General features: G+C 61.5%; 51 protein-coding genes, 1 tRNA gene and 1 pseudogene (2 of these 53 only partly in view). 23 read left to right on the top strand and 30 right to left on the bottom strand.

The window, feature by feature from the left end:
- Together ISG32_RS15815 and ISG32_RS27900 are read right to left on the bottom strand one after the other, a co-directional pair.
- A protein-coding gene (locus ISG32_RS15815) for an esterase/lipase family protein (RefSeq protein WP_194771994.1) crosses the window boundary here: on the bottom strand, window positions 1-1,497 show its 5' portion. The gene continues 465 nt to the left of window position 1, outside the view; 1,497 of the gene's 1,962 nt are visible here — the first part of the coding sequence; the start codon lies at window positions 1,495-1,497; its stop codon lies off the left edge, out of view.
- A 48-nt stretch (window positions 1,498-1,545) separates the two neighbouring features.
- Window positions 1,546-1,728, bottom strand: coding sequence for an acyloxyacyl hydrolase (locus ISG32_RS27900; protein WP_194772242.1), 183 nt, complete (start codon window positions 1,726-1,728; stop codon window positions 1,546-1,548).
- Window positions 1,729-2,745: 1,017 nt separating this feature from the next.
- Between ISG32_RS27900 and ISG32_RS27565 the strand changes: the two genes are divergently transcribed.
- A complete protein-coding gene (locus ISG32_RS27565; RefSeq protein ID WP_228529859.1) occupies window positions 2,746-3,537 on the top strand; it encodes a hypothetical protein in 792 nt (263 codons plus the stop codon).
- 697 nt (window positions 3,538-4,234) lie between these two features.
- Here ISG32_RS27565 and ISG32_RS15795 read toward each other — a convergent pair.
- The 8 genes and pseudogenes from ISG32_RS15795 to cysS form a co-directional block, all read right to left on the bottom strand.
- Window positions 4,235-4,522 carry a hypothetical protein gene (locus ISG32_RS15795; protein ID WP_194771992.1) on the bottom strand — a complete coding sequence of 96 codons (288 nt, stop codon included), beginning with the start codon at window positions 4,520-4,522 and terminating at the stop codon, window positions 4,235-4,237.
- A gap of 137 nt (window positions 4,523-4,659) precedes the next feature.
- Window positions 4,660-4,868: pseudogene (locus ISG32_RS15790) on the bottom strand (transposase); the annotation flags it as partial.
- 360 nt (window positions 4,869-5,228) lie between these two features.
- A tRNA-Ser gene (locus ISG32_RS15785) sits at window positions 5,229-5,321 on the bottom strand.
- Window positions 5,322-5,385: 64 nt separating this feature from the next.
- A complete protein-coding gene (locus ISG32_RS15780) occupies window positions 5,386-6,648 on the bottom strand; it encodes an aspartate kinase (RefSeq protein ID WP_194771991.1) in 1,263 nt (420 codons plus the stop codon).
- Window positions 6,649-6,752: 104 nt separating this feature from the next.
- A complete protein-coding gene (gene tilS, locus ISG32_RS15775; protein WP_194771990.1) occupies window positions 6,753-7,691 on the bottom strand; it encodes a tRNA lysidine(34) synthetase TilS in 939 nt (312 codons plus the stop codon).
- A 117-nt stretch (window positions 7,692-7,808) separates the two neighbouring features.
- Window positions 7,809-8,786 (bottom strand): acetyl-CoA carboxylase carboxyltransferase subunit alpha, encoded by a 978-nt coding sequence (locus tag ISG32_RS15770; protein ID WP_194771989.1) that lies wholly within the window; start codon window positions 8,784-8,786, stop codon window positions 7,809-7,811.
- Between the two features lie 125 nt (window positions 8,787-8,911).
- Complete coding sequence (locus ISG32_RS15765) at window positions 8,912-9,574, bottom strand: DNA-3-methyladenine glycosylase family protein (RefSeq protein ID WP_194771988.1); 663 nt, start codon at window positions 9,572-9,574, stop codon at window positions 8,912-8,914.
- A gap of 107 nt (window positions 9,575-9,681) precedes the next feature.
- Window positions 9,682-11,067, bottom strand: coding sequence for a cysteine--tRNA ligase (gene cysS, locus ISG32_RS15760; RefSeq protein WP_194771987.1), 1,386 nt, complete (start codon window positions 11,065-11,067; stop codon window positions 9,682-9,684).
- Between the two features lie 194 nt (window positions 11,068-11,261).
- Between cysS and ISG32_RS15755 the strand changes: the two genes are divergently transcribed.
- From ISG32_RS15755 to ISG32_RS15735, 5 genes are all read left to right on the top strand, one after another.
- Window positions 11,262-11,816: a tetratricopeptide repeat protein gene (locus ISG32_RS15755; protein WP_194771986.1), complete on the top strand. Its 555-nt coding sequence runs from the start codon at window positions 11,262-11,264 to the stop codon at window positions 11,814-11,816.
- 113 nt (window positions 11,817-11,929) lie between these two features.
- Window positions 11,930-12,514, top strand: a complete 585-nt coding sequence (locus ISG32_RS15750; RefSeq protein WP_194771985.1) for a peptidylprolyl isomerase — start codon at window positions 11,930-11,932, stop codon at window positions 12,512-12,514.
- A 57-nt stretch (window positions 12,515-12,571) separates the two neighbouring features.
- Entirely contained in the window at window positions 12,572-13,078 is a 507-nt protein-coding gene (locus ISG32_RS15745; protein ID WP_194771984.1) for a peptidylprolyl isomerase, read from the top strand.
- 223 nt (window positions 13,079-13,301) lie between these two features.
- Window positions 13,302-14,096, top strand: coding sequence for a UDP-2,3-diacylglucosamine diphosphatase (locus tag ISG32_RS15740; RefSeq protein ID WP_194771983.1), 795 nt, complete (start codon window positions 13,302-13,304; stop codon window positions 14,094-14,096).
- Window positions 14,097-14,101: 5 nt separating this feature from the next.
- Window positions 14,102-14,947 carry a M90 family metallopeptidase gene (locus tag ISG32_RS15735; RefSeq protein ID WP_194771982.1) on the top strand — a complete coding sequence of 282 codons (846 nt, stop codon included), beginning with the start codon at window positions 14,102-14,104 and terminating at the stop codon, window positions 14,945-14,947.
- 176 nt (window positions 14,948-15,123) lie between these two features.
- Here the strand turns inward: ISG32_RS15735 and ggt are convergent, their stop codons facing one another.
- Both ggt and ISG32_RS15725 read right to left on the bottom strand, forming a co-directional pair.
- Window positions 15,124-16,734: a gamma-glutamyltransferase gene (gene ggt / locus ISG32_RS15730; protein WP_194771981.1), complete on the bottom strand. Its 1,611-nt coding sequence runs from the start codon at window positions 16,732-16,734 to the stop codon at window positions 15,124-15,126.
- A gap of 527 nt (window positions 16,735-17,261) precedes the next feature.
- The gene (locus ISG32_RS15725) at window positions 17,262-18,257 is read right to left on the bottom strand and encodes a Bug family tripartite tricarboxylate transporter substrate binding protein (protein ID WP_194771980.1); all 996 of its coding nucleotides are present in this window, start codon (window positions 18,255-18,257) and stop codon (window positions 17,262-17,264) included.
- 113 nt (window positions 18,258-18,370) lie between these two features.
- Between ISG32_RS15725 and ISG32_RS15720 the strand changes: the two genes are divergently transcribed.
- A complete protein-coding gene (locus ISG32_RS15720; RefSeq protein ID WP_194771979.1) occupies window positions 18,371-19,303 on the top strand; it encodes a LysR family transcriptional regulator in 933 nt (310 codons plus the stop codon).
- 4 nt (window positions 19,304-19,307) lie between these two features.
- Here the strand turns inward: ISG32_RS15720 and mdeB are convergent, their stop codons facing one another.
- A complete protein-coding gene (mdeB, locus tag ISG32_RS15715) occupies window positions 19,308-21,962 on the bottom strand; it encodes an alpha-ketoglutarate dehydrogenase (protein WP_194771978.1) in 2,655 nt (884 codons plus the stop codon).
- Between the two features lie 102 nt (window positions 21,963-22,064).
- Between mdeB and ISG32_RS15710 the strand changes: the two genes are divergently transcribed.
- Window positions 22,065-22,532 (top strand): Lrp/AsnC family transcriptional regulator, encoded by a 468-nt coding sequence (locus ISG32_RS15710; protein ID WP_194771977.1) that lies wholly within the window; start codon window positions 22,065-22,067, stop codon window positions 22,530-22,532.
- A 21-nt stretch (window positions 22,533-22,553) separates the two neighbouring features.
- Here ISG32_RS15710 and ISG32_RS15705 read toward each other — a convergent pair whose 3' ends face one another.
- From ISG32_RS15705 to ISG32_RS15675, 7 genes are all read right to left on the bottom strand, one after another.
- Window positions 22,554-23,219 carry an alpha/beta hydrolase gene (locus ISG32_RS15705; RefSeq protein ID WP_194771976.1) on the bottom strand — a complete coding sequence of 222 codons (666 nt, stop codon included), beginning with the start codon at window positions 23,217-23,219 and terminating at the stop codon, window positions 22,554-22,556.
- A 232-nt stretch (window positions 23,220-23,451) separates the two neighbouring features.
- The gene (gene arfB, locus ISG32_RS15700; protein WP_407645070.1) at window positions 23,452-23,880 is read right to left on the bottom strand and encodes an alternative ribosome rescue aminoacyl-tRNA hydrolase ArfB; all 429 of its coding nucleotides are present in this window, start codon (window positions 23,878-23,880) and stop codon (window positions 23,452-23,454) included.
- Window positions 23,880-24,761: an alpha/beta fold hydrolase gene (locus ISG32_RS15695; RefSeq protein WP_194772239.1), complete on the bottom strand. Its 882-nt coding sequence runs from the start codon at window positions 24,759-24,761 to the stop codon at window positions 23,880-23,882. The genes arfB and ISG32_RS15695 overlap by 1 nt, the downstream gene beginning before the upstream one ends.
- Before the next feature lie 5 nt (window positions 24,762-24,766).
- On the bottom strand, window positions 24,767-25,219 hold the full coding sequence (gene aroQ, locus ISG32_RS15690) for a type II 3-dehydroquinate dehydratase (protein WP_194771975.1): 453 nt from the start codon (window positions 25,217-25,219) through the stop codon (window positions 24,767-24,769).
- Window positions 25,220-25,394: 175 nt separating this feature from the next.
- Window positions 25,395-25,757, bottom strand: a complete 363-nt coding sequence (locus ISG32_RS15685; RefSeq protein WP_194771974.1) for a hypothetical protein — start codon at window positions 25,755-25,757, stop codon at window positions 25,395-25,397.
- Window positions 25,758-25,995: 238 nt separating this feature from the next.
- Window positions 25,996-26,331, bottom strand: a complete 336-nt coding sequence (locus ISG32_RS15680; protein WP_194771973.1) for a hypothetical protein — start codon at window positions 26,329-26,331, stop codon at window positions 25,996-25,998.
- A gap of 104 nt (window positions 26,332-26,435) precedes the next feature.
- Window positions 26,436-26,900, bottom strand: coding sequence for an Lrp/AsnC ligand binding domain-containing protein (locus ISG32_RS15675; RefSeq protein ID WP_194771972.1), 465 nt, complete (start codon window positions 26,898-26,900; stop codon window positions 26,436-26,438).
- Between the two features lie 119 nt (window positions 26,901-27,019).
- On the opposite strand from ISG32_RS15675, the gene putA reads away from it, so the two are divergent.
- The 5 genes from putA to ISG32_RS15650 all read left to right on the top strand — a co-directional run bounded on the left by putA (window position 27,020) and on the right by ISG32_RS15650 (window position 32,990).
- Window positions 27,020-30,760 carry a trifunctional transcriptional regulator/proline dehydrogenase/L-glutamate gamma-semialdehyde dehydrogenase gene (putA, locus tag ISG32_RS15670; protein WP_194771971.1) on the top strand — a complete coding sequence of 1,247 codons (3,741 nt, stop codon included), beginning with the start codon at window positions 27,020-27,022 and terminating at the stop codon, window positions 30,758-30,760.
- A gap of 114 nt (window positions 30,761-30,874) precedes the next feature.
- Complete coding sequence (locus ISG32_RS15665; RefSeq protein WP_194771970.1) at window positions 30,875-31,690, top strand: TlpA disulfide reductase family protein; 816 nt, start codon at window positions 30,875-30,877, stop codon at window positions 31,688-31,690.
- A 40-nt stretch (window positions 31,691-31,730) separates the two neighbouring features.
- Window positions 31,731-32,102, top strand: coding sequence for a metalloregulator ArsR/SmtB family transcription factor (locus ISG32_RS15660; protein WP_194771969.1), 372 nt, complete (start codon window positions 31,731-31,733; stop codon window positions 32,100-32,102).
- Window positions 32,099-32,545: a YeeE/YedE family protein gene (locus tag ISG32_RS15655; protein WP_194771968.1), complete on the top strand. Its 447-nt coding sequence runs from the start codon at window positions 32,099-32,101 to the stop codon at window positions 32,543-32,545. Before ISG32_RS15660 ends, ISG32_RS15655 begins: the two co-directional genes overlap by 4 nt.
- Before the next feature lie 31 nt (window positions 32,546-32,576).
- Window positions 32,577-32,990: a YeeE/YedE family protein gene (locus ISG32_RS15650; protein WP_194771967.1), complete on the top strand. Its 414-nt coding sequence runs from the start codon at window positions 32,577-32,579 to the stop codon at window positions 32,988-32,990.
- Window positions 32,991-33,013: 23 nt separating this feature from the next.
- Here the strand turns inward: ISG32_RS15650 and chrA are convergent, their stop codons facing one another.
- Both chrA and ISG32_RS15640 read right to left on the bottom strand, forming a co-directional pair.
- Window positions 33,014-34,201: a chromate efflux transporter gene (gene chrA / locus ISG32_RS15645; protein WP_194771966.1), complete on the bottom strand. Its 1,188-nt coding sequence runs from the start codon at window positions 34,199-34,201 to the stop codon at window positions 33,014-33,016.
- Window positions 34,202-34,224: 23 nt separating this feature from the next.
- Entirely contained in the window at window positions 34,225-34,920 is a 696-nt protein-coding gene (locus tag ISG32_RS15640) for a hypothetical protein (RefSeq protein WP_194771965.1), read from the bottom strand.
- Window positions 34,921-35,190: 270 nt separating this feature from the next.
- Between ISG32_RS15640 and ISG32_RS15635 the strand changes: the two genes are divergently transcribed.
- On the top strand, window positions 35,191-35,466 hold the full coding sequence (locus tag ISG32_RS15635) for a hypothetical protein (RefSeq protein ID WP_194771964.1): 276 nt from the start codon (window positions 35,191-35,193) through the stop codon (window positions 35,464-35,466).
- 11 nt (window positions 35,467-35,477) lie between these two features.
- On the opposite strand, the gene ISG32_RS15630 is transcribed toward ISG32_RS15635, so the two are convergent.
- Window positions 35,478-36,203, bottom strand: coding sequence for a DNA/RNA non-specific endonuclease (locus ISG32_RS15630; RefSeq protein ID WP_228529857.1), 726 nt, complete (start codon window positions 36,201-36,203; stop codon window positions 35,478-35,480).
- Window positions 36,204-36,420: 217 nt separating this feature from the next.
- On the opposite strand from ISG32_RS15630, the gene ISG32_RS15625 reads away from it, so the two are divergent.
- Window positions 36,421-37,185: a type 1 glutamine amidotransferase gene (locus ISG32_RS15625; protein WP_194771962.1), complete on the top strand. Its 765-nt coding sequence runs from the start codon at window positions 36,421-36,423 to the stop codon at window positions 37,183-37,185.
- A 28-nt stretch (window positions 37,186-37,213) separates the two neighbouring features.
- Here ISG32_RS15625 and ISG32_RS15620 read toward each other — a convergent pair whose 3' ends face one another.
- A complete protein-coding gene (locus tag ISG32_RS15620; RefSeq protein WP_194771961.1) occupies window positions 37,214-37,612 on the bottom strand; it encodes a hypothetical protein in 399 nt (132 codons plus the stop codon).
- Window positions 37,613-37,869: 257 nt separating this feature from the next.
- Here ISG32_RS15620 and ISG32_RS15615 point away from each other — a divergent pair, with 257 nt between their 5' ends.
- From ISG32_RS15615 to ISG32_RS15590, 6 genes are all read left to right on the top strand, one after another.
- Entirely contained in the window at window positions 37,870-40,116 is a 2,247-nt protein-coding gene (locus ISG32_RS15615) for a sigma-70 family RNA polymerase sigma factor (RefSeq protein ID WP_194771960.1), read from the top strand.
- Between the two features lie 16 nt (window positions 40,117-40,132).
- Entirely contained in the window at window positions 40,133-41,626 is a 1,494-nt protein-coding gene (locus tag ISG32_RS15610; protein ID WP_228529856.1) for an ATP-binding protein, read from the top strand.
- 31 nt (window positions 41,627-41,657) lie between these two features.
- Window positions 41,658-44,522 (top strand): Z1 domain-containing protein, encoded by a 2,865-nt coding sequence (locus ISG32_RS15605; RefSeq protein WP_194771959.1) that lies wholly within the window; start codon window positions 41,658-41,660, stop codon window positions 44,520-44,522.
- Complete coding sequence (locus ISG32_RS15600) at window positions 44,506-45,510, top strand: PD-(D/E)XK motif protein (RefSeq protein ID WP_194771958.1); 1,005 nt, start codon at window positions 44,506-44,508, stop codon at window positions 45,508-45,510. The genes ISG32_RS15605 and ISG32_RS15600 overlap by 17 nt, the downstream gene beginning before the upstream one ends.
- Window position 45,511: 1 nt before the next feature.
- Window positions 45,512-47,290, top strand: a complete 1,779-nt coding sequence (locus tag ISG32_RS15595; RefSeq protein WP_194771957.1) for an AIPR family protein — start codon at window positions 45,512-45,514, stop codon at window positions 47,288-47,290.
- Window positions 47,291-47,365: 75 nt separating this feature from the next.
- Window positions 47,366-47,827, top strand: a complete 462-nt coding sequence (locus ISG32_RS15590; protein ID WP_323745942.1) for a very short patch repair endonuclease — start codon at window positions 47,366-47,368, stop codon at window positions 47,825-47,827.
- Between the two features lie 31 nt (window positions 47,828-47,858).
- Here the strand turns inward: ISG32_RS15590 and ISG32_RS15585 are convergent, their stop codons facing one another.
- From ISG32_RS15585 to ISG32_RS15570, 4 genes are all read right to left on the bottom strand, one after another.
- Complete coding sequence (locus ISG32_RS15585; RefSeq protein ID WP_194771955.1) at window positions 47,859-49,385, bottom strand: DNA cytosine methyltransferase; 1,527 nt, start codon at window positions 49,383-49,385, stop codon at window positions 47,859-47,861.
- 162 nt (window positions 49,386-49,547) lie between these two features.
- Window positions 49,548-51,164 (bottom strand): glutamine-hydrolyzing GMP synthase, encoded by a 1,617-nt coding sequence (gene guaA, locus ISG32_RS15580; protein WP_194771954.1) that lies wholly within the window; start codon window positions 51,162-51,164, stop codon window positions 49,548-49,550.
- Between the two features lie 40 nt (window positions 51,165-51,204).
- Complete coding sequence (locus tag ISG32_RS15575; protein ID WP_194771953.1) at window positions 51,205-51,651, bottom strand: type II toxin-antitoxin system VapC family toxin; 447 nt, start codon at window positions 51,649-51,651, stop codon at window positions 51,205-51,207.
- On the bottom strand, window positions 51,648-51,908 hold the full coding sequence (locus ISG32_RS15570; protein ID WP_194771952.1) for a type II toxin-antitoxin system Phd/YefM family antitoxin: 261 nt from the start codon (window positions 51,906-51,908) through the stop codon (window positions 51,648-51,650). Before ISG32_RS15570 ends, ISG32_RS15575 begins: the two co-directional genes overlap by 4 nt.
- Before the next feature lie 232 nt (window positions 51,909-52,140).
- Between ISG32_RS15570 and ilvD the strand changes: the two genes are divergently transcribed.
- Window positions 52,141-53,838 carry a dihydroxy-acid dehydratase gene (ilvD, locus tag ISG32_RS15565; protein ID WP_194771951.1) on the top strand — a complete coding sequence of 566 codons (1,698 nt, stop codon included), beginning with the start codon at window positions 52,141-52,143 and terminating at the stop codon, window positions 53,836-53,838.
- A gap of 281 nt (window positions 53,839-54,119) precedes the next feature.
- Here the strand turns inward: ilvD and guaB are convergent, their stop codons facing one another.
- Entirely contained in the window at window positions 54,120-55,595 is a 1,476-nt protein-coding gene (guaB, locus tag ISG32_RS15560) for an IMP dehydrogenase (protein WP_194771950.1), read from the bottom strand.
- Between the two features lie 104 nt (window positions 55,596-55,699).
- Here guaB and ISG32_RS15555 point away from each other — a divergent pair, with 104 nt between their 5' ends.
- The gene (locus tag ISG32_RS15555; RefSeq protein ID WP_194771949.1) at window positions 55,700-56,230 is read left to right on the top strand and encodes a DUF4124 domain-containing protein; all 531 of its coding nucleotides are present in this window, start codon (window positions 55,700-55,702) and stop codon (window positions 56,228-56,230) included.
- Between the two features lie 141 nt (window positions 56,231-56,371).
- On the opposite strand, the gene ISG32_RS15550 is transcribed toward ISG32_RS15555, so the two are convergent.
- Window positions 56,372-57,671 carry the 3' portion of an ExeM/NucH family extracellular endonuclease gene (locus ISG32_RS15550; protein ID WP_194771948.1) on the bottom strand. 2,615 nt of this gene lie beyond the right edge of the window, so the window shows 1,300 of its 3,915 coding nt (coding positions 2,616-3,915); the start codon falls outside the window, past its right edge; it ends in the stop codon at window positions 56,372-56,374.

Below are 57,671 nucleotides of genomic sequence, written 5' to 3'. Positions count from 1 at the left end.
ACGGTGCGGTGCGGCAATGAACACCGCGTTGCTCACCTGTGGCACCGCAGAAAACTCCAGCAGCTCATTCAGTTCACCCTGCACTTGCTCCCTGGTCGATGCTGACAGCTTCAGTTGCGCCGCCATGCTGTCCACCAAGTGCCCCTTCGTGTCCGTCACCATCAACCGTGCCAGAACACCTCCCATGCTGTGGCCGACCAAGGTGATGCGCTTTGATGCGGTTGCCGTGCCTGCCGGATCGAAGTGCTGCAGGGTCTCTTCCAACGCTTTGCGTATGTTGCGGTTATTCAGTGGAATCGGCGCATTGGTGGGGTAGTAGACCTGCCAGATCTGGTAGTTGCGGCGCAGCGCTTCTTCACCCAGAACTTCGTTGGCCACGTTGATCCACGCTTCGGGGCTGCTGGCAAGGCCGTGCAGCATGACAATCACACGGCGGTTGGGGTCATAGGGCTGCATCAGGTGGATGCGCGGTCTGGTGATGCCGCGCTCACGTCCCAACAAGGTGCGCAGTGCCTGCGTGGAGAACTCTGAGCGTGCCAGCCAAAGTCCGTAGCCCGATGTGAAGTTGCCCGCCAGCGGCACGGTGTTGCGAGCCAGAGAAATTTCGCTGCGACGATAGGGGTCGTACAGGCGCACCGTGGCATGTTGGCTGCGCAGTACCGCATCCAAAGTGTCGCCCTCAAAAGCCAAAACGGTGGTGATGGCTGGAAAGCGTGCTTCCTCATACACCGCTTCGCTGGATGGATCAGGCTGCGCAAACACAGCCACCAGCTCGGCGCCAAAACCATCGCGCCGGTAGGTATTGCGTAGCCCTGAGAAAGACAGGCTGCTGGCGGCGATCAGCTCTCTTGGCAGTTGGCGTTGCGTGGGCTGATGAATGTCGCTTGCATCGACCGCGAAAGTCCAGTCGCGCCATCGCAATTGGTCACCATTGACGTGCGCCAGACTCCCGGGCAGGCCATCACTGAACTGGCTTTGTGCCTCGAAGAGGCCCGTGATCGCCTGTTGCACGGCGAAGTTGTAGTAGTCGCGCACCTGCGTCTGCCGGTCCTCAAAAGCTCGCTTGCCGGGCTCTTTGCCAGTAAGGAACAAATAAGCCCAAGCGTAGCGCGCAGCCTCCATCCATGCGGCATTGGCCGCATAGGCTTTGTCGGAGCCCGAGCGGCGCAGCTTGTCTTGCTGCAAAGCCTCAAACGTCCAAAGCTCTGCCAGCGCCGACAGACGCCGCTCATCCCCCAGGCCACTGCCGGACGCCAACTGCGCGCGGCAAGCAGGCGCGTCGACCAGACACGGCTTGGCATCGCTGCCGATAATGCGCAGCGACTCGCGTGTGGCGGCACTCAGTTGGCCATGGGTCAGTACATCGGCTCTGCGCTGGGCCAGATATTCGCGTGGTTCCTGGTTGCTGACTGTGACTCCGGCGCAGCCCTGCAGCAGTGCCAAGATGCTGAAGGTCAAGGCGAGAGCGTAGATACGGCGAACAGATGTGAGAGACATGGTAGATCAGGCTTCAATGGGACTGCAGTACACCCATCCTGCCCCGCATCAACAGCGACGGGCATGGCGCAACCGCACACAATTTTCACCCGGATCGGGTTCTTTGATGGCTGTGTTCGGGTGATGCTTCGAGCGTAAGCTGACTTCGATTTTCAAATCGCCCCCAAACAGATAACCCACGCCAATGTGTGAGGCAAAGCTGCAGCGCGAGGAGAACTTTGAGCCCGACAGCCACTCCGGTGATCACCGGAGCGTTCTCAATGGCGACCAACAGTTGCACAGCGGGAGCCACACTTGCAGTCGGAGCAAGCTGTGCCGTTGATGTACCAATGACGCCGACTGCCGAAGCGGCACTGGTCGGCGATCTACAGATTGCACTGACGCAAGCAACAGTCCTTCGGTGATCGCACTCAACGCAACCACCACAAGACAGTCGTCAGTCCAGGCTGGTTAGGCGTCTTGCTTGCTTTCGGAAAATAACACCTCTGTATTTTTGGTATCTTTTGGATTACATTGATACATATCAATTCATAGTCATCCCGGTGCTTCTGCAAGTGCATCTTGAGGCGCTCCACAATCTGCAAAATTCATGATTCAGAGTTCAAAGCTAAGGAAGGTTGGAGTGCTTCTGACCCAAGTTGCGACAGTTGGGGGCACATCGTTGGCATTGGTACAGACTGCCGCTGCGCAAGTCGGGCCTCCACCGACCGTTCAGACGTATGAGCTCTCCGCCAGCGTAACGTCTACGACACTCACAGCCGGCGCGCCAGCCACTCTGACTTTCGTCTCAAAAGAAACCTCTGGCAATCCTGCGGGAAGTACGGGCTTCGGCACCACTTTGAGACTCCCGGCGCCCCTGCTCGCCGCGCCAAACCCGATGATCAGCTCCGACTGCCCGAACGCTGTCGACGGCTCGAACGCCAATTTCAATATCCTCGGGTTTTCCGCTGACGCGCTGGGTGCGAACGCAACTTGCACCACCACGCTGTCCTTCGTATGGCCCAAGTACGCGCAGGGACTTTGCGGACCGGATGCGACCGTCACCATCGTCGGTACCACGGATAACGCTGGCGCACCGGCTCCGACACCCGTCAGCTGTCCCGCCCCACCTCCACCGGCTGGCCCACCAGGCCCTCCCGGCCCACCGGGCCCCCCCGGCGCAGATGGACCACAGGGCCCTGCTGGCCCAGCCGGAGCGACTGGAGCGACTGGTCCCGCAGGCGCCTGTTGCACCAAGTGAGCCGCACCATGGGCAAATCAGCCAATATACAAAGCGGCACCCATGAGGTGCACGCCCCCCTGAGGGCGCTGCAAATGGCCGTGACGCTGGGCATGGTACTTGGCAGTGCCAGCGCGTTCGCACAAGTGAACTATCGCGCAGAACTGGAAGCCACCATGTCCGTCACTGATGTGGCGCCCGGTGGCACTTCGACTTTGACGTTGAAGGTTTCAAGATTCGGTCAGGGGACCTGGTCGACTGGCGAATTCGGCGCAAGTATCGAATTGCCCTTCCCCCTGCAGATCAGTTCGGCAGGCCCGGCTTCCAATGGCTGCGGATCTACGGTAGCTGCGGTGCCAGGTCATGACATGGCAACGACTGACGGCAACAATATTGGAGTGCCGACGACTGATTGCATGATCACGATTCCGATCGTCTGGCCCACCTATGCCGCCAAGATGTGCGGCCAGGATTCCACACTGACGTTTCCAATCACCCGTAGTCAGCATCTGGAAAGCAATGATCCGAATGATCGGACTGCGCCAACTCTGGTGAGCTTGTCGTGCACCACACCCTATATTGGGCGTCCCGGTCTTCCGGGTCCGCAAGGCCCGGCGGGGCCTGACGGTGCCGTTGGCTTGGCGGGCGTTGCCGGACCTCCGGGCGCACCAGGCGCAGCGGGCAAGGATGCAACGCCCGGGATGTGCACGGACCCATCCCTCTCCGCCAAACCCGTTCCAACTGCTGGGACACTGACGCTCTCAATCATGGGCTTGCTGCTGGCCTGCGCTGGAGCACTCCGCCTAAGAAAAAAAGTCTGAGGAAATGGCAGTCATCAAAGGACGCCGCCTTCGCCACTCTTCAGTGGCGGGTCTCCCCACCGGGCTTCCGCTGCTTCACTGATACAGGGCGAGCTTGGCAGGTTTGGGGCGAACGCTGGTGGAGTGCAACGACTCAGACAGACTGTCGTGAAGCGATTCCGAACAATGGAACAAGCCCGCGAAATGTCAATAAATACACAGATATTGTCAATTGACTCATATCAAGTGCCATGATGGGGCCCATGAATGAATATAAGAAATCATCATGTCCTGTGTGCAGTCAACCTTCGCGATTGTTCATCATGGGTCAAGGGAGGTGGCACCACCATCAAGGATGCAGTTGCATTGAAATTCGCATTCAGGTCCAACTGCTGAGCGCCGTGCTCGGCTTGGACAAGGATGAATTTCCATCCGTGATTCGCGCAGAAATCTCAGAGGATGCGAGCAACACACCTGACCACAACTATCTCGCCATCACAACAAGCGCTGGTTTAAAGAAAGAGACGGGACGCCGCTGGCAGACCAAGATTCTGAGGCGTCGGCGGAATGACCCCGCTCGACCCGGCCCCCTCACTGAAGATTGATGATCCGCGCAGCGTCACCGCCAAGAGAGGATGGACGTTGAGTGGATGCTCCGGTGGCGGCGGGCCTGAACCATGGATCAGCCCTCCCCTCGGCAAGTTCCATGAATCAGATCTCACGGATCAATGGCCACCCGATCAACCCGCTCATTGGTAGTCGCGCTTGCCTGGGCATGTCGGAGCAACTGCTTGCGGAACAGCATCCCGCCAACATCGCATAGAGCTTCCAGATCATCCTTTGTCAGCCAGCGCTTTTCTTTGGTGATCCATTGCGCCAATTTCACAATGGCGGGATCTAGGTCGAACGGATCTTCGACGCTGTCAAGATACTCTGCGCGCGCATGAAACGCGTCGATTATGGGTGTGATATCGAGGTTCTCTGCCATCACCTCAGTGTCGAGCATGGGCTCACAGGATGACGGTCAACAACTGTCAGATTCGTTTGATACAGCTCAAAACTCACAACCCTGGGCAGGTCGCTCGCCAAAAAAACCACCCAAAGGTGGTCTGAACGGCTTTGGCGCATAAATCAGCCTGAGGGTAAGCCGAACAGCCATTTGATGGTCAGGCAAAACTCGAGGGCAGCATCTGAGAAGGTGCGATTGCGGCCACGCGTGCCGCTTGGAGGCGCGAACCACTGCAGCCCAGAATTCAGCCAGATCGTCAAGCCGCCCCTTGCCTTCAATGCTGCGTTGTACACCTTCCAGTTTGTGGTGCGGTAACGCTTGCGCCCCAGCTCGATTCACTCATCTGGCGAGCCTACCGCGCTGCAGAACCGGAGTGGCGCAACAGCGCCGCGCTCAAACACGGCAAGATCCGACACTCCCTTCCGAACGATCTGCGAAATTCGTCAGTCACGTTCTGATGGCGGGTGCTACCCCTTGGTACGTGGCGCGCCAGCACGGCCAAAGCCTGCAGGTCATGATGAAGGACTACGCGAAGTGGATCCCCAACGTGGACCAAGGTCGAAACCGGAATGCGATCAACGCCGCCATCAGCCTGCCAGAGGGCGGCACAGGAACGAGAGGGAAATAGTGTCAGTTGGGGTGTCACTTGCAGAGACTCCAAAAGAAAAAGCCTAAGTGAATCGATCACTTAGGCTTTATTTCTTGGCGGAAACGGAGGGATTCGAACCCTCGATGAGGCTCTACACCCCATACTCCCTTAGCAGGGGAGCACCTTCGGCCACTCGGTCACGTTTCCAATGCAGCTATTGTAACCCACTCCAAACGGAGTTTTGGGAACTCAGCCGTTTTTTTGAACCTGCTTACGCTTGATCCAGCTCGAATGCCTTGTGTAGGGCACGCACGGCGAGTTCGACGTATTTTTCGTCGATCACGACCGAGGTCTTGATTTCCGAGGTGGAGATCATCTTGATGTTGATGCCCTCTTCGCTCAGCGCGCGGAACATCTTGCTGGCGACGCCAACGTGGCTGCGCATGCCGATGCCGACGATGGAGACCTTGGCGATCTTGGTGTCGCCGACGACTTCCTGGGCGCCGAGCTTGGGCAGCACTTTGTCCTTGAGCAGGTCGATGGTGCGCTGGTAGTCGTTGCGGTTCACCGTGAAGCTGAAGTCGGTCTTGCCGTCCTTGCTCAGGTTCTGGATGATCACGTCCACGTCGATGTTGGCTTCTGCCACTTCGCCCAGAATCTGGTAGGCGATGCCGGGGGTGTCGGGCACGCCGAGCACGGAAATCTTGGCTTCGTCGCGGGTGAAAGCGATGCCGGAAACGACAGCTTTTTCCATTTTTTCGTCTTCCTCAAAAGTGATCAGCGTGCCGGATACGGCCTCTTCGTTGACGTCGATGTCCACGGGCGTGAAGCTGGAGAGCACGCGCAGCGGCACCTTGTACTTGCCTGCGAATTCGACCGAGCGGATCTGCAGCACCTTGCTGCCGAGGCTCGCCATTTCCAGCATTTCTTCGAAGCTCAGCGTCGTGAGGCGCTTGGCTTCGGGGACCACGCGCGGGTCGGTCGTGTACACGCCGTCCACGTCGGTGTAGATCAGGCATTCGGCCGCCTTCATCGCTGCGGCGATCGCCACTGCGGAGGTGTCCGAGCCGCCACGGCCGAGAGTGGTGATGTTGCCGTCCGGGTCGATGCCCTGGAATCCGGTGACGATCACGACCTTGCCGGCGTCCAGGTCGGCGCGCACGCGCTTGTCGTCGATGGACTCGATGCGGGCCTTGGTGAAGGAGCTGTCGGTGCGCACCGGCACCTGCCAGCCGGCGTAGCTCACCGACTCCAGACCTTCGGCCTGCATGGCGATGGCCACCAGCGCGGACGAAGCCTGTTCGCCAGTGGCGGCCAGCATGTCGAGTTCTCGGTGATAGGCCGTGGAAACGCGCGAGGGAGCCAGCTCTTTGGCCAGGCCCAGCAGGCGGTTGGTTTCACCACTCATGGCGCTGGGCACCACCACCATCTGGTGGCCTGCCCGCGCCCATTTGGCCACGCGCTTGGCGACGTTCTTGATGCGCTCGGGAGAGCCCATCGATGTGCCGCCGTATTTATGAACGATCAGTGCCATGGAATTTTCGGGGTGACGAAACTTTTTTCAATCACGGCGCAAATGGACTGAAGGCTGTTTTGGCGCGCCGACGTTTCGTACAAAAAAGTTGAATCCAAAACCTGTCAATTGTACCAATCGAGCAGGCCGTCGTTTCGTTCGATGAATCCGCGCCCGACTTTGAGGTGAATCCGATGCCCGCGCGTGGTGCATGCGGCGACCTGATCGAGCAGCGCGCCAAGCTGCGCCGCGCTCGGCGTGGTGGCGTGTGCAACACGCAGCCAATGGCGCAGAACGTTCGCCTGCCGCGCGCGGCTCAAGGCCCGCAAAGCCTTGATGGACGGGGGATTGCCGACATTCAGCAGATCCTGATCGGCCAATTCCTGCAGCAGTTCTGCCGCCTGCGCGGCATGCTCGGCGCTGCGCGCGAAGGTGTCGCGAAACTGCGGAAACACGCTCTCGAGCGTGGGCAACACATGCCTTCTGATGCGGTTGCGGGTGTAGCGTTCATCCGCGTTTGTAGGGTCTTCCACCCATTCGGCGTCCCGCTCTTTCAGCCAGCGGCGGATGTCCTCGCCCCCGGTTCGCAGGAGCGGTCGATGCCAGTCCACCCCCGCCCGCGCCCATTGCATCGGCATGGCGGCGATGCCCGCGACCCCCGCGCCGCGCGACAGCGCAAGCATGATGGTTTCGATCTGATCGTCCGCATGCTGAGCAAGCGCGATGGCGCGGACATCACGCGCCTCGCCGAGCATGTCCTCCAGCGCAGCGTATCGCGCCTGACGCGCTGCATCCTCGGGGCTCTGCCCGCTCGCGTGCCTGGCATCGACATGCCGCACCTGGATGGGCACGGCAAGCCGTTCGCACAACGCCCTGCAATGCGCCTCGAAGCCGTCGGCCGCCGTCTGCAGACCATGATGGACATGAAACGCCCACACCTGCCCCGGCCAGTGCGCCGCGCAGGCGATCAGCAAGGCGGTCGAATCCGCACCACCGCTCAGCGCCACAGCCAAGGGCAATTGCGGCCGGAACGACTGGAGGGCGGTTTCGAAAGTGAGGCTCATGGTTTGCTTGGCAGTGCGAGGACAAGGTTAGCACCAACCCTCTCCCGAAAACGCCAACGGCCCCGAAGGGCCGCCGTGCATGGTGTCGGGCGCTTGGTGGCCCGAACCGGTGAACGATCAGGCGTTTTCCGCCTTGGTGTCGTTGAAACGGCCATAGCTCTGCACACGTTCGTAGCGACGATCGAGCAGTTCCTTGGTCTTGAGGTCGGAGAGCTGGCGGTAGGCGTCGCCGAGCGCGCGCTTGAGGAACGAGGCCATCTGCTTGTGGTCGCGGTGCGCACCACCCACGGGCTCGTTGACGATCTTGTCGACCAGACCCAGCGCCTTCAGGCGGTGGGCGGTGATGCCCATGGCATCGGCCGCGTCCTGCGCCTTGTCGCTGGTCTTCCAGAGAATCGACGCGCAGCCTTCCGGGCTGATCACCGAATAGACCGAGTACTGCAGCATGATGACCTGGTCGGCCACGGCAATGGCCAGCGCGCCACCGGAGCCGCCCTCACCGATCACGGTGGTGATGATGGGCACTTCCAGTTGCGCCATCTCGAAGATGTTGCGGCCGATGGCTTCGGACTGGCCGCGCTCTTCCGCGTCGATGCCGGGATACGCACCGGGCGTGTCCACGAAGGTGAACACCGGCAGCTTGAACTTCTCGGCGGTCTTCATCAGGCGCAGCGCCTTGCGATAACCCTCGGGACGGCTCATGCCGAAGTTGCGCGCAGCGCGCTCCTTGGTGTCGCGGCCCTTTTGCTGGCCCAGCACCATGCAGGGATGTCCGTTGAAGCGGGCCAGACCGCCGACGATGGACAGGTCGTCCGCGAAGTGGCGGTCACCGTGCAGCTCGACGAAATCGGTGAAGATCTCGCGCACGTAGTCCATGGTGTAGGGGCGCTCGGGATGGCGCGCGATCTTGGTGATCTGCCACGGGGTCAGGTCACTGTAGATATCCTTGGTGAGCTGATGGCTCTTCTTGCTGAGCTGGTCGATCTCTTCGGAGATGTCCACTGCGCTTTCGTTCTGAACATAGCGCAACTCGTCGATCTTGGACTCCAGCTCCGCGATGGGTTGCTCGAAGTCCAGAAATGTTTTTTTAGCCAACGTAATTCTCCTTGGGCGCTTGTCTGCCCCAATTGCCCGATTTCTCGGCGCGCACGCGATTAAGGCGCGTCTGCGCGAAATTTGCAACTGTTTGCATCAATGATCGATGTTCGGTTTTTGGACGATCAGCACTGCACAGGCATCGGAGCAAGCGATCTCCAAATATACCAACTTGCAACACTGCACCACGGCTTCCACGCCTCGGCGACCTCGCGGGCATCGCTGCGGCTGACCGGCTCCCCCGAGAAATACTGGTTGCTGATACCTTGCAGAAGTGTAGGGTCATCGAGCGGCATCACGTTCGGACGGCCCAGATGAAACAAAAGAAACATGTCCGCAGTCCAGCGGCTGATGCCTCGGATGGCGACCAGCTCATCGACGATGGCTTCATCGGTCATGCCGTCCCACTCGCCCACATGCAGGCGGCCGCTGTCGAAATGCAGCGCGAGGTCGACAAGGTATTCCACCTTGCGCGCGGAAAGACCTGCAGCGCGCATGTCGTCCACCTTGAGACGCAGCACGTTGCCGGGCGTCATCTCGGTGGGCAGCAACGCGAATTTCTCCCAGACCCGCTGCGCCGACGCCACCGCCACCTGCTGGCCGACGATGCTGCGCGCAAGCGTCGTGAACGCGTCACCGCGCAGCGTCAGCGAGACATTGCCGAGCTCCGGAATCAGGCGGCGCATCACGCGATCCTTCTTCATCAGATGCTTGCAGGCCTCCTGCCAGTAACTGGGCGGCTGCAGATTCGGCGCACTGTCGTCGCCCGTTTTCTTGATCGTCGCCATGACTCAATACTCCCGCACCAGGTTCGGTTGCGGAAGCAAGACCGGACACTCACGGGCGGGCATCGCGCACCCGCCCCGGTTCAACTTCCATTTGCCGGACAGATCGATCACTGAGCGGCCTCCCAGGTCGTGCCGGTCGCCGAGTCCTTGAGGACGACGCCCTGCTCCAGCAGTTCCTTGCGGATCCGATCGGCCTCGCCCCAGTTCTTGGCGGCCTTGGCAGCGGCGCGCGCCTCGATCTGCACCGCGATGGCCGCGGCATCCAGACCCGATGCACCCGCACCCGCCTGCAGAAAACGCTGTGGATCGTCCTGCAGCAGGCCGAGAAAACCACCCAGCGCCCGCAGCAGGCCGGCCGCCTCGGGCGACTTGCCTCGATTGACCTCACCCGCCAGATCGAACAGCACGGCGATGGCTTCGGGCGTGCCGAAGTCCTCGTCCATCGCCGCACGGAATCGCGCAGCGTAGGCATCGTTCCAGTCCACCTCAACATCGGCGGCTGGCACCAGGCTCAGCGCGGTGTAGAGGCGCTTGAGCGCGTTGCGTGCATCATCCAGATGCACGTCGCTGTAATTCAGCGGGCTGCGGTAATGGGCGCGCACGACGAAGAAACGCACGGTCTCCGCGTCGTATTCCTTGAGCACATCGCGGATCGTGAAGAAGTTGCCCAGCGACTTGGACATCTTCTCGTTGTCCACGTTGATGAAGCCGTTGTGCATCCACACCTTCGCAAGCGGCTTGCCGTGGGCACCCTCGCTCTGCGCGATCTCGTTTTCGTGGTGCGGGAACTGCAGGTCGGCACCGCCGGCATGGATGTCGAAGGTCTCGCCCAGCAGCGCGCAACCCATGGCCGAGCACTCGATGTGCCAGCCGGGGCGGCCTAGGCCGTAGGTGCCGTTCCACTTGGCGTCGTCAGGCTCGGTCGGCTTGGCGCTCTTCCAGAGCACGAAGTCCAGCGGATCTTCCTTGCCGTCGAGCACGGCCACGCGCTCGCCCGCATGCAGCTCGTCCAGCGATTTGCCCGAGAGCTTGCCGTAGCCGGGGAACTTGCGCACGGCGTAGTTCACGTCACCGCTCTCGGTGCGATAGGCAAGCCCCTTGCCCTCGAGCTTGCCAATGATGTCCAGCATCTGCGGAACATAGTCGGTCGCGCGCGGCTCGTGCGTCGGGCGTTCGATGCCGAGCGCGTCGGCGTCCTGATGCAGCGCATCAATCATGCGATCGGTCAGGCTGCGGATCGCCTCGCCATTCTCCAGCGCGCGCCGGATGATCTTGTCATCGATGTCGGTGATGTTGCGCACATAGGTCACGCCGAGGCCGCTCGCGCGCAGCCAGCGCTGCACGATGTCGAACGCCACCATCGAGCGGGCGTGGCCCAGGTGGCAGAGGTCGTACACCGTCATGCCGCACACATACATGCGCACATGACCGGGTTCCAACGGGGAAAACTCCTCCAGCGCACGCGACAGCGTGTTGTAGATTCGCAAGCTCATGGGATCAAAAAGTAAGTCTGGATGCAGCTTCACCTGCACCGGCGGCAGGCTTCAGCAGGGTACGGCGCTCTGGAAACGCCCGCGATATAAGCAGTGACAACAGCACACAGGCATGGCACACCCCTCAGCTACAATTCGTCGCAGTATAAGCCCGCGCCGTATTCTCGCGGGTCTCCTCAGTCTTTCCCGAACCCATGAACTCAGCACGCTCCACTGCCTTTTCCCTTCTGCGCGCGGCCATCGTGGCCTGCGCCATTGGCGTCGTCGGTGCGTCGTGGGCGCACGCGGAAGACTACTCGGCCATCACCACGCTGCTCAAGCAAAAGAAGCCCGAACAGGCACTCACGGCCGTGGACAAGCGCATCGAAACCACGCCACGCGATCCGCAACTGCTGTTCCTGCGCGGCGTCGCGCAGACCGATCTTGGCAAGACCAGCGAAGCCATCGAGACCTTCACCAACCTCACCCAGCTCTATCCCGAGCTGCCCGAGCCCTACAACAACCTCGCCGTGCTGCACGCCAAGCAGAACGAGCTTGAGAAAGCCCGCCGCGCGCTTGAAATGGCCGTGCGCGGCAACCCCAACTACGCCGTCGCCTACGAGAATCTGGGCGACATCTACGCCCGTCTGGCCGCCGAGTCGTACGACAAGGCCCAGCGCCTCGATGGCCGCATGACGCCCTCCGTGGCCCCCAAGCTCACGCTGCTGCGCCAGTTGTTCGATGGCCGTGCAAACACCGGCAAAAAGTAGGCCTTCCTTCTTCATTCAAGCTGCTCGCGGCATGTGGGACCGGCCCACGTCGTCCAGGCCGCGATCTCCGGCACCGATCACCACCTTCCCTTTCCATCTCAAGGAGTGAATCCATGTTCTCCCGTCGCAACTCCCTGCTGAGCATTGCAGGCCTTGCCGCTGCCGCACTGATCGGCTCCGCTCCCGCCCTCGCTCAAGACGCAGCGCCCAAGGTCAAGCTCACCACCTCGATGGGCGAGATCGTCGTGCAGCTCGAGCCCGCCAAGGCCCCCAAGACCGTGGACAACTTCCTCATGTACGTGAAGGACAAGCACTACGACGGCACGATCTTTCACCGCGTGATGGACGGCTTCATGATCCAGGGCGGCGGCTTCACCGCAGACATGCAGCAGAAGGCCACCAAGCCCCCCGTTCCGCTGGAAGCCAGCAACGGCCTCAAGAACGACAAATACACCATCGCCATGGCGCGCACCGGCAACCCGAACTCGGCCACCTCGCAGTTCTTCATCAACGTGAAGAACAACGACAGCCTCAACGCCCCCAACCCCGACGGCTACGGCTACACGGTGTTCGGCAAGGTCGTGAGCGGCACCGAAGTGGTCGACAAGATCAAGGCCGTGGCCACCGGCAACAAGGGCGGACACCAGAATGTGCCCACAACACCCGTGGTGATCGAATCCGCCACTCTGGTGAAGTAAGCTCGCGTTCTTTGCTCCAGAGCATCCCTGCAACCCTCTTCGAAAGAATTTCACATCATGAGCAACCCACAAGTTGAAATGACCATCGCCGGTCACGGCACCATCACCATCGAACTGGACGCTGAAAAGGCGCCCAAGTCGGCTGAGAACTTCGTGAACTACGTGAAGAAGGGCTTCTACGACGGCACCGTGTTCCACCGCGTGATCAACGGCTTCATGGTGCAGGGCGGCGGCTTCGAGCCCGGCATGCAGCAGAAGTCGACCGACAAGCCGATCGAGAACGAAGCCAACAACGGCCTCAAGAACGACAAGTACACGCTGGCCATGGCCCGCACGAGCGATCCGCACTCCGCCACCGCCCAGTTCTTCATCAACGTCGCCGACAACGGCTTCCTGAACCACACCGCTCCCACCGCACAGGGCTGGGGTTATGCCGTGTTCGGCAAGGTGATCAAGGGGACCGAGATCGTTGACGCGATCAAGGGTGTGAAGACCGGCCGCAAGGGCTTCCACGACGACGTGCCAAAGGATGACGTGGTCATCGAGAAGGCTGTCGTTCTGTAATTTTTTGGTTTTACGAAGCCTTTCGGCTTCGATGGTGCCTCCTTTGGAGGTGCCAAAATGGCCCTTCATGCGTTGTTGCGCTTTCTTGCCGTACGAGAGTACTGTCAGCGAAAGCGACGCCTAGCCTGAAGGGCCATTTTGTCATTGGGGTGCTGATTCAAGCACCATGGGCTTTGCGGTGGCCCGCTGTTTCAATACCGCACTCGCTTTTCATTTTTCCTACATGACCTTGCAGCCGCCCGCCATTTCGGAACTTGTCGCTCCTGCGGACTGGCGCGTCGTGGAATTCATTTCCGATCTGCATCTGCAGCGCGAGGAGCCCGCCACGGTGGCGGCGTTCGGGCGCTATCTGCGGGACTCCACGGCAGATGCGGTCTTCATGCTGGGCGATCTGTTCGAGGTCTGGGTGGGCGACGACAGCCTCGACGAAGCGGGCAGCTTCGAGGCCGAGTGCTGTGCGGCGATCGCGCAGGCAGCCAAGGAACGGCCGCTGTTCTTCATGCATGGCAATCGCGACTTTCTGGTCGGGCCACATTTTGCGGGGAGCACCGGCGTGCGGCTGCTTCAGGATCCCACCGTGCTGGACTTCGCAGGCGATCGCTGGCTGTTGAGCCATGGCGACGCGCTGTGTCTTGATGACGTCGAGTACCAGAAGTTTCGGGCCGTGGCCCGCAATCCTCAGTGGCAAGCGCAGCTGCTGTCCCTGCCGCTGGCCGCGCGCCGCGCCCAAGGCAAGAGCGCACGCGCGCAGAGCGAGGCGCGCAAGCACTCGCCCGAGGCCTTCTACGGTGATGTGGACACCGCCATGGCCTTGCAATGGCTGGCCGCAGCCGGCAGCCGCACGTTGATCCACGGCCACACGCACCGGCCTGCGGAGCATGTGCTGCGCGGCGAAGACGGCACGCAGGCCAGACGCGTCGTTCTCTCCGATTGGGATCTCGCCGCCTCGCCGCCTCGCGCCGAAGTCATGCGACTTTCGAGCGAGGGCTTGGAACGCGTGCCCCTCGCCCCCATGTAGGGCGAATGCCGCCCACCGCCATCACCCGATTCCTGCGCCGCGCCACCAACGGCCTGCTCTCCAAGATTGCGCCCGTTCCGGAGATCCCGGCCGAGCTGTGGCTGCAGACCGTGCGGCAATATCCGTTTCTCGCGGCGCTGCCCATCGAGGACCAATCCAAGCTGCGCGCCCTGAGCGCCCTCTTCCTGCAGCAAAAGGAATTCACCGGCGCGCACGGCATGGAGGTGACCGACGCCATGGCGCTCGCCATCGCCGCGCAGGCCTGCCTGCCGCTGCTGCACTGGGGCGATGCGGCCAAGGCGCTGGATTGGTATGACGATTTCATCGGCATCGTCGTGCATCCCGCGGAAGCCGTTGCGCCGCGGCAGAGCACCGACGCGGCGGGCGTCACCCACCACTACAAACAGGTGCTGCTGGGCGAGGCCATGGAGCGCGGCCCCGTCATGCTGGCCTGGCCCGCCGTCGAGAGCGCCGGGCACGACCCCGAGGATGCGAGCAGCGTGGTGATCCATGAGTTCATCCACAAGATCGACATGAAGGACGGCGCGGTCAACGGCCGCCCGCCATTGCAGCTCGGCTTCGCGGGAACCAGCACCGCCGCCGAAGCACGCAGGCTCTGGGCCGATTCATGGAACAGCGCCTACGAGGGCTTCCGCGAAAAGGTCATCATCGCCCAGCGATTCGGCGGCGAGCGCCCCTGGCTCAACAGCTACGGAGCCACCGCGCCCGAGGAGTTCTTCGCCGTGGCCTGCGAGGCCTATTTCGTGCACCGCAGCCGATTCGCGCAGGAGTTTCCAACGCTCACACCGCTGCTCGACGCATTCTTCAAACGCCCGAACGCAGCAGCGTGACGGACACGAGGTCCGTCATGCGATGACGCCAAACACTTCCCGAAGCGCATCCAACTGACGCGGCCCAAGCAAGAGCAGCCGCGCAAGGGCCGCCCCGCCGCGCTGGCTGCGCCCCCGCCCGAAACGCAACGCGCCTCGAAAGCGGAGGAAAGCGCGAAGCGCCACAGGGGGTCTACTTACCCCACCCACGTGCCGAGCGCCACGCCATCGCGCCCCGGATCGGCACCGCCGCGCAGCCCGCCAGCGGTGATCTGCACGCCGTGCACCCAGCCGATGGTGTAGTTGTACGGGTTGCGACCCACCTCGTAACCTTGCGCCTGCAACTCGCGCGTAATGAAATGCGGAATGCGGTTGCACACGTCGATGGAATTGCTGGTCGACGAGAAACGCGGTGCGGAAATCGCCTCCTGCATGCCCATGCCGTGGTCGATCATGTTGAGCAGCACATGCAGCACCCCCATCGCGATCTGCGTGCCCCCCGGTGCGCCGAGCACGATCTCGGGCTTGCTGTCCTTGTCGAAAACGATGGTCGGGCAAGCCGACGAAAACCGGCTCTTGCCCGGCTGAATGCTGCCCGCACGTCCCGGACGCGGATCGAACACCCCCATGCAGCCGTTGTAGTAAAAGCCCATGCCCGGCGTGATGATGCCCGAGGGCATCGCCAGCGAATGGGTGAGCGACACGCAGTTGCCATCGCCATCGACCACACTCAGATGCGTCGTGTCCTTGGGCACCGGCGCGCCCGGATTCACCCGAGTCACCTCAAACCGCTTGCCTGAGCGAATCTCCGCCGCGATCTCCGCCGCGCGCTCCTTGGACAGCAGCACGTCCAGCGGCACATCGACGAACGCAGGATCACCGATGTAGCGGTCCTTGTCGGACGTGGCCTTTTTCATCGCCTCGCTCACGAGCTTGAGATAGTCGACGCTGCCATGCTCCATCGCGCCCAGGTCGAACTGCTCGAGAATGTTCAGCATCTCCAGCAGCATCGCGCCACCGCCCGGTGGCTGGTTCGTCGTGATCGTGCGATCGCGGTACTTGCCCACCAGCGGCTTCACCCGCTTGACCGCGCACTGCCTCAGATCGTCCATCGACAGCAGCCCGCCAAGCGACTGCAGATGCTCAATCATCGAGCGCGCCAGATCGCCTTCATAAAACGGCGCGATACCTTCCGCAGCGATCTGCGAGAGCACATTCGCCATGTCTTCGTTGACCAGCTTCGTGCCTATCAGCTTGGGCGACCCGTCCTCGCTGCAATACAGCCGGCGCGCCTCTTCGCAATACTGCAGCCGCGCCAGATTGCTCACCCGCCCCGCGAGCGGCTTGTCGATCCAGAACGAATACATCCCAGGTCGCACGATGCACCCTTCGCGTGCCCAGCGGATGGCGGGCTCGACGACGGCGCTCCAAGGCAAACGGCCATGCGCCGCATGCATCTCGAACAGCCCCTTGAGCGTGGCCGGCACGCCGATCGACTGCGGTCCGATGTCGTTCACTGCACCCTTCAGAATGAAACCAAACCCGTCTTTGGTTTCACCTTCCAGCAATGCCTCCCACATGTCCTCGCGCGCAGCCAGCGGCGCGGGCGAGTGGAAGTCGAAGTATTCATGGACCGACTTGCCCGGCATGTAGACCGCCGCCGTACCGAAGCCAGCGATGCCGCACATCAGCGGATCGACCACGGTCTGCGCCAGCGCGCAAGCCACCGCCGCGTCCACGGCGTTGCCCCCTGCGTTCAAAATCTCGATCCCCGACTCCGCCGCCTCCGGCTGAGCACAAGAAACCATAGCCTGCTTTTTCGTTATCGGGCTCATTTCGTTCTCTCTTGCTTCTTTGGTGAATTTGCTTTCGTGACGGATTTTGTTTTTTGGTTGATTTGAGAGTCTTCGTATTGGGGTGACGATATAGGCCCTCATGCTTTGTTGCCAAGCCTTGCCGTACGAGAGTACTGTCTGCGGCTTGGCGTCGCGCCTGAGGGCCTATCTCGTCATTGTGGTCAATGATTCAAACGCCCCTGCTCTGCATAGCCAGTGGTTTGAATCCAATACCGACTCACTCTTGCGTGTTCAGCATCTCGCGAGTCGCGAGATGCAGCACGAGCGAAGCAAAGTGCCGAACACACCTCTTCAGGTCTGATTTCCGGCGGTTGTCCGAGCAGAGTGACGAAGGAACGCCGCGAGTTCCGCCGGAGGTATTGAAAGCGCGTTTTTGGTTACTTTTTGCGCGCCGAGCAAAAAGTGACTCCGCCGCCGGGCGGAACTCCCGGCCCCCGCCCTCAACCAACCACAACATCAAAAGCCAACCAACAAAAAACTCACTTGCTACTCAAATTCAAAGAATTCAAAGTAGGCCCCCAAGCTGCCGTATCCCGCTTGGTCACTTCCATCACCTGCGAAGCCGCCCCCGCCATGGGGATCACCATCATGGCGCGAAGCTTCTCCTGCACCTCAGGACTGTTATGGAACGCCTTGGTGGCCTCGTTCAGCTTGTTGACGATGGCAGCCGGCGTACCCGCCTTGGTGACGATGCCGCTCCATCCCATGTAATCAAAATCCTTCACCCCCAGCTCATTGGCCGCCGGCACGTCCGGCAACTCGGCCAGACGCTTGGGAGCGAGCACGACAAGCGGCACCACCTTCTTGGCCTTGATGTGCGGGAGCGCCGTGCCCACGACGGGCGCCATCACCTGGGTCTGGCCGCCGATGGTGGCCATCACGCCGTCAGGCTCGCCCTTGAAGGGAACGTGCACCATCGATACGCCGAGCTTCTTCTGCAGCAGTTCGACCGCGAGCTGGGTCGAGTTGCCCAGACCTGCAGAAGCAAAGTTCAGCTTGTCCGGATGGGCCTTGGCGTACTTCACCAGATCATCGAGCGACTTGAAACCCGTCTCCGGATTGACCACGAGCACAAACGGCACGGTGGTCAGCATACCCACGCCGGTGAAGTCCTTTTCGGGATCGTAGGGCAGCGGCTTGTAGGTGAACTTGTTGAGCACCATCTGCGAGACGCCGCCGAACATCAGCGTGTAGCCGTCCGCTGGCTGGCTGAGCGCCTGCTGCGCCGCGATGATGCCGCCCGCGCCGGGCTTGTTCTCCACGACGATGCTGCCGCCGATCGCCTTGCCCGCGTGCTCGGCCCACAGGCGAGCCACGGTGTCGGAGCTGCCGCCCGCCTGCTGCGAGACGATCAGGCGAACGGGACGGTTCGGGTAACCGGACGCTGCGTCCTGCGCCATCACGGGGGTCTGCGCAAGCAGCCCCACGGTCCATACCGACGCCACGATTTTGGCGATGCAGAAATGTTTCTTCATACTCACGAATCCTGTTAGGTCAATCAGCAGCGTCGTGCTGGAAAACCGCATTATTTGCGTGACATCGCCGTTACACCAGTGAATTCACAAGATACATGTATTAGTATTTACTCATGATTGAAAAAGACCAGATGGCCTGGGCCCGCCGCCTCAAGGTCAAGCACCTCGAATCCTTTCTGGTCCTCGACGAGGCCGGAACACTCACCGAGGCGGCCTCCCGCATGCACATGACCCAGTCAGCCATGTCGCACTGGCTGGCCGATCTGGAGGAACTGGTCGGCATGCAACTGGTCACGCGGGGACGACGCGTGCAGCTCACGCCCGCCGGCGTGCTGGTCAAGCGCCTTGCGATCAGCGTGCTGGGAGACATCTCCCGCACCCACAAGGAGCTGGGCGCGGTGGCCCAGGGCCTCACTGCACGGCTGCAGATCGGCAGCGTCTGGGCAGGCGTGGCACGCGTCGTGCCGCAGGCGCTCGCGCAATTTCAGGCGCGTTATCCGCACATTTCCGTCTACGTGACGGAAAGCCCATTCACCAATCTGCTCGAGGGACTGGCCAACAAGGAGCTCGACGTGGTCGTCGGATCGCTGGATTCACGGGCCTATCGGGACCAGTTGGAGCACCGTGAGCTGTTTGAAGACAACGTCTGTCTGGTCGTTGGAAAAGCCAGCCGTTTCTGGAACAGCGACGAGAAACCCGTGCACCTTGCCGAACTGCAGCATGACAACTGGATCATGCCGCCCAAGGGCACGCTGATGCGCACGCAGCTCGACACCGCGCTGCTCGACAACGGCTTCTCATGGCTACTGCCCAAGGTGGAAACCGCCGCCATCACCACACTGCAGGCGCTGGTGCACACGGGCGACTACATCGGCGTGTGCTCCGAGGCCATGGCGCAATACCAGGCTGCGCTTGGCAACATGAAGATCCTGCCGCTCGACATGACGATCCGCTTCGGCCCCGTGGGCGTCGTCTGGAACCGCGACAACAACTCCGAGGCCGTGCGCCTGTTCGTCGAACACCTCACGGCATCGATTCCCCGCTGAATCGTCAGCCGCGCTGCGACGTGGCCTCCGCCGCGCGCACGATGCTCTCGGCGTCCACGCCGAAGAACGAACGCAGCGCCGCACGCGTGTCGCTGCGGCCAAAGCCGTCGGTGCCAAGCGTGAGGTAGACACGACCGCTGGGCGCGTAGGCGCGCACGGATTCGGGGACGGCGCGCACATAGTCGGTCGCCGCGATCACCGGCCCGTCGGTGCGGGCGAGCAGTTGCGCGATCCATGGCTGCTCACGGCCCGATTCACCACCCGCCTCGCCGCGCAGCATCCGCTGCTCACAGGCCTGACCATCGCGCGCCAGCTCGCTCCAGCTGGTGACGCTCACCACATCCACCTGCCAGCCACGCGCGGCCAGCGCAGCGGCGGCCTTGCGCACCTCGGTGAAGATTGCGCCCGAGCCAAGCAGCGTCGCGCGTCGGTTCTGCGGCGCCGACGAGTTGCCAATGCGCTCGAGCACATAGCCCCCGCGCAGCACGCCCTGCTCCACGCCCTGCGGCAGATCAGGCTGCGCGTAGTTCTCGTTCATCAGGGTGACGTAGTAGAAAACATCCTTCTGCTCGACCATCATCTCGCGCATGCCGGCGTCCAGAATCACCGCGAGCTCACCCGCATAGGCCGGATCGTAGGCCTTGCAGTTGGGAATCGTCGCGGCGACAAGGTGGCTGCTGCCGTCCTGATGCTGCAGGCCTTCGCCGCCCAGCGTGGTGCGCCCCGACGTCGCGCCCAGCAGAAAGCCGCGTGCACGCTGGTCCGCAGCCGCCCAGATCGCGTCACCCACGCGCTGAAAGCCGAACATCGAGTAATAGATGTAGAACGGCAGCATCGCCATGCCGTGCACGCTGTAGCTGGTAGCCGCGGCCGTCCAGCTCGCGATGGCACCTGCCTCGCTGATGCCTTCCTCGAGAATCTGGCCGTCGAGCGCTTCGCGATAACTCAGCACCGAGCCGATGTCTTCGGGCGCATATTGCTGGCCTACGCTCGAATAGATTCCAACCTGCTTGAACAGATTGGCCATGCCGAAAGTGCGCGCCTCGTCCGCCACGATGGGCACGATGCGCTTGCCGAGCTGGCCGTCCTTGAGCAGCGTGCCCAGCATGCGCACAAAGGCCATGGTGGTGCTCATTTCCTTGCCTTGCGCCTCGAGTGCGAACTGCGCATATTGCGCCATCGGCGGCACGGCAACCGTTTCGCAGGCGGTCTGGCGGCGCGGCAGATAGCCACCGAGGCGGGTGCGCTTGTCGCGCAGATAGCGCATTTCCGCACTGTCTTCGGCCGGTTTGAAGAATTCGAGACTGGTCGCCTGCTCGTCGGTAAGCGGCAGATTGAAGCGGTTGCGGAACTCGATCAGATCGGTCTCCTCGAGCTTCTTCTGGCTGTGCGTGGTCATCTTGCCCTGCCCCGCCGTCCCCATGCCGTAGCCCTTTTTGGTGTGCGCCAGAATCACGGTGGGCTTGCCCGTGGCCTTTGCCGCTGCGGCATAGGCGGCATGGATCTTCACGAGGTCGTGCCCGCCGCGCTTCAAGCGATCGATCTGCTCGTCCGTCATGCCCTGCGCGAGCGCGATGAGCTCCGGGCTCTGGCCGAAAAAATGGTCGCGGTTGTAGCGCCCATCCTTGGCGGCGAAGGTCTGCATCTGTCCATCGACGGTGTTGCCGAGCGTGCGCGCCAGCGTTCCTGTCACATCACGCGCGAACAGCCCATCCCAGTCGCTGCCCCACAGCAGCTTGACCACGTTCCAGCCCGCTCCTGCGAACAGCCGCTCGAGCTCGTCGATCACGCGGCCATTGCCGCGCACCGGTCCGTCAAGGCGCTGCAGATTGCAGTTGACCACCCACACCAGATTGTCGAGCCCTTCGCGCGCGGCCAGCGTCAGCGCGCTCATGCTTTCCGGCTCGTCCATCTCGCCATCGCCGAACACGCCCCAGACCTTGCGCCCCGCGCAATCCAGCAGATTGCGGTGGGTGAGATAACGCATGAAGCGCGCGTGGTAGATGCTGCTGATCGGACCGATGCCCATCGAACCCGTGGGGAACTGCCAGAAGTCCGGCATCAGCCACGGATGCGGATAGCTCGACAGCCCCTGCGCGCGCTCCCCGGGCGCGACGATTTCCTGACGGTAGTGCGCGAGATCGGCCTCGCTGAGATGACCTTCCAGAAACGCCCGCGCATAGACGCCGGGCGCGCTGTGCGGCTGGAAGAACACCAGATCCCCGCGATGGTTCCGCGCATCGTCGCGCGCGTGGAAAAAATGGTTGAAGCCGATCTCGAACAGATCGGCCGCGCTCGCGTAGCTTGCAATGTGCCCACCCAGTTCGCCATAGGCCTTGTTGGCGCGCACCACCATCGCCAGCGCGTTCCAGCGCATGATGGAGGCGAGCTTTTCCTCGACCGCCAGATCGCCAGGGAACACCGGCTGCGACTCGACGCTCACGGTGTTCACATAGGGCGTGTTCAGATCCGGCTGCCAGCCGATGCGCTGCGCACGCGCCATGCGCGCGAGTTCGTCGAGCACAAAGCGCGCACGCTCCGGACCTTCGGTGGCGACCAGCGCCAGAAAGGCTTCGCGCCATTCGGTGGTTTCGTCGGGATTCGCGTCCATGGTGGAGGAGCCAAGTGTCAGGGATGAGAGGGGCAACGCAGCATTCATCTCCGAGACTCTATGAAAAGTCGCGAAGAATGTGATGCCGTTTGCGTCGCAGCCAGCCTATTTTTCAGCACAATATGCCGAGATTGGCAATTTGTGAAGCACATGAAGCTGGACACCACCGATTTACGGATTCTCGCCGAGCTGCAGGCCGATGGCTCGCTCTCCAACGTGGAGCTGGCGCGCCGCGTGCACCTCTCCCCCTCGCCCTGTCTTGCGCGCGTGAAGACGCTCGAAGCCGAGGGCGTGATCGAGCGCTATGTGGCGCTGGTGAGCGCGGCCACGCTCGGTCTGGGCCTGAACGTGTTCATCAGCATCAGCCTCAAGTCCCAGAACAAGGAGGCGCTCGCCGACTTCGAGCGGCGCATCGCCGAACACGACGAGGTGATGGAGTGCTACCTGATGAGCGGCGACTCCGACTACCTCATCCGCGTGGCCCTGCCCGACATCGCCGCGCTGGAACGCTTCATCGTCGAGCAGCTCACGCCGATTGCCGGAATCGAGAAGATCCGCTCGAGCTTCGCGCTCAAGCAAGTGCGCTACAAGACGGCGCTGCCGCTGCCGACACGCTGAAATCAGCGCACGCCGCTGAGTTCAGGCGGCCACCGCGGCGCGCTGCTCCAGCCACCCGGAAAACGCCGACAGCTCGGCCATGCGCAACTCGTGCGCGCCTTCGAACTCGCGGTAGGTGAGCGACAACGGCAGCGCGCTGACCTGCTGACGGATGAACTCGCCATGCGCGATGGGAATCACGGTGTCCTGCAGCCCCTGGCTCACCCAGAGATGCTTGCCCTCGAACGCCGCAGCGGGCGCCATCTGCGTGGCGATCTCGGGCAGCATGCGGCTGTGCAGCGCCATCGCGCCCGCCACCAGCTCAGGGCGTGTGAGCAGCACCGACAGCGCCATGATGCCGCCTTGGCTGAACCCGCCGACGATCACGCGCGACGCTGGCACGCCCAACTGCCTCGCGCTGGGCTCCAGCGTCTGGATCAGCAGGCTGCGGCTGGCGGCCTCCTGCGGATGGTTGATGGTGCGCGACCCATCGGGGTTCACCGAGAAATCAAACCACGCATTGGCATTCGGCCCCATGCGGTAGGGAGCACGCAGACTCAGCACATGGAAGGTCTCGGGCACGTACGGCGCGAGCCCGAACAGATCCTGCTCGTTGCTGCCGACGCCGTGCATCAGCACCAGCAGCCAAGGCTCGGCCACGGAACCGGACGCGGGCCGGTGAAGAAAACTCAAGGGAATATCAAGCATGAATTTCGCGGCCGTCAAGGCCTGCCGTTGAACGTGAAAAAACGATGAAAAAGCGCTTCTGTCCATGGATTGTGAACAACGGGCCAGAGTTCCCTCAGTGGATTCCTGTGGCGTGATCATGGAAAAGCGAGCCACTCAGAGCGTGTTGACGATCTCAGCGCGAGGCTTGCAGGATGCGGATCGGGATGGGCTGCCGCGCCTGCAAGGCCGTGTGGAGATCGTCCACACGCTCTCAGAACCCGTCACGCACCCGCCCGCGCTGCGCCTTCACGCCCGAGCGCTGCGTCTTGCTCTGCAGCCTGCGCTGCTGCGAGCCCCAGGTCGGCTTGGTCGCGCGGCGGGCGCGGCGCACGACGGCCACGCCGTCGATGATTTCCTGCAGACGCTGCAGGCCGTCGAGGCGGTTGGCTTCCTGCGTGCGGTGCTGCTGGGCCTTGATGACGATGACGCCATCCTGCGTGAGGCGCTGGTCGCTGAGCGCGAGCAGGCGCTGCTTGATCTCGTCGGGCAGCGACGATGCGGACACGTCAAAGCGCAGGTGCACCGCGCTCGATACCTTGTTGACGTTCTGCCCGCCCGCGCCCTGCGCACGGATGAAGCGGAACTCCACTTCGCGTTCGTCGACCTGCGGCGTCATGCCCATCGTGCCCATCCCGTTCATCACGCCCTCTCGCCGTCCTTCAAGGCCGCGAGCAAGGCGTCAAGAAAGGCCTTCGGGCGCTCGAACTGCACCCAGTGTCCGCAATCGGGCACCAGGGCAAAGCCGCGAAAGTCTGGGGCCGTCGCGGCGTAGGCCTGCTCCAGCGCCGTGATCCACTCCTTGTAGAGCGCATCCTGCGCGCCGTAGATGGCGTGCACCGGGCACATCACTTGCGGCAGCGAACGCGCAAGGATGTCGGTGTGCGCGAGGCGGCGACGCTGCATGCGGTCGCGCACCACGTTCGCCACATGCACCTGAAGGGCCTCGCCCTCGATCAGCGAATGGTCCGACAGCATCAGCGCGCCCAGATTGAAACGGTGCACGTCGAGCTGCTTTTCGGGCGGCAGGTGGCGCCAGGCCTTGAGCTCAAACTGCCGCTTGGGCACCACGCCCATCGCGGGCGCACCCACCAGCACCAGCTGGCGCGCAAGCTCGGGATGCGCGGCGAGCAGCATGCCCGCCGTCATCCCGCCGAACGAGAAACCGACCAGATCGCACTGCTGAAGTCCGAACAGCTCGCGCATGCTCTCGCACAGCGGCTCGATGATGGCGTCGGCGTCGCTGCCCACTTCGGGCGCTGCGGAGTCGCCAAAGCCCGGCAGATCGACCGCCCAGACCTGACGGCCCGCGGCAACCAGATCGGCGATGTTGCGGATCCAGTGCATCCAGCTGCCGCTGCCGCCATGGAACAGCACCAGCGGCAGGTCGCCCGCAGCGAGCTCGCCCCAGACATGCCAGACGATGTCGCCATTGGCGCTGGCGGTGCGGTGCACCGTGGCCGACGCCTCAAGCGGACCTGCCGTTGCGGGCAGAGGCAATTGCGCGAGCACTTCCTCCTTCATCGCGCTCACGCCTTCCATCCGGCCATCGCGTCGATCGCAAGGCCATAGCCCGCCACGCCGAAGCCGCACATCACCGCCTTGGCGGCGGCGGAGAGATAGGAATGGTGACGGAAGGCCTCGCGCGCATGCACGTTGCTGATGTGCAGTTCGATCATCGGCACGCCCGTGCCCTTCACCGCATCGAGCAGCGCCACGCTGGTGTGGGTGTAGGCCGCGGCGTTGAGCACCAGGCCACGCAGCTTGCCCTCGGCATGCAGGCGGCCCGCCTCGTGGATCCAGTCGACCAGCTCGCCCTCGTGATTGCTCTGGCGAAACACCAGTTCAAGACCGTGGCGCTGGCAGGCTGCCGCGCAGATCTGCTCGACATCGGCCAGCGTCTGCGATCCGTAGACCGCCGGTTCGCGCGTGCCGAGCAGGTTGAGGTTGGGGCCGTTGAGGACAAAGACGCTTTGGGTCATGGTGTTCTTCTGTTTCCGGAATGGGTTCGCCGCGCCTGCACGTTCGAGTGCATTCACTCTTTCACCGAGCGCGGCCTGTCAGCTGAGATTATCGTTCTCCCACAACGCAAAACGGCCCCGAGGGGCCGTTGGGACGCAAAGCGCCGATTTCAGCTTCGCATGTCAGCGCCGAACATCAGCGCCAGTTGCGATCACGATGATGGTGGTGGCGGTCGCGGTGACCACCCCGATACCCGCCGCCGTAATAAACGGCAGGAGGTGCCACCACGACCGGCGGGGCGTAATAAACCGGTCGCGCAGGACGGTAATACACCGGAGGTGGCGGCGGAACATAGACGGGCTGGGGCGCATAGTAGGCCGGAGGCGGGCCATAGTAATAGGGCTGAGGCGAGGCCACGCCCACCGCGACGCCGGGCAACCCGACACCTACCGACCACGACACGCCACCGTGCGCCTGAGCGGTGCCGGCGGCCGTCAACATTGCCAGAGCGACGCCTGCGCTGGCAACCAGAGCATAAAGAGAGCGACGTTGGATCATGAGATTCTCCTTGGAACAAGGGTGAGAGCGGAAGGATTTCACTGGCGCTCACCGACTTCGGCGTTGGGGTACTGACTCCTTAACGCGCGACATGCCATTCAGGATGTCATGATCTTTGACATTTGTTGTGTCTGAAAGTTGCAGGAACCGCAGCGGTCAGGATGTATCCGTTTGCAATAGCCCTGAAAACCCGCCCGCCGTGTCGTTCAGAAGTTACAAAACCCGACGACTATGTCGTTCAGCCACGACCGCCACCACGCGGGGTGCGCGGGCTCATGGTGCGAAAGCCATCGCCCTCGATCTCGACGATGGCCTGCGGTTGCAGCTTGTTGAAGTCGATCTCGCAGCCTTGACTGCTGGGCGTGAAGACCAGCTTGGCGCCGGGCGCGACGGCAGGCACGGTCTGGTGCAGCGGCCGCGACAGATCCACAGGAGAACGCGTGGAGCGATAGAGCAGCTCATTCTTCGAACTATAAAGTTCATAGCACGCCGCCTGTGCCTGAGACACGGACAAGGCGCAGAGCATGGCCGCTGCGAACAGGCCGCCAGCACGTGAAATCGAAGACGTCGTCATATCGCTCTCCCTTCCAACAAAGCGGCATCGGTGTGCCGTCATGCGCTCCATTATTGCTACTTGGGCCGCAAAAGCCATAGCGGATTTCAACTAAATCGACCCGCTCATATGCCCACATGCAAATGGGTCGAGTTCTTCACCTCCTCCATGACCGCATAGGTCCGCGTCTCGCGCACGCCGGGGAGTTGCCAGAGCACCTCGCCCGCAAAGCGGCGATAGGCCTCCATGTCGGCCTGCCGGGTCTTGAGCAGGTAATCAAAACCGCCAGCGACCATGTGGCACTCCATGATTTCCGAACGTGTCTGCACCGCCGCGTTGAACTGCTCGAACACATGGGGCGTCGTCCGGTCGAGCAGCACCTCGACGAACACCAGCATGCCCGCGCCCAGCAGCAGCGGATTGAGCCGCGCCTCGTAGCCAAGGATGTAGCCGTCCCGCGTGAGCCGCTGCACCCGCGCCAGCACCGCCGTGGGCGACAGCGTCACCTCTTCGGCGAGCTTCAGGTTGGCGATGCGGCCATCTCGCTGGAGGATATTCAATATCTTTCTGTCAATCCTGTCTATTTCCACTACAAAACACCTATTTTGAATTGAATGATTCGCCAATCACAGGCCTATTTCGAACATTAATTCTGTCGCAAAACCGAGATGATCGCCACATACTGAAATTCAGCCACTCATCGCACACCATGAACACTGCCTCCGCTGCCGCACACCCGGCCTTCGCTCCCCGCGCCCAGCAAGACAACGCCCTGCGTCAGGCCATCACCGCCGCCTGCCGCATCGCCGAGCCCGAAGCCATCGCTCCGCTGCTCGCCATGGCGCGCGTGCCTGCCGACCGGCAGGGCGCGGTGCACGACCTCGCGCTGCAGTTGGCGCGCAATCTGCGCGAGCGCAAGTCCGACCAGGGACGCGCGGGCATCGTGCAGGGGCTGCTGCAGGAATTCGCGCTGTCGTCACAGGAAGGCGTGGCGCTGATGTGTCTGGCCGAGGCGCTGCTGCGCATTCCCGACGCGGCCACGCGCGACGCGCTGATCCGCGACAAGATCAGCAACGGCGACTGGGACCGCCATCTGGGCAAGAGCCCCTCGCTGTTCGTGAACGCAGCGACCTGGGGCCTGCTCATCACCGGCAAGCTGGTGGCGACCCACAGCGAAGGCGGACTCAAGGACGCCCTGCGCCGCATCACCGCGCGCGGCGGCGAGCCGCTGATCCGCAAGGGTGTGGACATGGCGATGCGCATGATGGGCGAGCAGTTCGTGACCGGCGAGACCATCGCCGAGGCACTCAAGCACGCCGCGCCGCTCGAGGCCGAGGGCTTTCGCTACTCCTACGACATGCTCGGCGAGGCCGCGCTCACCGCCGACGATGCCGAGCGCTACATGCAGTCCTATGTGGACGCGATCAACGCCATCGGCAAGGCGTCCAACGGTCGCGGCGTGTATGAAGGCCCGGGCATCTCGATCAAGCTCAGCGCGCTGCACCCGCGCTACAGCCGCGCCCAGCACCAGCGCGTGATGGACGAGCTGTACCCGCGCGTGCTCAAGCTCGCCAACCTCGCTCGCCAGCACGACATCGGCCTGAACATCGACGCCGAGGAGGCCGACCGCCTCGAAATCTCGCTCGACCTGCTCGAGCGCCTGTGCCACGAGCCATCGCTGAAAGGCTTCAAGGGCATAGGCTTCGTGATCCAGGCGTACCAGAAGCGCTGCCCCTTCGTCATCGACTTCGTGATCGATCTCGCGCGCCGCACCCATCACCGCCTGATGGTGCGGCTGGTCAAGGGCGCCTACTGGGACAGCGAGATCAAGCGCGCGCAGGTCGACGGCCTCGCCGACTATCCGGTCTACACGCGCAAGTCGCACACCGACGTGTCCTACATCGCCTGCGCGCGCAAGCTGCTCGCCGCGCCCGACGCGATCTATCCGCAGTTCGCCACGCACAACGCGCAGACCCTGGCCACTCTCTACACGCTGGCCGATCCCGCGACCTATGCACCGGGCCAATACGAATTCCAGTGTCTGCACGGCATGGGCGAGCCGCTCTACGAGCAGGTCGTCGGCAGCCAGAAAGGCAAGCTCGGCCGCCCCTGCCGGGTCTACGCGCCCGTCGGCACGCATGAGACGCTGCTCGCCTACCTCGTGCGCCGTCTGCTCGAGAACGGCGCCAACACCTCGTTCGTGAACCGCGTGGCCGACAACAACCTGCCGCTCGAATCGCTGATCGAGAACCCCGTGGACACGGTCGATGCCGACACGAAGAAGGAAGGCCGTGTCGCCCTGCCCCATCCGCGCATTCCGCTGCCGCCCGCGCTCTACGGCGGTGAACGCGTCAACTCCGCCGGTCTCGATCTGGCCAGCGAATCCACGCTCTCGGACATCGACGCCGCGCTGCGCGCCAGCGCCGCCCAGCCTCAGCGTGCCGAGCCGCTGATCGCAGGCCATCGCAGTCAGGGAACGGTCGCCGACGTCACCAATCCCGCCGATCGCCGCGAGCTCGTCGGTCAGGTGCAGGAAGCGACAGAAGCCGATGTGGACGCCGCGCTCACCGCCGCGCAGGCCGCCCAGAGCACGTGGGCGGCAACAGCACCCGCCGAGCGCGCCGCACTGCTGTGCACGACGGCCGATCTGCTCGAGGCAGAACTGCTTCCGCTCGTTGCCCTGACGATGCGCGAAGCTGGCAAGACCGCCGCCAACGCCGTCGCCGAAGTGCGCGAGGCCGTGGACTTTCTGCGCTACTACGCCGCACAGGCCGAGCTGCTGCAAAGCGACGCCGCAAGCTACGCGCCGCTCGGCCCGGTCACCTGCATCAGCCCCTGGAATTTTCCGCTTGCCATCTTCATGGGCCAGGTGTCCGCCGCGCTGGCCGCGGGCAACACCGTGCTCGCCAAGCCTGCGGAACAGACCCCGCTGATCGCCGCGCAGGCCGTGCGCCTGCTGCACCGCGCCGGCGTGCCCGAGGCCGTGATGCAGCTGCTGCCGGGTCGCGGCGAGACCGTGGGCGCCGCGCTGGTCGGAGATGCCCGCGTGATGGGTGTGATGTTCACCGGCTCCACCGAGGTCGCGCGCATTCTGCAGCGCAATCTCGCGAGGCGCTTCGACGCCCACGGCCAACCAATCCCGCTGATCGCCGAGACCGGCGGGCAGAACGCGCTGATCGTCGACTCGTCCGCGCTCGTAGAGCAGGTGGTCGTCGATGTCGTGTCGTCCGCGTTCGACAGCGCGGGCCAGCGCTGCTCCGCGCTGCGCGTGCTCTGCGTGCAGTCCGACGTGGCCGAGCGCGTGAGCACCATGCTGCGCGGCGCGATGCAGGAGCTGCATGTGGGGGACACCACGCGCCTCGCGGTGGACATGGGTCCGGTGATCGACGAAGAGGCGCGCGCCACCATCGAGGCGCACATCGACGCCATGCGCGCCAAGGGCCATGCGATCTTCCAGCCTCCGGTGCCAATGGACGAGATCGCGAACGGCAGCTTCGTGAAGCCGACGCTCATCACCCTGAACAGCATCGCCGATCTGGGCCGCGAAGTGTTCGGTCCGGTGCTGCATCTCGTGCGCTACGAGCGCGAGAACCTCGACCAGCTGCTCGACCAGATCAACGGCACCGGCTACGGCCTCACGCAGGGCCTGCACACGCGCATCGACGAGACGGTGAACAAGGTCATCGAGCGCGCCCAAGCCGGCAATCTCTATGTGAACCGCAACATCGTCGGCGCGGTCGTGGGAGTGCAGCCGTTCGGCGGTGAAGGCCTCTCTGGCACGGGCCCCAAGGCGGGCGGACCGCTCTACATGCTGCGATTGATGACGCGCCACCCCGCGAGCGCCGCACGCACCGCCCTCGCCCGCACGGCCGCCAAGGTGCCGGACCTCAGCGCGCAACGCGCCCTCCAGGCGCCGTTGCAGGCGCTGAGCGACTGGGCCGCGCAGAACCAACGCGAGCGCGTGCGCACCGCCTGCGCAGCCCATGCCGAATCGGCCTGCGCGGGCATGCTCTGTACGCTGCCAAGCCCTACCGGCGAGCGCAACGAATACCGCGTGCTGCCGCGCGAGCAGGTGCTCTGCATCGCGGGCGACGACGATGCTCTGCTCGTGCAGTTGAGCGCCGTGCTCGCCGTCGGATCGCGCGCGCTCTGGCCCAGCAGCGCACAGGCCCTGCATGCGCAGTTGCCCGCCGCCGTGCAGCAGCGCGTCGTGCTCGCCAATGACTGGAGCCGCGACAGCGTGCATTTCGACGCGGTGCTGCACGCGGGCGACGAAGCCTCGCTTCAGCAGCTCTGCGAGCAGATCGCGCAGCGACCCGGTGCGATCATCAGCGTCACCCACGTCAGTGGCGACGATCGCGTGGCGCTTGAACGTCTCGTGCTCGAGCGCGCGCTCAGCGTCAACACGGCGGCAGCGGGCGGCAACGCCAGCCTGATGACGCTGGCCTGAACGCGGAAGAAGCGAAAGAACGAGGAAGAACGCCCAAGGAACCATTTGCAGACCCCATAGTCGATATGCTCGGCGGTTCCTTCCTGACCCGCCATAACGACAAAGCGACTTTCCATGGGGCAAACACTGCAAATCGGACCTCTCACGCTCGCGTGGGCTTTCATCGTTCTTTTCATTGCCTGGTTTGCGAGCACGCATCTGGCCGAGCGGCTCGCGCGCGGACAGGGCTTGAAGATTGAACGCCACGTCTGGCTGATCGCGCTGCTGGGCTTCGTCGCCGCGCGTCTGGCTTTCGTGGTGCAGTACGCATCGGCCTACTCGGCAAGCCCATGGAGCATCATCGACATCCGCGACGGCGGCTGGGAGCCGGTGGCCGGTCTGATCGCCATCGGCGTCTACACGCTCGCGCTCTGGGTGTGGCAGAGCAAGGCGGCCAAGGCCGTGACGTCAGGGGTCGCGCTGTTCTGCGCGATCTGGCTGGGTGGCACGCTCGGCCTGTCGCTGCTCGCGCCGAGCAACGCCACACTGCCCCAATTCACGGGCGTGGCGCTCGATGCGCAACCCGTCTCGCTGCCCGCGCTCAAGGGCAAGCCCGTGGTCATCAACCTCTGGGCCACCTGGTGCCCGCCCTGCCGCCGCGAAATGCCGGTGCTGATGGCCGCACAGAAGGCCCATCCCGACGTGCAGTTCGTCTTCGTCAACCAGGGCGAAAAGCCCGAGGCCGTGCTGCGCTACGTGCAGCAGATCGGCATGGGCCCGGCGAGCGTGGTGCTCGATGGCGAGGAAAGCCTGAGCCGCATGGTGCAGCAGCGCGCGCTGCCCACCACCCTCTTCTTTGACGCTGCGGGCAAGCAGGTGGCGGCGCGCACGGGCGAGCTGTCGGCCGCGACGCTGGCCCAGCATCTCGAGCAGATCACCGGCGGGCGATAGAAAACGGCGCGGCCGCACAGACAATATACTTTTTAATATAATGTCACGCATCGTGAAACCTCAGACAGAACTCCCCACCGCGGCCGCCCCGGAGGCTCCTGCGCTCGACCTGCAGTCGATGCGCAGACACGCCGGTGACGCCGTTGCCATGCTCAAGCTGCTGGGCAATGAAGACCGCCTGCTGCTGCTGTGCCAGATGGCCGAGCGCGAGCGTACCGTGGGTGAGCTGCAGGAGCTCACCGGCATCGGCCAGCCCACGCTCTCGCAGCAGCTTGGCGTGCTGCGCCGCGAAGGCGTGGTGGACACGCGCCGTGAAGGCAAGTTCATCTGGTACCGCCTTGCCGATGGGCGCGCACTCGATCTGATGCAGCACATTCACCGGCTTTTCTGCGCAGAAGGAGCGCAAGCATGACCTCCATTCTCTGGGACTCGTTCCAGCCCGGCCCCGCCCTCGCCGGCGGTGTGCTGATCGGCGTGGCCAGCGCCATGCTCATCGTGCTGATCGGCCGCATCGCGGGCGTCAGCGGCATCCTCGGCACGCTGATGCAGCGCGACGCCTGGGCGCATTACTTCGGCTGGGGCTGGCGGCTGGCGTTCATCGCCGGACTGGTGGCCTCGCCCTTCGCGTGGCAGCTGTTCGCACCGCTGCCCGCCGTGGAGATGCCGAGCAACCCGCGCATCATCGTGCTCGCCGGACTGCTCGTGGGCTTTGGCACGCGACTGGGCTCTGGCTGCACCAGCGGGCATGGCGTCTGCGGGATTTCGCGCCTGTCGAAACGCTCGCTCGCGGCCACCGCCACCTTCATGGTGTTCGGGGCGCTCACCGTGTTCGTGATGCGCCATGTGTTGAACTGAACCGCGCCCCCGCCAACACAGGACACGCACCATGCTCTCGATACTCTCCGCACTCATCGCCGGCCTGATCTTCGGCCTCGGCCTCATCCTCTCCGGCATGGGCAACCCCGCCAAGGTCCAGAATTTTCTGGATTTCTTCGGCACCTGGGACCCCTCGCTCGCCCTCGTGATGGTGGGAGCCATCGCCGTTGGCCTGATCGCCTTCACCTGGGCCAAGCGCCGCAAAACGGCCCTGTTCGGCGAGCCCATGCAACTGCCCACGGCCCGCACGATCGACACGCGGCTGCTGCTCGGCTCCGCGATGTTCGGCATCGGCTGGGGCCTCGCGGGCTTCTGCCCCGGACCGGCGCTGATGAACCTCTTCACGATGCACAAGGAAGTGGTGATCTTCGTGGTCTCGATGGTCGTCGGCATGCTGCTGCAGCAGACATGGGCCCGCAAGTAAGCGCCTGAACACAAGCGCCCGAATCAGACCCAACCGCCCCAACCGACACAGCCCGCCGCTGCGGCGACCAGCACCACCCACACCGGCGACCAGCGCGCAAGCACCAGAAGCCCGAACGCGAGCAGGGCAAGCGCGAAGTCGGCCGGTGAATGAATGGCGCTGGTCCATACCGGGTCGTACAGCGCCGCCAGCAGCACGCCCACCACGGCCGCATTCACCCCGGCCATTGCGCGTTGCACGCCGGGACGCATGCGCAGGCTTTGCCAGAACGGCAGTGCCCCGATCACCAGCAAAAACGCAGGCAGAAAGATCGCGACCAGCATGACGAGTGCGCCTCCCCAGCCTGACCACCACTGCGCCGACGCCGGCATGGCCGCGCCCAGATAGGCCGCGAACGTGAACAGCGGCCCCGGCACGGCCTGCGCGGCACCGTAGCCCGCGAGGAACACGTCGTTGGAAAGATAGGCTGGCACGACCGCCGACTGCAGCAGCGGCAGAACCACATGTCCGCCACCAAACACCAGCGAGCCCGCCTGATAGAACTTCGCCGCCAACGCCAGCAGCGATGGTTGTCCCGACCCGGCCACAGCGAACGACGCCAGCAGCAGCACGACGAACAGCACCAGCAGCACGCCTCCCGCGCGCTTGCCGATGCCATATCCGTCCTCCTGCGCAAGCGCCGCGCCCTGCGGCAACGGCAGCGCGGCTCGACCGATCAACGCACCCAGCCCCATCGCCGCGACCTGCGCCCACACACCCGGCACCAGCAGCACCAGCATGGCGGCGGCCATCGCCACTGCGGCACGCAGCCGATCCGGGCACAGCGACCGGGCCATGCCCATGACCGCCTGCGCCACCACCGCGACAGCCATCACCTTGAGGCCATGGACGACACCCGACTGCGCGAGCGCGAGCCAGTGCGTCACGCCGAATGCAAACAGCGTCAGCGCGATGGCCGACGGCAGCGTGAAACCGAGCCATGCGGCCAGCGCCCCTGGCCAACCCGCACGCCGCATGCCCAGCGCCATGCCCACCTGACTGCTTGCCGGCCCCGGCAGGAACTGGCACAGCGCCACCAGATCGGTATAACTGCGGTCATCCAGCCAACGGCGACGCTCCACGAACTCGGTGCGGAAATAGCCCAGATGCGCCACCGGCCCGCCAAACGAGGTCAGCCCCAGCTTGAGAAATGCGATGAAGACTTCGAGCATGGGCCGTGGGGACTAGCGAAGAATCACCGTGGGTGCATGCCTTCCACGCCCTTGCCGTCGCGCGAGCCGCGCTCGTCACCGAGGCCCAGACGATCAAACAGCCCACCGCCCATGGCCGCATCGCTCGGTGTACGGCCGCTGGTCTGGTCGACCGACTTCATGAAGTACGCGAGGCCCTCGACCGCCGCTGCCGTGTCTTCGCCGCTGTTCACGGTCGCATCGATGTGGCGCTCCGCGCCGGTGTACACCCGCACCCAGCTGCGCGGGCCGTAGGCGAGCTTTTCCACGAAGGTGAGCGGCACGTCGAACGACGTGGTCGGATAGGCCGTCTCCGTCGGCTGCACCGAGGATTTGTTGCGCACGCGCACCACCTCGCTTGAGCCCAGATGGAAATCCGCGCCGGTCACGCCGGTGCCGGTCAGGTCGGGAACGCCGATCGTCAGGCGCGCGATGCCCGAGCGCGCGCTGGTCCAGTCAGCACCGATCACGGGGCACTGATAGCTGCTCTGCAGATTGTGCTGCCCCTGACTGCAGATCGTGCGATGCGGGCGGATGCTCACCAGCTTGGCGCCGGACTCCGACACGCCCTCCTTCACCTGCGCGGCGATGTCATTGGCGCTCGGCTTCTTCTCGCTCTTGCCGCTGCTCGCACAACCCGTGAGCGCCAACACGCCCGCCATGCCCAACGCGCCGAGCGCAACTGCCAGCCTTGGCTTCATATCTGATTCCTCTTTCCTTCGCCGGTGCTGCCACCAGCCGAAACGGGAGCCGCCAACACAACGCGCTCCACAACTTGAATGACGAATGATAGAAGACTCGACAAGCCCAATCCGCCAGTTGGGCTGAATCGGTGCACCATGCAGCCACCCTTACAGACTGCTCGCCACCTTGCCTATTTGCCAGCGTCGCCGTCGAGAATGCAACATTTTGTGTTTCGGCTTTTAGAATCGGGGCCATCCAACAATTTCACACGAGGGAGTGAACCCCACATGGTCAGGTTGACAAGCGCACTCGCGCTGATGGCGATGAGCTGCATTCCGGCGGTGGCGCAGGCGCACTGCTATTCGATCTACAACGGCAAGGACGAGCTGATCTTCCAGAGCACGCAAAGCCCCATCGACCTGCGCCAGCCGCTCGCCGACGCCGTCAAGAAGCGCTTCACCAGCGACTCCCGCATGGTCTTCACCCCCAACTCGGACGACTGCCCCATCGTGGACAAGACGGTTGCACCGGTCGCCATTCCAGAAACAGGCAAGAAGCGCTGAACCGGCTGGCTTCAATCCCCGAGGAAGTTCAGCCCCGTGCGCCGCACGAATTCCGCATAGGGAATCGGCGGCGTCACGCGCGTTCTGGCGGCGTTCTCCTGCCAGTGCACCCAGCTCTTGCCGGTGCCCGGGTCGTAGACCAGCTTGAAGACGGCCTCGGGCACGCGCACATGGTTCGCGCCGATGGTTCTGGTCGACGCGCCGAACACCGGTCCGGTGATCACGAACACATCCCCATCGGCCCGGTGAATGTAGCGCCGCGTGTCCTGCTCGATCTGCCCCCAGGCCCCGCCGTTGTGCTTGGGATCCTGCGGCACCATGTTGGCCAGAGAAAAGCTCTGCGCCTTGCCCTGCTCCGTCGCCATGTCACCCGCAGCCGCCATGTGGCCGCGTGAATAGCCCGAGCGCTTGTAGTCATCGAGCTGCGCCCGGTCCGCAGACGGCAGTCGACCTTCGGGATAGAACTTGTCCTTGCGCTTGATGCGCGCCCCCGCCTCCAGCCCACGCGCGTTCAGGCGCTGCGCCACATAGAGCGGGGTTTTGGTCTCGCCCGAATGCAGCACCGCAAACTCGTTGAAGCACAGCTCGCGCAGACGCGGCGCATCTTTGACGACGGGAGGACGTGAGGGAAAGAACTGCGGGCAATCACGGAACGATTCCGCCGACGCCGAAAAAGAAGACAGCAAAGAGGCCGAAGCAAGCAGGAGCGGCACGGCTCCGAAAACAGAAAAACGCATGGGGTGAGTATGGCATTCAATGCAATCCATCTGATGCATCTCAACATGCCGATTCGGCCCATTTGACGCAGGCGCTTGCCCAGCGACTCGCATCGGGCTGATTGGTCTTGACGTCGTCTTGACGCCAGCCCCCACAGATCGAAGCCGCGCTTGACGCACGCCTTTCTACATTGAGGCCTTCTCAACACGCAGCTTGCCAAGGCCAAGCCAGCACCTCATGACGAAACCCGTCGCCATCCTGCAGCACGAAACCAATCAGGGCCCCGGCGTGCTGCTCGATCATCTGCAGCACCAGGACATCCCCTACCAGATCATCTGCCCGCCCGCAGACGGCACCGCGCCGCACGACGCCCGCGCCTATCGCGGCATCATCATCCTCGGCAGCAATCACGGGGTGAACGAGCAGCTGGCGTGGATGCAAAGCGAACGCGCCCTGCTGCAATCCGCCATCGCGAGCGACATACCCGTGCTCGGCCACTGCTTCGGCGCACAGATGCTCGCCCACGCCATGGGCGCCAAAGTCTCGCGCAACGCCTGCCCCAACATCGGCTGGAGCCAGATCTGGGTCACCCCCGACGCCCAGCACGACCTACAGATCCCCGCCCACACGATGATGTTCAACTGGCACTACGACACCTTCGAAATCCCACGCGGCGCCACCCGCACCATGTACGGCACCTACTGCCTCAACAAGGGATTCCGCCACGGAAGAAACTGGGCCTTTCAAGGCCACTTTGAAGTGACCGCCCAAAGCCTCGAAGCCTGGTGCAAAGAAGGCCGTCACGAACTGCTGTGCGCCAGCGGTCCCTCCTGCCAATGCGAAAAACAGATCCTCGAGCACCTGCCCGCGCGCATCAACGCCTTGCACGCCGTGGCACGCAGAGTCTACGGCGCCTGGACACGCCAACTGGACCGCACCACGTCATCCATCACCACCCTGCCCCGCCGCCGCACCGAAGCCTGCGACTGGGTGCTCAACTGACGAGCCGACCAGCCAACCAGCCAACGAACTAACGCCTGGCGGCCGCACGATCCTTGGCGCTCGCATAGTTGGCCTTGGCGCGCTGGTTGCACACCGAGCGCGCCTCGCCCACCAGATCATCACATTTCTCCCGCGCCACCGAATTGGCGGCCTTGGCCTTGGCGATGTCCACCTTGTAGGCGCTCTTGGCACTCGGGTTGGCCCGCGCATTGAGCTGCGCCTTCGCCACCGCCACCCGCCCCTTCGCCCGCTGCTTGCACACATCCCGCTCATTCCCCACCAAAGTCCGGCAATGCAGGATCGCGAACTTGTACTCATTGGCGATGCGATGCTTCTCCGCGCTGTGCTCGGCCTTGGTCATGGCGAGACTGGTGGTGGCGAGGGTGGATAGGAACAGTGCGTGAAGCATCTTGAACTTCAAGATCATGAGTAGTCTCCTCAATCATCAAGGTCAGAAAAAAGCAAATTGCAGTTCGGGTCAGGTGACATCCATAGTAAACCGCTCTTGCTCTCCTCAAACGCCCCCGAAAAGCCAGCTCAGAAGGCGAATACGGCAGAACGTGTCGCATCGAACTGATGCGACACCATGCTTCATGGAAATTTCAAAAAATTACCTATAAAATTATTCGCAATCAGTAATTTAAGCAATCGTTGAAAATTCGGAAGCAAGAACAGAAGAAAGAAATGGGAGACGGTACCAGTCATCGGGCCCTCGACGAAAAAAGTCTGCCCCCTCTTCTTGGCGAGCGCCTAGATGATCGAATCAAAAGTGCTTCACACAGTCTGAATCCTTTTTTTCGAATGGCCATAGTAGCCGGCGTGGTCGATGCCGTTAAGTTGCATATCGCTCGCGGTGACAATGTCAATGCAAGCGACAATTTCGGACTGACTCCGCTCATGTTGGCTGCTCGCGCCGACAAGCCTTCAATCTGTGCCCTTCTTTTGGCAGCCGGAGCCGATCCGACTCTTGTTGATCGTTCAGGCAGAACAGCACGCTCCTATATCTCTACGAAAAGTTCGGCGATCCAGCAGTTGCTAACTTCATCGTGTTTCGACGACTCTGTGGAAAACCCCTTGTCACCGGAACATGAAGGTGCGATTGGATCGCCCCCAAAATCCGGCTCAGAAGCATCATTCGTAGATGCAGGTCTGGGAACGGAATTGGACGAGATGAAATGGGAACCCGACGACACGCCAAGTGAAGTCCAACCTGATCCAACGCTCACAATCGTCGCGGGAAGAATACAACACGCGATATCCACACATGCTCCAGTAGAGACAGGAGAGCATTGGCTTGAGGGGCCAACGTCACTACCCGACTCCCCAGCCCCCAAGACAACGGCAGACCAAGTTGATCTTCGTGATCTGCTCAAAACGGCCATCCGATCTGGATTCGCCAAGAATGAACAACTGATAGCTCTATCCCGTCGGATCAAGTGTTCTGATGCGGACTTTGCGCTGTCCGTTTTGAAATCCGCCATGGCAGAGCTACAGGTGGAAGTACTCGATTCGAATCCAATCGGAAATGCATTGACAAATTCCATTGAGCATTCAGAAGCATCGGAACTCTGCCGAGAAACGGTTGACGAATCCGAGCAACTCAACGAAGCATGCTATTGGGTCGAATCAACAATTTCGGGTCGCTGGACACCTTCTCTCATGTTTCTCAAGGAGGCTCAAGCTTTTCGGCTGCTGACCGCAGAACAGGAAATCCAGCTAGGGCAATCCATGGAAGCCGCGATTCAGACCTCCCTCGAAGCACTGGCTGAATGGCATCGAGGAATTTCCACGACCATTGATTTTGGCAGGCTGGTCCTTTCCGGCGCGCGTCCACTTTCGAGTGTCTCTCAGGATTCTGAAAACGATCCCCCCGACAGCTACGAAAAAAATACTGACGACAATGCTGACAGCTCCGACATGCGTGACCACAATGAGGATTTCGATGGACTAGGCCCCTGCGAACAACGATATCCTCGATTCGAGTCTGCGCTGGAGAGGTTGGCCACCACTGCTGACGAGATTTCGAGTCGAGACGGCGCGCGGCTAGCGGCCGTCGAACAATTGTCGCTGACCCGCACATTTCTGCTTGAATTGCACGCTGCGCATCAGAACGATCCTTCCAACGAGTATGCAGTTTTCGACACTGCAATCAGAAGCTACCTGCAGGCACGCGATCATCTCGTTTCGGCCAACCTCAGACTGGCACAACACCTGTCGAGAAAATTCATTCATTCGGGCGAACCCATCGACGACCTCACGCAAGCTGGAAATTTGGGGCTCCTCAAGGCCGCAGACAAGTACGACTGGCGCAAAGGATTCAAATTCTCCACTTACGCAAGCTGGTGGATTCGCCAGAGTGTTTCACGTCACATTGCAGACAGCGGCCGTACCATTCGAATCCCAGTCCACATACACGAAAAGCTCAGACTCTATTCACGCGAACGTCTATCGTTCGAATTGCAGACAGGTCGCGCTCCTACCCGCGCGGAATTGGCCCTGCGACTCAAGTCAACACCCAAATTGATCGATTTGCTGCAGTCGCTCACATGGGAGATGCACTCCATTGAGGATGTTCCACTGGATAACGTCGACGTCCTGCGCCTAGAAGAATCCGACTTGGAACACCCCGAAGGGCGGCTCGCGGCAAATCAATTGAAAAGCATTGTTGACGAGATGCTCGCAAGTCACAAACGAATGCACGCGAATGTCGTCCGTCTGCGCTACGGAATTGGAGTGCCCAGCAATTTCACGCTTGAGGAGATCGGAAGCCGCCATGAAGTGACGCGAGAGCGCATCAGACAAATCGAGCAGAAAGTCATGAGTACTTTTCGCCGAAAGGTGGCATTGCAAGCGCTGAGCAGGAAGCTGTACGGCCGCCCCCTCAGGGGTCTCGCTCATTCTGACCCAGAATTTACTGAACCGGCAAATTGAGTCTTGAAAGCCATTAATGACCACTGAGAAAACCAGAAGCGCACCGCCGAGGGCTGCGGCGATGCTTGAGTCGCTGAGAGGTCTCGGATACTCAACTGCAGCAGCGTTGGCGGACATCATCGATAACAGCATCGCGGCGAAAGCGACGGAAGTTCGCTTGAGCTTTCAATGGAATGGTGCGCGAAGTCGCATACTCATTCTGGACAATGGCGTAGGAATGAATGACGCTGAGCTTGAGGGAGCCATGCGTCTCGGAGACAAAAACCCGGATACGGCACGCTCGGCCGATGATCTGGGGCGTTTTGGAATGGGATTGAAAACAGCATCGTTTTCACAGTGCAGGCGACTCACTGTCTCTAGCATGAAAGACGGAATCCACAGTTGCCTGCGCTGGGATCTGGATCTTCTGGCCTCCAGCAACAACAACGATTGGCTGCTCTTCGAAGGTCCGGCAGAAGGCTCTGCAGCACATTTGAATGTACTGACTGACAAATCAAACGGAACTCTCGTTCTCTGGGAAACGCTTGATCGAATCGTCTCAAAAGGGTTCGATGCCGATGATTTCAACGACGTGATCGACAACGTTGAAGCCCACTTATCGATGGTGTTCCACCGTTTACTGGAAGGCTCGTCCGCGCGGCTCAAACTGCTGATCAACGACCGCCCCGTGGCTCCGTGGGATCCATTCATGTCCGGACACCCAGGCAAGCCATGGGTTTCACCTGTTACCCACCGGCACACCGACTATGGAACGATCTCTCTGCAGTGCCACGTGCTTCCTCATCGGGATCAATTGAACAACGATGAGTTCGAGAAGAATGCCGGGCCATCCGGATGGCCAGCCCAACAGGGTTTCTACATCTACCGCAACGGCCGACTTCTGCTCGCCGGAGGTTGGCTGGGCCTTGGTACACCACGCCGTTGGAATCGCGACGAAGCCCACAGACTGGCACGCATTCAGCTCGACATTCCAAATACGGCCGATATGGAATGGAAGATCGACGTTCGTAAATCCGTGGCTCGCCCGCCCATCGCACTTCGGGGCTGGTTGACTGCTCATGCCACCGATACGCGTACCAAAGCACGCAATGCATTCGCGTTCCGAGCCAGTCCCAGCACGCGCACTTCCTCGACACCCATCGTTCACGCGTGGCGGTCATCGACAACCAAAGCGGGAACCAAGCATCTCATCGACAGATCACATCCCGCCATAGCTGCGGCATTGAGCATCTGCTCCGATCATGCTGACGTCATGGATGCCATGCTGAAGATCATCGAAGAAACCGTGCCGGTTCAGCGCATATGGCTGGACGCAATGGAACAGAAGGAATCGCCGGTCAATCATTTCGCTGAATCGCCTCCAGATGAACTGCTGCATGTGCTGCAGGTGATGTTCAACGACATGATTCAGCGACGTGGCATGAGCGAAGAATTGGCAAGGCAGGCACTGGCCTGTACTGAACCATTTCAGAAATATCCCGACGCGATCAAGGCACTGCAGATCGCGTGAGCCGCACCCGAATTGGAGACAACTGAAAATCATGACGGAACTTGAAACACAAATCACCTCGATCGCGCAGATTCTTATCAGGGCCAAGGGGCCGAAACCGTCTGCAGCAGCAATTTCCGACAACGTTAAACTGGCTGCTGCCACCATGCAGCTCACGCCAGAAGCCTACGATGGGGAAGCAATAATCGCAGAGTTGATGCGTCGGTTCAGCGACAGCATCGCCAGCGACTCCTCTCTTTCAGATTCAAAAGGCCATGAAGACTGGTTCCAGCCATCCATGAAGTCTGACTGGCGCTACTGGCAACGGCTGCAGCGCTACATGGAGCGATCCATGTCCACGACCGTGGTCGGTGCGCTGGACAGATCAACAGACAACATCCTCGCCAAACTTGAGAATCCCGAACGAGCCGGACCGTGGGATCGACGAGGACTTGTCGTCGGGCATGTGCAGTCTGGCAAGACCAGCAGCTACTCGGCTTTGATCTGCAAGGCTGCAGACGCCGGATACAAGATCATCATCGTCCTCGCTGGCCTGCACAATAATCTGCGCTCTCAGACTCAGATGCGCCTAGAAGAAGCGTTTCTCGGTTATGAAACGTCACCTCATCGAGATCCCGGCAACCCCATCGGGGTGTTTTTTGAGGACCAGGATCCTTTGATTCATCCCAACTGCGCGACCTCACGTGACGACAAGGGAGACTTCAATGGCGCAGCCGCAAGAAAATTCTCCGTAACTCCGGAGCAACGCCCTTGGCTGTTCGTCGTCAAAAAGAACAAATCTGTGCTTGAGAAGTTGCTCAAATGGATGCGCAGCAATCATGTCGCGAATGCCACTGACGCTGAGTCCGGACGCAGAATTTCAACGAATCTTCCAATTCTGGTGATTGATGACGAGGCCGACAATGCGTCGATTGACACAGGAGAGCAGGATTTTGACGCGGAGGGTAAAGCAGACCCGGAACACGAGCCCAAAGCGATCAACAGTCTGATCCGCCAGATACTTGCCACATTCGCCAAGTCCGCTTATGTGGGCTACACGGCAACACCATTCGCCAACGTATTCATTCACCGCAGAGGCGCAACCAAAGATGAAGGGGAAGACCTTTTCCCACGCTCCTTCATTGTCAATCTTGCCGCTCCCTCCAACTATGTCGGGCCTGCGCGAGTGTTCGGTTTGACAGGGCCTACAGGTGAACGAATTGGCACACTGCCCTTGATTAGGAAGTTCTCAGATCAGGAGGGTGAAAATCGTACCGGCTGGATGCCAGCAGGCCACAAGAAGAATCATGTCCCTCTCTTCAAAGGTGAAGATGCACTGCCTCCATCTCTTGAAAATGCGATTCTGTCCTTCCTGATGACCTATGCAGTACGGATTTGCCGCGGGCAGAAAAACAAGCATTGTTCAATGCTCATTCACGTCACCCGCCTGACAGACGTGCAGAACAAGGTGCGTGCTCAAGTGGAGCAATACGTGCAACGGGTGACTCAGCGCCTGACCCGAGGCGTGGACGCGGAGAAACTGCTGACTCAATTGCGTGATATGTGGGAGACCGATTTCGAGCCTACTCATGCGGAAATGAAGAACATCCTCGGAGAGGAAGAAATTACAGCCGCGTTGCCCACTTGGGAGCAGGTGCTGAAAGTTCTGCCCGATGCGGCCGTGGACATCGCCGTCAAAACCATCAATGGTTCCGCCAAGGATGCACTCGACTATGTTGAAAAAGAGCAGACGGGCCTGAAGGTGATTGCCGTGGGAGGCGACAAGTTGGCCCGCGGGCTGACGCTTGAGGGTCTGGTGGTCAGCTACTTCGTGCGCACGACGAAGATGTATGACACGCTCATGCAGATGGGCAGATGGTTCGGATATCGCCCCGGATACCTTGATCTCTGCCGTCTATACACCACCGCAGACCTGATCACGAGCTTCGGACTGATCGCTGACGCGGCAGAGGAACTGCGCCAGGAGTTCGACGAAATGATGGCCATTGGTTCAACCCCGGACAAGTATGGCTTGAAGGTCGCCTCACATCCCAGTCTGCTGGTCACTTCACCAATGAAGATGCGCAGAGCTCAGACAATCAATCTCTCGTACAGCGGTGCTCTCACTCAGACCATCAATTTCCCTCGCGCTCATGGCGCACTTCAGAACAATCTGGACGTTACCAAAACACTGATCGAGTCGATGGGGCCACATGCGAAAGCCGCCCCATCTCAGCTAAGACCCGACGGTCCGCACAACTGGAAAAACTCATGGCTTTGGAAAGATATCGATGCATCCAAAGTCATCGAGTTCTTGAAGGCATACTCCCGAGTGCCGAAGATTGACCGCGCAAATGGAAGTGTGATCGCTGAGTTCATAGAAAAAATGAACTCAAAAGACGAACTAAAAAAATGGACTGTGGCGCTGCTTGCCGAGGGCCGGGAGAATGCGCATTTCCGCGGCTATCAAATTGCGAAGGAATACGATATCAGCCGTCTTACAAATCGCAAGTTCCTAGATTCTCAGACTTCAGCAATCGGTGTATTGACAGACCCCGCAGACGAGAGCATCGATACCGGACTCGACGAATGGCAGAATGCACTTCAAGCAAGCGTGGACGCTTGGCAGAAAAAGGGCGATAGCAATTCAACCAAGCCAACCCGACCCAGCAACCAATCGCTTCGTGCGCTCAGACGCAGAGATCGGGGCGAAGCCACTCACAGAGGGATACTGCTGATTTATCCGATTTCCCCTTTCAAATTGAATGACGGCACCCAAACGGAATTGAATATCGAGGGCTGGAACAAACCGATCATCGGATTCGCAGTGAGCTTCCCCAGCAGCGAACACGATGTCTCCGTCGAATACAAGGTCGATCACCTGCTTTGGGAGGAGCAGTATGGCGCGACCGATTGAAGACATTGAGCGGGCATGGGCCTACCTCGACCAGCCCCCGGCAGATGGCAAGGGATGGCGCAGCATTCAGATTTCCCCGTCTGACGGGATATTGGTACACGCAGGGCGCAAGTTTCCGGAGAGAACGGAGGCAATGCTCATCCGATTCAATCAGAACCCTCTGAAACCGAACGGCCAGTTGCCCGACGGAGCAGGCTTCACCATCGAAGTCGTGTCGCAGAACGACTGTTGCTGGTTGGCCTTGAGCAGACGTGAACATGCCATGCCGGAGTTCTTTCTTGCGATGGTCGAAGACATTGTTCAGGCACTTTCATCCTGTACGGTCTCAGAGGAATCGCAGGCACTGACCATCTTTCTGCGCCGCGTGAAGGCATGGCAGGAATTCATGCGCAAGGGCCAAAGTGCTTTGAGTGCTGAAGCTGAAATCGGACTGTTCGGGGAATTGCTTGTCCTCAGAAGAATTCTTGATGAAGGCAAAGACACGGAGCTGACACTTGAATCCTGGATCGGACCACTGCGCGATGGTATTCAGGATTTCCATCTGGGCACGGGTGCCATTGAAGTCAAGTCCACGCTCGCCCTCAACGGCTTTCCGGCAAAGATCGGCTCACTTGAGCAATTAGATGACGCTGTGCGCAAGCCGTTGTTCGTGGGTGGCGTACGCCTGCGCAATACAACATCGGGCATGAGTCTGCCTACACTGATTGAGACGCTGAGAAACCGGTTCCGTAAAGAGCTTCCGGGCTCGCAGCTGTTTGAGGAAAAACTTGTGTCCGTAGGGTATCTGGATATGCATGCGGAGCGCTACACACGCCTCTTCGAAGCCGTCGAAACCCGGTTCATCCTGGTGGGAGCGGATTTCCCCCGCTTTACATCCGGCGCATCAAAGGTCGGCATAGTGAATGCCAGATACGAAATTGACCTCGACAAGGCAGTCGGAGAAGCATGCGACCTCGCAGAGGTACTGAAAAGATTGAAGGTTGGTTGAAATGACATTGGAAGAATTTCTGCTTGAGACCCGTGCCGAGGTTCAAGCCCGTATGCAGGCAGGTCAACTCTACGAGGAGATGATCTTCACGGATATCGTCATGTCACATATGGCGGAGATCGGGATGACCGAGGAGCCCACTGCATGTCGCTATGAAGGTCGAGTCGGCACCGCCACGCTCAGGCTGAGCGGCTACGCAATCACGGACGAAGACGATCAACTCGATCTCTTCGTGAGCCTCCATGCAGGCGTCGACAGCCCGACACAGATTCCGGACTCTGAAACCACCACCGCAGCCAAGCAGGCATTGCGTTTTCTTACGCTTTGCGCAGAGCGCAAAGTGGCATCAAAGCTCGACCCAAGTTCACCCATTCACGCTTTGGCCTCGCGATTAGAGAAAATCTACGTAAATCTGGAGGACATCCGAATCTATGTAATCACTGACCGCGTTTCCAAAAGCAAGTCATTCAAGAGTCAGGAAGTGTCCGGCAAGGCTGTTCGCCTTGAAGTGATGGATATTGAGCGCCTGTTCAGACATATGTCTGAAGGCAAACCACGGGACGAGTTGGTCGTCAACTTCCAAGACCTTTCTGGAACTTCCCTTCCCTGCGTATATGTTCCGGGGGAAGACTGTGATTACGACTATGCGCTGACGGCGATACCTGGTGACGCCCTTCGCCACCTATATGAAAAGTACGGAAGTCGATTGCTGGAGGCGAATGTCCGTTCGTTCCTGAGTGTTGCCAGCTCCAAAAGTGTCAATGGAGGCATTCAATCCACTTTGCGAACAGCACCGGAACGATTCATGGCCTACAACAACGGACTCGTACTCATCGTCGACAAACTTGCCTTGGCAAAAAATGAAGATGGATCCATTGGCATCGCCACGTTACAGGGCATGCAGATAGTTAATGGCGGTCAGACAACTGCGTCACTCTATTTCACCAAGCGCAAGTACCCACAGACTGATCTGAGCCGCGTGAGAATTCCTGCAAAGATCATCGTGATGCGAACTAACGACCCCGTTGCAGAAGAAGCTCTGATATCCGATGTCTCTCGTTTCGCCAATAGCCAGAACTCCGTCAAGCAGTCAGATCTGTCAGCAAACAAGCCCTTTCACGTCGAAATGGAAAAGCTGTCCAGAACAATCTATTGCCCGAACGGGACAAATCAATGGTTCTACGAGCGATCCGCTGGCAGTTACAAGACTCTGCTTACTCGAGAGGGACATACACCAACGAGACTCAAACAGCTCAAGGAAGCCATCCCGGCATCTCGCCGAATCACGAAGACCGACATGGGGAAATATGTAAATGCTTGGAACGGCCTGCCCAATTTTGTGAGTTTGGGTGCTCAAAAGAACTTCACCAAATTCATGGAGTCGATGGCGGCTGCGGATCCCTCATTGGCTCCAGCTCTTCCAACAGTCAATGATTTCAAGTCAATGGTCGCAAAGGCCATTATCTACAAGGCATCAGAGAAGCTCATCCGCCCGATGTTTCCAGCCTTTCAGGCCAACATCACCGCATATACCATTTCAGTACTCGCTGCCAGACTCGGCAATAGGATTGATCTTTCCAGAGTATGGACATCGCAGAATATTTCACCTGAATTGCTTCAACAGATCGAAAGCTGGTCTCGCGAAGTCGACGAGCAACTGAAGAAAACTTCTGCTGGCCGAATGATTTCTGAATGGGCGAAACGCCCCGAGTGTCGCGATGCCGTCATGGAGATGCCCTTATCATCTCCAAGATTGGATATACCGGAGGTTTCGGCATAAAAGTGAGGGTACTCTTGTCGCGCGATTACGCTGCAAAGTTTTTATAGGAGTGCGAAGTATGGAGGTGAACTATTTGTGAGACCAGAAAAAATTCGCCTCAGCGCCACTGCGCAACGAAGTGCAAACATGTCTCAGATCCGCGGCAAGAACACCGTGCCTGAACTGGCACTACGTCTTCGCCTCCACGCATTGGGATTCCGCTACCGACTGAATGTCCGACGACTGCCTGGTTCCCCGGACATCGTATTGTCCAAATATCGAGCCGTCGTATTCGTTCACGGCTGTTTCTGGCACCGTCATGCAGACTGCAAATTCGCTGCCGTGCCCAAGACAAATGCCGAGTTCTGGCAAGAGAAGTTCAAAAAGAATGTCGAACGGGACATTCGCGACGTCGACAATCTTTGCAAGGACGGTTGGCGTGTCGCAACAGTTTGGGAATGCTCGATAAAGCATTCCGCAGATGCGGCTGCGAAGCGTGTTTCCGATTGGCTGACCGGAAAAGAGTCAATACTGGTTTTGAGCGCCCCCACCCAGTAGCTTCGGATGGTTCCCGATCATCGAATCAAACTCATTTGTGTACCCGCCCTGTCAACAGGTTCTTGACAACACGCCCCAACTGCCTCGCCAACAGCGGCGGTACTGCATTGCCTATCTGCGTGTACTGTTCAGTGCGGTTTCCCATGAAGAAATAGTTGTCCGGAAACGTCTGCAACCTTGCCGCTTCACGGACGGTGAGACTTCTGCATTGCGAGGGATCGTAGTGGATGTAGTAGTGGCCATCCTTGGCAATGTGGGCCACCACCGTGGTGGCTGGGAAATTTCTGCATTGCACGCGAAACCGGTCGTTGAAAGGCAACGACTTCCGCTCTGCCATATCGGCCACATTCCCATGGTTCGGCAAAAGTCCGCTGGGATACTCTTCCAATCGCGGTGACCGACTGAGCGCGACCGCGAATGACGAGGCAAACATGTAGCGCTGAAGATCCGATGCCATATGCGAGCGAGCCTCATGCTGACAAACGCCACCCAACTCCGTATCGGACAACCACTTCCCCAGCACAGATGATTGAAAGGCTCCAGAAAACTTGAACGGCATGAACGCGGCTCCCACCGATCCGTGAATCGCGTCCCTTGCGCGCGAAGACATGACCGTCTTGGCCTGCTGCAGGTCCTCCGAATGCTTTCTGTTTGACAACAGCGTGGCCGCGCCTTGAACCACTGCCCTCCACTCCTCGGACGTGTCGCCCTTGGACAGGCGGCTTCTGATTTTTGGTAGCGAGTCTATGGCGTCCGCCACAGTCGCGGATCTCGCCGACTGCTCGAGCAGTTCGTGCTGCGGCGTACCCAAGCCCTTTCGGACACCCAACAGGATGACCCGATGCCTTGCTTGCGGAATCCCGAATCTCTCGGACTCGATGACGTAGTCCCGTGGATCAAGCGAGTTCTGATCGCCATGCTTCACGAACGAGCGAATCTCATACTCCAGATCTCGTGAAGGCCTTGAGAGATCGCCAATGATTCGCTCGAACATGCTCGAACCGGAGTGTTTTGACGAAAGCATCCCCTTGACGTTTTCCATGACGAAAATCGCAGGCTTGTGCTTCCTGATGATCCGCAGATACTCGCGATAAAGGAAGTGCTTCTCGTCCGCCTCGAAGTTTTCGTCATTGGCTCGACGAGACCGTCCTGCAAGCGAATATGCTTGGCATGGTGGCCCTCCTATGAGCACCCAATCCTCACGGCCATTCAGAGCGTCACCGATCTCCTTGTCAATGCCGGCGTTGTCCGCCTTCCCCAGTTCAAGACACCGAGCCTCTCGCGAGGCGTGCTCGAAAGCGAGCGCGACCTCGGGTTCCGCGCGAAATTTTGTCTCATCAATTTCGCCACGCATGTAACGGTAGTAGTGCGCCACTGCTGGTGTGCCGCGCAACTGTCGAAAGACCGAACGCAAGGCAAGCGTCCGATGCGCAACGGGAGTTTTTTCAATGGAAAGTGCAATATTGAAAAAGGGATTGTTCTCTTGATCCTCAATTGAGGAAAAACCTTCTCCCAGCCCTCCCGGACCCGCGAAAAGATCAATGATCGGAACCGACATACTTCCACCCTGCTGACACTTGTTTTCGACCATTGGATCATGGCGCGATCCAGTATTCTGCTTCAGTTTTTTCGCATCATTCGCCAACCTGACATCACCACTGAAAATGCCCGCAGATTGCGGGCATTTCTGTCGCGAAATCAGCAACGGTTCAGCGCTGAATCACTCCCACTCAATCGTAGCCGGCGGCTTCGAGCTCACGTCATAGGTCACGCGGTTGATGCCGCGCACTTCGTTGATGATGCGCCCTGAAGTCTTCTTCAACAACCCATAAGGCAGCTCCGCCCAGTCGGCGGTCATGAAGTCGCTGGTCTGCACTGCGCGCAGTGCCACCACGTAGTCGTATGTGCGGCCGTCGCCCATCACGCCGACGCTCTTGACGGGCAGGAAGACGGTGAAGGCCTGGCTGGTGAGGTCGTACCAGCTCTTGCCGGTGGCTTCGTCGATCCAGTTGCGCAGTTCTTCGATGAAGATGGCGTCTGCACGACGCAGCAAGTCAGCGTATTCCTTTTTCACTTCACCGAGGATGCGCACGCCGAGGCCCGGGCCTGGGAAGGGGTGACGGTAGACCATTTCGCGCGGCAGGCCGAGGGCCACGCCGAGTTCGCGGACTTCGTCCTTGAAGAGGTCGCGCAGGGGTTCGAGGAGCTTCAAGCCGAGCTGTTCCGGCAGGCCACCGACGTTGTGGTGGCTCTTGATGGTGACGGCCTTCTTGCTCTTGGCGCCGCCGGATTCGATGACGTCCGGGTAGATCGTGCCTTGGGCGAGGAAGGTGGCACCCTTGCTGCCTGCGTTGGCGGCCTTGAGCTTGCCCGCTTCTGCCTTGAACACATCGACGAACAGACGGCCGATGATCTTGCGCTTTTGTTCGGGCTCGGAGACGCCCGCGAGTTCGCCGAGGAACAGGTCGGAGGCGTCGACGCGCACGACCTTGGCGTGCAGCTTGCCTTCGAACATGTCCATGACCATGTCGCCTTCGTTCAGGCGCAGCAGGCCGTGGTCGACAAACACGCAGGTGAGCTGGTCGCCGATGGCGCGGTGAATCAGCGCTGCAGCCACGGACGAGTCCACGCCACCGGAGAGGCCGAGGATGACTTCTTCGTCGCCGACTTGTTCGCGGATCTTGGCGACGGCTTCTTCGATGTAGTCGCCCATGATCCAGTCCTGGCCCGCGCCGCAGATGCCGTGCACGAAGCGGTTGAGCATGGCCGCGCCCTGCACGGTGTGGGTGACTTCGGGGTGGAACTGCACGGCGTAGTAGCGGCGCGCCTCGTCGGCCATGCCGGCGATGGGGCAGCTTGGCGTGGAGGCCATGACCTTGAAGCCTTCGGGCAGCTGGGTGACCTTGTCGCCGTGGCTCATCCAGACCTTGAGCATGCCGTGGCCTTCGGGCGTGCTGAAGTCTTCGATGCCTTCAAGCAGCTTGGTGTGGCCGTGCGCGCGCACTTCGGCATAGCCGAATTCACGGGAGTTGGAGCCCTCGACCTTGCCGCCGAGCTGCGTGGCCATGGTCTGCATGCCGTAGCAGATGCCGAGCACGGGGATGCCGAGCTCGAACACGGCGTCGGGTGCGCGGTCGTCCACTTCGTAGACGCTGGCGTGGCTGCCCGAAAGGATCACGCCCTTGAGCTTGCCGTCGGCGGCGAACTCGCGCACCCAGTCGCTCGTCACGTCGCAGGGATGGACTTCGCAGTAGACATGTGCTTCGCGCACGCGGCGGGCGATCAGCTGCGTGACCTGCGAGCCAAAATCGAGGATGAGGATCTTGTCGTGTTGCATGGTGGTTTGATGCGGGAAAAAATCGGTTGAAAAGAGGTTGTCAGAGTGCGTTCAGATCGAGCAGCGCCACGCCGCTTTTTTTGGCGGCCCGGGCCTGCGCTTCATCGAAGGTGAGCAGCGGCAGCTTGAGTGATCGTGCAAGCCACAGATAGGCCGCGTCGTAGGTGGGCAGGCCGGTTTCGAGTGCGACATCGAGCACTGCCTTGTGCTGCGCGGGCGCAAGGTCATGCAGCTCCACGCGATGGCGGATGGCCTCCAGCACGCCCCACAGCCCTTCCACGGAGGTCTGCGGAATGCGGCCCGCGTTGACGCCGCTGGCGATCAGGTTGCCGCATTCCCATTGCCACAGATTGGGTGCGTGCGGATCGACCTCGTCGCGGCGGATGCGCGCATAAAGGCGGCGCGTGGCATCGCTCGCGTTGTCGGGCAGCAGCCAGGCGGCCGTGACGGACGCGTCGAGCACGAAGGTGGCAATCTGGGCGCTCATGCGGCCTTGCTCCTGCCCTTGCTCCGCAGCGCGGCCACGCCCGCATCGGCGGCAGGTTGAATGCTGGCCTGCAGCGCTTCGATCTGGCCCAGCTCGCGGGCGATCTGCTCGTCGGAGATGACCGGGCGACGACGCACCGGCAGCATGCGCACCACTTCCTTGCCATGGCGCGTGATGCGCACTTCCTCGCCCTGCTCGACCAGTTCGATCAGGGCAGAAAAGCGGGTCTTGGCTTCGTAGATTCCGACGGATTGCATGGGCTGGACTGAAAGTCAAAAGCGGACCTGAACATCAGGTATAGATCGAATTCTAACATTCTGACCAGAATTTTCCAAAATTCAGGCCAGAACAACCCTTGCGGAAGCGGCTCACGCGCAACGACGCGCCGGCTGCGGAGGGGTCCCCCTACATCCACCGCGTTGAAAGGCAGGCGTCGTTCACCGATACTGGCGCTTCCATCCCCACAACGAATCAAGAGCGAGACAAGCCATGGCAAGCAAACCCCTACCGATCAACCGCCGCAGCGCCAACATCACCGAAGGCAAGGCGCGCGCCGCCAACCGTTCCATGTTCTACGGCATGGGCTACAAGGAAGACGATTTCAGAAAACCGATGGTGGGCGTGGCCAACGGCCACAGCACGATCACGCCATGCAATTCCGGCCTGCAGAAGCTGGCCGATGCGGCGATTGCGGGCATCGAGGAGGCCGGCGGCAATGCGCAGGTCTTCGGCACTCCGACGATTTCGGACGGCATGTCGATGGGCACCGAAGGCATGAAGTATTCGCTGGTCAGCCGCGAAGTGATTTCGGACTGCATTGAGACCTGCGTGGGCGGCCAGTGGATGGACGGCGTGCTGGTGGTGGGCGGCTGCGACAAGAACATGCCCGGCGGCATGATGGGCATGCTGCGCGCCAACGTGCCCGCGATCTATGTCTACGGCGGCACCATCCTGCCGGGCAAATGGAAGGGCCGCGATCTGAACATCGTGAGCGTGTTCGAGGCCGTGGGCGAAAACGCGGCGGGCAAGATCAGCGATCAGGAGCTCAAGGACATCGAGCAACACGCGATCCCCGGCACCGGCTCGTGCGGCGGCATGTACACCGCCAACACCATGTCGAGCGCGTTCGAGGCGCTGGGCATGAGCCTGCCCTACTCTTCCACCATGGCGAATCCGCATGACGAGAAAGCCAACTCGGCCAAAGAGTCGGCCAAGGTACTGATCGAGGCGATCAGGAACGACCTCAAGCCCCGCGACATCGTGACGCGCAAGGCCATCGAAAACGCCGTCGCCGTGATCATGGCCACGGGCGGCTCCACCAACGCCGTGCTGCACTTTCTGGCGATTGCACACGCGGCGGACGTGGAGTGGTCCATCGACGATTTCGAGCGCATCCGCAAGCAGGTGCCGGTGCTCTGCGACCTCAAGCCCAGCGGCAAATACCTGGCCGTCGATCTGCACGACGCGGGCGGCATTCCCCAAGTGATGAAGCTGCTGCTGAATGCGGGACTGCTGCACGGCGACTGCATGACGATCACCGGCAAGACCATCGCCGAGACGCTGGCCGACGTGCCGGACGCGCCGCCGCGCCCCGAAGTGATCCGCCCCGTCGACCAGGCGCTGTACAAGCAAGGCCACCTCGCGATCCTCAAGGGCAATCTCAGCCCCGAAGGCTGCGTGGCCAAGATCACCGGTTTGAAAAACCCCGTCATCACCGGCCCGGCGCGCGTGTTTGAAGACGAGCAGTCCGCCCTCGCCGCGATTCTGGACGGCAAGATCAAGGCGGGCGACGTGATGGTGCTGCGCTACCTCGGCCCCAAGGGCGGCCCCGGCATGCCGGAAATGTTGGCCCCCACAGGTGCCCTGATCGGTGCGGGCTTGGGTGAGAGCGTGGGCCTGATCACCGATGGCCGCTTTTCCGGCGGCACCTGGGGCATGGTCGTCGGCCATGTCGCGCCAGAGGCCGCAGCGGGCGGCAACATCGCGCTGGTGCACGAGGGCGACTCGATCACCATCGACGCGCGTGAGTTGCTGCTGCAGCTGAACGTGCCCGATGAAGAACTCGCCAAGCGCCGCGCAGCATGGAAAGCACCGGCGCCGCGCTACACACGCGGCGTGCAGGCGAAGTTCGCGTTCAATGCGTCGAGCGCCAGTTCAGGGGCGGTGCTGGACAAGTTCGACGTTTGAGCGTCATCGGCGATAGAGTATGGGGACTGTTTTGGGACTTCAACAAACCAATTCAACAGCACGCGCCGTGCTTGAACTTTCCAACCCAATGGAGAGATAGGCCCTCAGGCGCGACACCAAGCCGCAGACGGTACTCCCGCACGGCAAAGCTTTGCGACAAGGCATGAGGGCCTATATCGCCACCTCAAAACGAGCACTGCCAACGACACCGTGAAGGCACGGTGCGAAAAAAGGGGCTGACCCTCAACGGATCAGCCCCTTTTCAATCGATCAAAAACCGATCAGTCAGCGCGGTAGTTCGGCGCTTCCTTGGTGATCTGCACGTCGTGCACGTGCGATTCGCGGATACCGGCGGACGTGATTTCCACGAACTCCGCCTTGTCGTTCATCTCTTGAATCGTTGCGCAACCGCAGTAGCCCATGGCCGCACGCACGCCACCCGCCATCTGGAAGATGATGGCGATGACCGAGCCCTTGTAAGGCACGCGGCCTTCGATGCCTTCCGGCACGAGCTTGTCGGCGTTGGGGTTGCCGGTGGTGGCTTCCTGGAAATAGCGGTCGGCCGAGCCTTGCTGCATCGCGCCGATGGAGCCCATGCCGCGGTAGCTCTTGTACGAACGGCCCTGGTACAGAATCACTTCGCCCGGAGCTTCTTCGGTGCCCGCGAACATGCCGCCCATCATGATGGTGGATGCGCCTGCGGCGATGGCCTTGGCGATGTCGCCCGAGTAGCGGATGCCGCCGTCAGCGATCAGCGGAACGCCGGTGCCTGCGAGTGCCTGCGCCACGCTGTCGATGGCCATGATCTGGGGAACGCCCACGCCCGCGACGATGCGGGTCGTGCAGATGGAGCCAGGGCCGATGCCGACCTTGACCGCATCGGCGCCCGCCTCGACCAGCGCCAGAGCCGCAGCGCCGGTGGCGATGTTGCCGCCGATCACTTCGACTTGCGGGTAGTTCTGCTTGACCCAGCGGACGCGGTCGATCACGCCCTTGCTGTGGCCGTGGGCGGTGTCCACCACGATGGCGTCCACGCCGGCCTTGACCAGCAGTGCCACGCGCTCTTCGGTGCCGGCACCCACGCCGACGGCCGCCGCCACACGCAGACGACCGGCGGAATCGCGGGCAGCGTTGGGGAAGCTGGTCTGCTTGTTGATGTCCTTGACGGTGATGAGGCCCTTGAGTTCGCCCGCATCGTTGATGACCAGAATGCGTTCGAGCTTGTGCTTGTTGAGCAGCACTTTGGCCTGTGCGGGCGTGGTGCCGTCCTTTTCGTTCACGGTGATCAGGCGCTCGCGCGGCGTCATGATCTCCTTGACCTTCACGTCGTAGCGCGTTTCAAAGCGCACGTCGCGGCTGGTGACGATACCGACGACCTTGCCGCCGTCCACCACCGGGAAGCCCGAAATGCCGCGCTCTTCGGAGAGCTGCAGCACCTGCAGGACGGTGTGCTCAGGGGTGATCACGACGGGGTCGTGCACCACGCCGGATTCGTGGCGCTTGACCTTGTCGACTTCGGCAGCCTGCTGCTCGGCTGTCATGTTCTTGTGCACCACGCCGATGCCGCCTTCTTGCGCGATGGCGATGGCCAGACGCGCTTCGGTCACGGTGTCCATGGCGGCGGACACGAGAGGCAGGTTCAGGGTGATGTTGCGTGTGAAACGCGTGGCGAGGGTAGTGTCCTTGGGCAGGACCTGGGAGTACGCTGGCACCAACAACACGTCGTCGAAGGTGAGCGCTTTACCGAGGAGGCGCATGAGAAAGCTCCAAAAAAACGATTGTACCCGCCGGGTAACATTTCTGCAGGGAACCGGGAAAAAGCGCTTTGATACACACTCATCTCACCGCTACACTTGACCAGATGAAACCGTACAAGCTTCTTTTGTTGACCGTCGCCTGCACCTGGGCGCTGGGTGCGTCCGCGCAATGGCAATGGCTGGACAAGGACGGCCGCAAGGTCTTCAGTGACCGCCCGCCGCCGCTGGAAGTGCCTCAAAAGAACATCCTCAAGCAGCCGGGCCATGGCCGCGCCGCCTCGCAATCCGTACCGGTGGCAAGCGACGCGCCCGCCTCCGCCGCAGCCACGCCAGCCAGCGGCGTGGCCAGTGCGCCGGGCCTGCCGCAGGCTTCCGGCAAGGACAAGAAGCTCGAGGAAGCCAAGGCCAAGGCCGACGCGGAAGAAGCCACCAAGAAGAAGGCTGAAGCCGACCGCATTGCCAAGTCCAAGGCCGAGAACTGCGCCCGCGCACGCAAGTCCAAGACCTCGCTGACCTCCGGCGGTCTGATCGGAACGGTCAACGAAAAGGGGGAGCGCGGCTTCATGGACGACGCCACCCGAGAGGCTGAAATCAAGCGCGCGGACAGCGTGATCGCCTCCGACTGTAGCCAGTAACCCACATTCGCGAGTGCTGTTATAGATTTTCAACACTCTGTTTGCATAGTTCATAAATCTATGCAATCAACCTCAAAAAGGCGGTCACATCATTGAATGTGACCGCCTTTTTGCTGGTCCTCACCGCGCCGAGGACTTCCTTCAGCCCCTTCGCGACCAGCGACGTGCCAGTGGCGCGAACGGCAGGAAGGACAGCGCCAGCAGCACCAGCCCCCAGACATTCATCACCGGCACGGCGACCGTCGCGCCGGATGGCGTCACCGCCTGCGGGGCGACCAGCGCGGTCGGATCGGCGATGTTGCCGTCGGCCTTCAGATCGTCGTCACCTAGGCCGCCGTCCTGCAGCGTGAAGCTCACGGTCTGGCCGGAGACCTTGTAGGGCACGCGGTACCAGTGCTTGGCGGTGTTGTCCGCCGTGCGGCCCCACTTCCAGAGCTCGGCCCCTTCAGGCAGCGGCTGCGAGTAGTTCATCGACACGGTGAGCGAGCCGCCCGCGTCGCAACCCGCGGCGTTGAGCACCAGCAGGCCGTGCGGCAGGCTGGCTCCCGCACTCGGCATGGCGGTGATGCCGAGGCTTTGCGGTGTCACGTACTGTGGCGGCGAGGCAAGCTTGCAACCCGCTCCCTGCAAGGTGCCGGTCACGCTCGCGCCCGCTGCGGGGCTCAGTTCGAACCCGGTGCCGGGCGTGACGACTGCGGATGCCTTGAAGGCATAGGTCGCGGTGACGGCCGCGTTCACGCCGTCGTCCAGACTCAGCCCCACGCTTGCGTCACCCGTTGCCGCCGCCACAAAACTGGCCTTGGCGAGCTCGGCGTTGATCGCGGCGGGCGAGCCCTTGAGCTGCAGGCCCGCGAGCTGGGCGTCGGCGTCGGTCACGCCCTGCAGCGCGCCGTTGGTCGCGCTGAGGGTGAGCGTGAGCTGTTCGCTGTCCACGTCCGCCACCGTGATCGCCGAGAGGTTGGTGGCGACGCCCACATCGACCGCCGTGACCGACGTCGGCACGCCATGGATCGATGGCGGCTGGTTGGCGGGTGCGGTCGCGAAGTTCAGCCCCATGACGATGGGGTTGTGGTCGCTCGAACGATAGGCCGTGGCCGCGTAGTAGTTCGCGATCTGGTCGGCGGACTTGTACTCGGTGTTGTAGTCGAGCACGGTCGGCTCTTCGGCGTTGATCGCCCACTTCACCACATTGCCGACCTTGCCCGCCAGTTGCGTGTTCACGAAGATGTGATCGAGCGAGCCCCAGAGGCCGTCGAACGAATAGGAATAGCCGTGCGAGACCTTGCTGAAGCCGTTCTTCTCGAGGTAGGTGATCGGCTTCTCCTTGGCGTAGGCATTGAAGTCGCCCACGAGGATGGTGTTCTCGCCAACGGCCCCTGTGGGCTTGGTGGCAAGCCACGCCTTGAGCTGCTCTGCCGTCTTCACCCGCGCCGGGTTGTTC

The organism is Diaphorobacter caeni, assembly GCF_015354245.1.
Lineage (GTDB): Bacteria > Pseudomonadota > Gammaproteobacteria > Burkholderiales > Burkholderiaceae_C > Diaphorobacter_A > Diaphorobacter_A caeni.
The sequence above is the reverse complement of the archived record's forward strand: the minus strand, read 5'-3'. Positions and strand labels throughout refer to the sequence as shown.

Coding starts and splice junctions, on each gene's coding strand:
- ISG32_RS15745 (WP_194771984.1), top strand. CDS start 12,572: ATGAGCAACCCACAAGTTGAAATGACCATCGCCGGTCACGGCACCATC.
- ISG32_RS15710 (WP_194771977.1), top strand. CDS start 22,065: ATGAAGCTGGACACCACCGATTTACGGATTCTCGCCGAGCTGCAGGCC.
- ISG32_RS15720 (WP_194771979.1), top strand. CDS start 18,371: ATGATTGAAAAAGACCAGATGGCCTGGGCCCGCCGCCTCAAGGTCAAG.
- ISG32_RS27565 (WP_228529859.1), top strand. CDS start 2,746: ATGGGCAAATCAGCCAATATACAAAGCGGCACCCATGAGGTGCACGCC.
- ISG32_RS15585 (WP_194771955.1), bottom strand. CDS start 49,385: ATGTCGGTTCCGATCATTGATCTTTTCGCGGGTCCGGGAGGGCTGGGA.
- ISG32_RS15630 (WP_228529857.1), bottom strand. CDS start 36,203: ATGCGTTTTTCTGTTTTCGGAGCCGTGCCGCTCCTGCTTGCTTCGGCC.
- ISG32_RS15680 (WP_194771973.1), bottom strand. CDS start 26,331: ATGACGACGTCTTCGATTTCACGTGCTGGCGGCCTGTTCGCAGCGGCC.
- ISG32_RS15685 (WP_194771974.1), bottom strand. CDS start 25,757: ATGATCCAACGTCGCTCTCTTTATGCTCTGGTTGCCAGCGCAGGCGTC.
- ISG32_RS15655 (WP_194771968.1), top strand. CDS start 32,099: ATGACCTCCATTCTCTGGGACTCGTTCCAGCCCGGCCCCGCCCTCGCC.
- ISG32_RS15615 (WP_194771960.1), top strand. CDS start 37,870: ATGGGAGACGGTACCAGTCATCGGGCCCTCGACGAAAAAAGTCTGCCC.
- cysS (WP_194771987.1), bottom strand. CDS start 11,067: ATGAGCTTGCGAATCTACAACACGCTGTCGCGTGCGCTGGAGGAGTTT.
- ISG32_RS15570 (WP_194771952.1), bottom strand. CDS start 51,908: ATGCAATCCGTCGGAATCTACGAAGCCAAGACCCGCTTTTCTGCCCTG.
- ISG32_RS15620 (WP_194771961.1), bottom strand. CDS start 37,612: ATGATCTTGAAGTTCAAGATGCTTCACGCACTGTTCCTATCCACCCTC.
- aroQ (WP_194771975.1), bottom strand. CDS start 25,219: ATGACCCAAAGCGTCTTTGTCCTCAACGGCCCCAACCTCAACCTGCTC.
- ISG32_RS15750 (WP_194771985.1), top strand. CDS start 11,930: ATGTTCTCCCGTCGCAACTCCCTGCTGAGCATTGCAGGCCTTGCCGCT.
- putA (WP_194771971.1), top strand. CDS start 27,020: ATGAACACTGCCTCCGCTGCCGCACACCCGGCCTTCGCTCCCCGCGCC.
- ISG32_RS15665 (WP_194771970.1), top strand. CDS start 30,875: ATGGGGCAAACACTGCAAATCGGACCTCTCACGCTCGCGTGGGCTTTC.
- ISG32_RS15605 (WP_194771959.1), top strand. CDS start 41,658: ATGACGGAACTTGAAACACAAATCACCTCGATCGCGCAGATTCTTATC.
- ISG32_RS15635 (WP_194771964.1), top strand. CDS start 35,191: ATGGTCAGGTTGACAAGCGCACTCGCGCTGATGGCGATGAGCTGCATT.
- mdeB (WP_194771978.1), bottom strand. CDS start 21,962: ATGAATGCTGCGTTGCCCCTCTCATCCCTGACACTTGGCTCCTCCACC.
- ISG32_RS15600 (WP_194771958.1), top strand. CDS start 44,506: ATGGCGCGACCGATTGAAGACATTGAGCGGGCATGGGCCTACCTCGAC.
- tilS (WP_194771990.1), bottom strand. CDS start 7,691: ATGAGCCTCACTTTCGAAACCGCCCTCCAGTCGTTCCGGCCGCAATTG.
- ISG32_RS15610 (WP_228529856.1), top strand. CDS start 40,133: ATGACCACTGAGAAAACCAGAAGCGCACCGCCGAGGGCTGCGGCGATG.
- ISG32_RS15625 (WP_194771962.1), top strand. CDS start 36,421: ATGACGAAACCCGTCGCCATCCTGCAGCACGAAACCAATCAGGGCCCC.
- guaA (WP_194771954.1), bottom strand. CDS start 51,164: ATGCAACACGACAAGATCCTCATCCTCGATTTTGGCTCGCAGGTCACG.
- ISG32_RS15555 (WP_194771949.1), top strand. CDS start 55,700: ATGAAACCGTACAAGCTTCTTTTGTTGACCGTCGCCTGCACCTGGGCG.
- ISG32_RS15740 (WP_194771983.1), top strand. CDS start 13,302: ATGACCTTGCAGCCGCCCGCCATTTCGGAACTTGTCGCTCCTGCGGAC.
- ISG32_RS15640 (WP_194771965.1), bottom strand. CDS start 34,920: ATGAAGCCAAGGCTGGCAGTTGCGCTCGGCGCGTTGGGCATGGCGGGC.
- ISG32_RS15765 (WP_194771988.1), bottom strand. CDS start 9,574: ATGGCGACGATCAAGAAAACGGGCGACGACAGTGCGCCGAATCTGCAG.
- ISG32_RS15650 (WP_194771967.1), top strand. CDS start 32,577: ATGCTCTCGATACTCTCCGCACTCATCGCCGGCCTGATCTTCGGCCTC.
- ISG32_RS15725 (WP_194771980.1), bottom strand. CDS start 18,257: ATGAAGAAACATTTCTGCATCGCCAAAATCGTGGCGTCGGTATGGACC.
- ISG32_RS15755 (WP_194771986.1), top strand. CDS start 11,262: ATGAACTCAGCACGCTCCACTGCCTTTTCCCTTCTGCGCGCGGCCATC.
- ilvD (WP_194771951.1), top strand. CDS start 52,141: ATGGCAAGCAAACCCCTACCGATCAACCGCCGCAGCGCCAACATCACC.
- ISG32_RS15780 (WP_194771991.1), bottom strand. CDS start 6,648: ATGGCACTGATCGTTCATAAATACGGCGGCACATCGATGGGCTCTCCC.
- ISG32_RS15705 (WP_194771976.1), bottom strand. CDS start 23,219: ATGCTTGATATTCCCTTGAGTTTTCTTCACCGGCCCGCGTCCGGTTCC.
- ISG32_RS15595 (WP_194771957.1), top strand. CDS start 45,512: ATGACATTGGAAGAATTTCTGCTTGAGACCCGTGCCGAGGTTCAAGCC.
- ISG32_RS15735 (WP_194771982.1), top strand. CDS start 14,102: ATGCCGCCCACCGCCATCACCCGATTCCTGCGCCGCGCCACCAACGGC.
- chrA (WP_194771966.1), bottom strand. CDS start 34,201: ATGCTCGAAGTCTTCATCGCATTTCTCAAGCTGGGGCTGACCTCGTTT.
- ggt (WP_194771981.1), bottom strand. CDS start 16,734: ATGGTTTCTTGTGCTCAGCCGGAGGCGGCGGAGTCGGGGATCGAGATT.
- ISG32_RS15575 (WP_194771953.1), bottom strand. CDS start 51,651: ATGAGCGCCCAGATTGCCACCTTCGTGCTCGACGCGTCCGTCACGGCC.
- arfB (WP_407645070.1), bottom strand. CDS start 23,880: ATGAACGGGATGGGCACGATGGGCATGACGCCGCAGGTCGACGAACGC.
- ISG32_RS15795 (WP_194771992.1), bottom strand. CDS start 4,522: ATGCTCGACACTGAGGTGATGGCAGAGAACCTCGATATCACACCCATA.
- guaB (WP_194771950.1), bottom strand. CDS start 55,595: ATGCGCCTCCTCGGTAAAGCGCTCACCTTCGACGACGTGTTGTTGGTG.
- ISG32_RS15660 (WP_194771969.1), top strand. CDS start 31,731: ATGTCACGCATCGTGAAACCTCAGACAGAACTCCCCACCGCGGCCGCC.
- ISG32_RS15695 (WP_194772239.1), bottom strand. CDS start 24,761: ATGAAGGAGGAAGTGCTCGCGCAATTGCCTCTGCCCGCAACGGCAGGT.